The organism is Enterococcus raffinosus (assembly GCF_018917525.1).
Lineage (GTDB): Bacteria > Bacillota > Bacilli > Lactobacillales > Enterococcaceae > Enterococcus_A > Enterococcus_A raffinosus_A.
The window spans coordinates 1-57671 of the sequence record NZ_JAHLOS010000016.1 but is presented as its reverse complement, the minus strand read 5'-3'; the positions used below and the strand labels follow the sequence as shown (position 1 = coordinate 57671).

Annotated in this window: 52 protein-coding genes (1 of these 52 running past the window's edge); 41 read left to right on the top strand and 11 right to left on the bottom strand. The window is 39.6% G+C overall.

The genetic code is table 11. From position 1 onward, the window contains the following. The 14 genes from KQI58_RS11670 to KQI58_RS11605 form a co-directional block, all read left to right on the top strand. Nucleotides 1-930, top strand: the 3' portion of a protein-coding gene (locus KQI58_RS11670; RefSeq protein WP_216409255.1) for a glycoside hydrolase family 13 protein. 819 nt of this gene lie to the left of the window's left edge; only the last 930 of its 1749 coding nucleotides appear in the window; its start codon lies beyond the left edge, outside the window; it ends in the stop codon at nucleotides 928-930. A gap of 381 nt (nucleotides 931-1311) precedes the next feature. Next, nucleotides 1312-1683 carry a DUF1304 family protein gene (locus KQI58_RS11665; RefSeq protein ID WP_216409253.1) on the top strand — a complete coding sequence of 124 codons (372 nt, stop codon included), beginning with the start codon at nucleotides 1312-1314 and terminating at the stop codon, nucleotides 1681-1683. A gap of 113 nt (nucleotides 1684-1796) precedes the next feature. Then, complete coding sequence (locus KQI58_RS11660; protein WP_216409251.1) at nucleotides 1797-2309, top strand: DUF1456 family protein; 513 nt, start codon at nucleotides 1797-1799, stop codon at nucleotides 2307-2309. Between the two features lie 157 nt (nucleotides 2310-2466). After that, nucleotides 2467-5076, top strand: coding sequence for a pyruvate, phosphate dikinase (gene ppdK / locus KQI58_RS11655; protein ID WP_216409249.1), 2610 nt, complete (start codon nucleotides 2467-2469; stop codon nucleotides 5074-5076). Between the two features lie 633 nt (nucleotides 5077-5709). Beyond that, nucleotides 5710-7128 (top strand): dipeptidase PepV, encoded by a 1419-nt coding sequence (gene pepV / locus KQI58_RS11650; protein WP_216409248.1) that lies wholly within the window; start codon nucleotides 5710-5712, stop codon nucleotides 7126-7128. Nucleotides 7129-7213: 85 nt separating this feature from the next. Then, a complete protein-coding gene (locus KQI58_RS11645; RefSeq protein WP_216409246.1) occupies nucleotides 7214-9133 on the top strand; it encodes an OPT/YSL family transporter in 1920 nt (639 codons plus the stop codon). Next, entirely contained in the window at nucleotides 9126-9491 is a 366-nt protein-coding gene (locus KQI58_RS11640) for a PqqD family protein (protein WP_216409244.1), read from the top strand. The genes KQI58_RS11645 and KQI58_RS11640 overlap by 8 nt, the downstream gene beginning before the upstream one ends. Nucleotides 9492-9698: 207 nt before the next feature. Then, on the top strand, nucleotides 9699-10844 hold the full coding sequence (locus KQI58_RS11635) for an MFS transporter (protein ID WP_216409242.1): 1146 nt from the start codon (nucleotides 9699-9701) through the stop codon (nucleotides 10842-10844). Between the two features lie 281 nt (nucleotides 10845-11125). Then, on the top strand, nucleotides 11126-13015 hold the full coding sequence (locus KQI58_RS11630) for a BglG family transcription antiterminator (RefSeq protein WP_216409240.1): 1890 nt from the start codon (nucleotides 11126-11128) through the stop codon (nucleotides 13013-13015). Nucleotides 13016-13017: 2 nt separating this feature from the next. Next, nucleotides 13018-13464, top strand: a complete 447-nt coding sequence (locus KQI58_RS11625; protein ID WP_216409239.1) for a PTS sugar transporter subunit IIA — start codon at nucleotides 13018-13020, stop codon at nucleotides 13462-13464. Between the two features lie 15 nt (nucleotides 13465-13479). Beyond that, nucleotides 13480-13800 (top strand): PTS fructose transporter subunit IIB, encoded by a 321-nt coding sequence (locus KQI58_RS11620; RefSeq protein ID WP_216409300.1) that lies wholly within the window; start codon nucleotides 13480-13482, stop codon nucleotides 13798-13800. 16 nt (nucleotides 13801-13816) lie between these two features. Beyond that, a complete protein-coding gene (locus KQI58_RS11615; protein WP_216409299.1) occupies nucleotides 13817-14923 on the top strand; it encodes a PTS fructose transporter subunit IIC in 1107 nt (368 codons plus the stop codon). Further along, on the top strand, nucleotides 14923-17511 hold the full coding sequence (locus tag KQI58_RS11610; protein WP_216409237.1) for an alpha-mannosidase: 2589 nt from the start codon (nucleotides 14923-14925) through the stop codon (nucleotides 17509-17511). Before KQI58_RS11615 ends, KQI58_RS11610 begins: the two co-directional genes overlap by 1 nt. Before the next feature lie 53 nt (nucleotides 17512-17564). After that, a complete protein-coding gene (locus KQI58_RS11605) occupies nucleotides 17565-18800 on the top strand; it encodes an MFS transporter (RefSeq protein WP_216409235.1) in 1236 nt (411 codons plus the stop codon). 20 nt (nucleotides 18801-18820) lie between these two features. Here KQI58_RS11605 and KQI58_RS11600 read toward each other — a convergent pair whose 3' ends face one another. Then, nucleotides 18821-19099: a zinc ribbon domain-containing protein gene (locus KQI58_RS11600; RefSeq protein ID WP_216409233.1), complete on the bottom strand. Its 279-nt coding sequence runs from the start codon at nucleotides 19097-19099 to the stop codon at nucleotides 18821-18823. Between the two features lie 255 nt (nucleotides 19100-19354). Between KQI58_RS11600 and KQI58_RS11595 the strand changes: the two genes are divergently transcribed. The 3 genes from KQI58_RS11595 (at nucleotide 19355) to KQI58_RS11585 (ending at nucleotide 23486) form a co-directional block, all read left to right on the top strand. After that, entirely contained in the window at nucleotides 19355-21748 is a 2394-nt protein-coding gene (locus tag KQI58_RS11595; protein ID WP_216409232.1) for a Xaa-Pro dipeptidyl-peptidase, read from the top strand. A 145-nt stretch (nucleotides 21749-21893) separates the two neighbouring features. Next, nucleotides 21894-22838 (top strand): TMEM175 family protein, encoded by a 945-nt coding sequence (locus KQI58_RS11590; RefSeq protein WP_216409229.1) that lies wholly within the window; start codon nucleotides 21894-21896, stop codon nucleotides 22836-22838. A 99-nt stretch (nucleotides 22839-22937) separates the two neighbouring features. After that, the gene (locus KQI58_RS11585; RefSeq protein WP_216409298.1) at nucleotides 22938-23486 is read left to right on the top strand and encodes a hypothetical protein; all 549 of its coding nucleotides are present in this window, start codon (nucleotides 22938-22940) and stop codon (nucleotides 23484-23486) included. Between the two features lie 289 nt (nucleotides 23487-23775). Here the strand turns inward: KQI58_RS11585 and KQI58_RS11580 are convergent, their stop codons facing one another. After that, nucleotides 23776-24717, bottom strand: a complete 942-nt coding sequence (locus KQI58_RS11580) for a magnesium transporter CorA family protein (RefSeq protein WP_216409227.1) — start codon at nucleotides 24715-24717, stop codon at nucleotides 23776-23778. Nucleotides 24718-24954: 237 nt separating this feature from the next. On the opposite strand from KQI58_RS11580, the gene KQI58_RS11575 reads away from it, so the two are divergent. From KQI58_RS11575 to KQI58_RS11530, 11 genes are all read left to right on the top strand, one after another. Next, entirely contained in the window at nucleotides 24955-25845 is an 891-nt protein-coding gene (locus KQI58_RS11575; protein WP_253295910.1) for an SDR family oxidoreductase, read from the top strand. A 13-nt stretch (nucleotides 25846-25858) separates the two neighbouring features. Further along, nucleotides 25859-25990: a hypothetical protein gene (locus KQI58_RS23005; protein ID WP_301282199.1), complete on the top strand. Its 132-nt coding sequence runs from the start codon at nucleotides 25859-25861 to the stop codon at nucleotides 25988-25990. Nucleotides 25991-26032: 42 nt separating this feature from the next. Continuing rightward, the gene (gene amaP / locus KQI58_RS11570; protein ID WP_216409226.1) at nucleotides 26033-26605 is read left to right on the top strand and encodes an alkaline shock response membrane anchor protein AmaP; all 573 of its coding nucleotides are present in this window, start codon (nucleotides 26033-26035) and stop codon (nucleotides 26603-26605) included. Nucleotides 26606-26660: 55 nt separating this feature from the next. Next, nucleotides 26661-26861: a DUF2273 domain-containing protein gene (locus tag KQI58_RS11565; RefSeq protein ID WP_216409224.1), complete on the top strand. Its 201-nt coding sequence runs from the start codon at nucleotides 26661-26663 to the stop codon at nucleotides 26859-26861. A gap of 35 nt (nucleotides 26862-26896) precedes the next feature. Then, nucleotides 26897-27472 (top strand): Asp23/Gls24 family envelope stress response protein, encoded by a 576-nt coding sequence (locus KQI58_RS11560; RefSeq protein WP_216409222.1) that lies wholly within the window; start codon nucleotides 26897-26899, stop codon nucleotides 27470-27472. A gap of 18 nt (nucleotides 27473-27490) precedes the next feature. Beyond that, nucleotides 27491-27736, top strand: coding sequence for a GlsB/YeaQ/YmgE family stress response membrane protein (locus KQI58_RS11555; protein ID WP_016178779.1), 246 nt, complete (start codon nucleotides 27491-27493; stop codon nucleotides 27734-27736). A 409-nt stretch (nucleotides 27737-28145) separates the two neighbouring features. Next, on the top strand, nucleotides 28146-28406 hold the full coding sequence (locus KQI58_RS11550; RefSeq protein ID WP_216409221.1) for a hypothetical protein: 261 nt from the start codon (nucleotides 28146-28148) through the stop codon (nucleotides 28404-28406). Between the two features lie 652 nt (nucleotides 28407-29058). Continuing rightward, entirely contained in the window at nucleotides 29059-29832 is a 774-nt protein-coding gene (locus KQI58_RS11545) for a DeoR/GlpR family DNA-binding transcription regulator (RefSeq protein WP_216409219.1), read from the top strand. Next, entirely contained in the window at nucleotides 29829-30458 is a 630-nt protein-coding gene (locus tag KQI58_RS11540; RefSeq protein WP_216409217.1) for an HAD family hydrolase, read from the top strand. Before KQI58_RS11545 ends, KQI58_RS11540 begins: the two co-directional genes overlap by 4 nt. A 280-nt stretch (nucleotides 30459-30738) precedes the next feature. After that, nucleotides 30739-31071, top strand: a complete 333-nt coding sequence (locus KQI58_RS11535; RefSeq protein ID WP_216409215.1) for a hypothetical protein — start codon at nucleotides 30739-30741, stop codon at nucleotides 31069-31071. A gap of 307 nt (nucleotides 31072-31378) precedes the next feature. Next, nucleotides 31379-31552 (top strand): DUF3789 domain-containing protein, encoded by a 174-nt coding sequence (locus tag KQI58_RS11530; RefSeq protein ID WP_216409213.1) that lies wholly within the window; start codon nucleotides 31379-31381, stop codon nucleotides 31550-31552. 124 nt (nucleotides 31553-31676) lie between these two features. On the opposite strand, the gene KQI58_RS11525 is transcribed toward KQI58_RS11530, so the two are convergent. Next, nucleotides 31677-32006 carry a hypothetical protein gene (locus tag KQI58_RS11525; RefSeq protein ID WP_216409211.1) on the bottom strand — a complete coding sequence of 110 codons (330 nt, stop codon included), beginning with the start codon at nucleotides 32004-32006 and terminating at the stop codon, nucleotides 31677-31679. Nucleotides 32007-32241: 235 nt separating this feature from the next. On the opposite strand from KQI58_RS11525, the gene KQI58_RS11520 reads away from it, so the two are divergent. Together KQI58_RS11520 and KQI58_RS11515 are read left to right on the top strand one after the other, a co-directional pair. Further along, a complete protein-coding gene (locus tag KQI58_RS11520) occupies nucleotides 32242-32736 on the top strand; it encodes an Lrp/AsnC family transcriptional regulator (protein ID WP_216409209.1) in 495 nt (164 codons plus the stop codon). Beyond that, complete coding sequence (locus KQI58_RS11515; protein WP_216409207.1) at nucleotides 32733-33896, top strand: aminotransferase class I/II-fold pyridoxal phosphate-dependent enzyme; 1164 nt, start codon at nucleotides 32733-32735, stop codon at nucleotides 33894-33896. The genes KQI58_RS11520 and KQI58_RS11515 overlap by 4 nt, the downstream gene beginning before the upstream one ends. A 64-nt stretch (nucleotides 33897-33960) precedes the next feature. Here the strand turns inward: KQI58_RS11515 and KQI58_RS11510 are convergent, their stop codons facing one another. Then, nucleotides 33961-35151 (bottom strand): AI-2E family transporter, encoded by a 1191-nt coding sequence (locus tag KQI58_RS11510; RefSeq protein ID WP_216409205.1) that lies wholly within the window; start codon nucleotides 35149-35151, stop codon nucleotides 33961-33963. Between the two features lie 224 nt (nucleotides 35152-35375). Between KQI58_RS11510 and KQI58_RS11505 the strand changes: the two genes are divergently transcribed. After that, nucleotides 35376-36497: an AI-2E family transporter gene (locus KQI58_RS11505; protein ID WP_216409203.1), complete on the top strand. Its 1122-nt coding sequence runs from the start codon at nucleotides 35376-35378 to the stop codon at nucleotides 36495-36497. A 101-nt stretch (nucleotides 36498-36598) separates the two neighbouring features. Here KQI58_RS11505 and KQI58_RS11500 read toward each other — a convergent pair whose 3' ends face one another. Continuing rightward, nucleotides 36599-37993 (bottom strand): amino acid permease, encoded by a 1395-nt coding sequence (locus KQI58_RS11500; RefSeq protein WP_216409201.1) that lies wholly within the window; start codon nucleotides 37991-37993, stop codon nucleotides 36599-36601. 281 nt (nucleotides 37994-38274) lie between these two features. Between KQI58_RS11500 and KQI58_RS11495 the strand changes: the two genes are divergently transcribed. Next, nucleotides 38275-39249: a hypothetical protein gene (locus KQI58_RS11495; RefSeq protein WP_216409198.1), complete on the top strand. Its 975-nt coding sequence runs from the start codon at nucleotides 38275-38277 to the stop codon at nucleotides 39247-39249. Between the two features lie 19 nt (nucleotides 39250-39268). Here the strand turns inward: KQI58_RS11495 and KQI58_RS11490 are convergent, their stop codons facing one another. Continuing rightward, complete coding sequence (locus KQI58_RS11490) at nucleotides 39269-40234, bottom strand: response regulator transcription factor (RefSeq protein ID WP_216409197.1); 966 nt, start codon at nucleotides 40232-40234, stop codon at nucleotides 39269-39271. Nucleotides 40235-40506: 272 nt separating this feature from the next. On the opposite strand from KQI58_RS11490, the gene ptcA reads away from it, so the two are divergent. The 4 genes from ptcA to arcC all read left to right on the top strand — a co-directional run bounded on the left by ptcA (nucleotide 40507) and on the right by arcC (nucleotide 45060). Beyond that, nucleotides 40507-41526 (top strand): putrescine carbamoyltransferase, encoded by a 1020-nt coding sequence (gene ptcA, locus KQI58_RS11485; protein ID WP_216409195.1) that lies wholly within the window; start codon nucleotides 40507-40509, stop codon nucleotides 41524-41526. 122 nt (nucleotides 41527-41648) lie between these two features. After that, a complete protein-coding gene (locus tag KQI58_RS11480) occupies nucleotides 41649-43070 on the top strand; it encodes an APC family permease (RefSeq protein WP_216409193.1) in 1422 nt (473 codons plus the stop codon). After that, nucleotides 43024-44121: an agmatine deiminase gene (gene aguA, locus KQI58_RS11475; RefSeq protein WP_216409191.1), complete on the top strand. Its 1098-nt coding sequence runs from the start codon at nucleotides 43024-43026 to the stop codon at nucleotides 44119-44121. The genes KQI58_RS11480 and aguA overlap by 47 nt, the downstream gene beginning before the upstream one ends. A 9-nt stretch (nucleotides 44122-44130) precedes the next feature. Next, complete coding sequence (gene arcC, locus KQI58_RS11470) at nucleotides 44131-45060, top strand: carbamate kinase (RefSeq protein WP_216409189.1); 930 nt, start codon at nucleotides 44131-44133, stop codon at nucleotides 45058-45060. A gap of 140 nt (nucleotides 45061-45200) precedes the next feature. Here arcC and KQI58_RS11465 read toward each other — a convergent pair whose 3' ends face one another. Both KQI58_RS11465 and KQI58_RS11460 read right to left on the bottom strand, forming a co-directional pair. After that, nucleotides 45201-45635, bottom strand: a complete 435-nt coding sequence (locus tag KQI58_RS11465; protein WP_216409187.1) for a hypothetical protein — start codon at nucleotides 45633-45635, stop codon at nucleotides 45201-45203. Nucleotides 45636-45685: 50 nt separating this feature from the next. Continuing rightward, complete coding sequence (locus tag KQI58_RS11460) at nucleotides 45686-48262, bottom strand: transglycosylase domain-containing protein (protein WP_216409186.1); 2577 nt, start codon at nucleotides 48260-48262, stop codon at nucleotides 45686-45688. Between the two features lie 329 nt (nucleotides 48263-48591). Here KQI58_RS11460 and KQI58_RS11455 point away from each other — a divergent pair, with 329 nt between their 5' ends. Beyond that, nucleotides 48592-49545 (top strand): hypothetical protein, encoded by a 954-nt coding sequence (locus KQI58_RS11455; RefSeq protein ID WP_216409184.1) that lies wholly within the window; start codon nucleotides 48592-48594, stop codon nucleotides 49543-49545. 522 nt (nucleotides 49546-50067) lie between these two features. After that, entirely contained in the window at nucleotides 50068-51981 is a 1914-nt protein-coding gene (locus KQI58_RS11450; RefSeq protein ID WP_216409182.1) for a fibronectin type III domain-containing protein, read from the top strand. Nucleotides 51982-52129: 148 nt separating this feature from the next. Here the strand turns inward: KQI58_RS11450 and KQI58_RS11445 are convergent, their stop codons facing one another. Then, entirely contained in the window at nucleotides 52130-52666 is a 537-nt protein-coding gene (locus KQI58_RS11445) for a prolyl-tRNA synthetase associated domain-containing protein (protein ID WP_216409180.1), read from the bottom strand. 271 nt (nucleotides 52667-52937) lie between these two features. Continuing rightward, the gene (locus KQI58_RS11440; protein ID WP_216409178.1) at nucleotides 52938-54389 is read right to left on the bottom strand and encodes a helix-turn-helix domain-containing protein; all 1452 of its coding nucleotides are present in this window, start codon (nucleotides 54387-54389) and stop codon (nucleotides 52938-52940) included. A gap of 421 nt (nucleotides 54390-54810) precedes the next feature. On the opposite strand from KQI58_RS11440, the gene KQI58_RS11435 reads away from it, so the two are divergent. Then, the gene (locus KQI58_RS11435; protein ID WP_216409176.1) at nucleotides 54811-55065 is read left to right on the top strand and encodes a TfoX/Sxy family DNA transformation protein; all 255 of its coding nucleotides are present in this window, start codon (nucleotides 54811-54813) and stop codon (nucleotides 55063-55065) included. A gap of 300 nt (nucleotides 55066-55365) precedes the next feature. Here KQI58_RS11435 and KQI58_RS11430 read toward each other — a convergent pair whose 3' ends face one another. Then, nucleotides 55366-55734 carry a YccF domain-containing protein gene (locus KQI58_RS11430; protein WP_216409174.1) on the bottom strand — a complete coding sequence of 123 codons (369 nt, stop codon included), beginning with the start codon at nucleotides 55732-55734 and terminating at the stop codon, nucleotides 55366-55368. Between the two features lie 140 nt (nucleotides 55735-55874). Here KQI58_RS11430 and KQI58_RS11425 point away from each other — a divergent pair, with 140 nt between their 5' ends. Next, nucleotides 55875-56804 (top strand): alpha/beta fold hydrolase, encoded by a 930-nt coding sequence (locus KQI58_RS11425; protein ID WP_216409172.1) that lies wholly within the window; start codon nucleotides 55875-55877, stop codon nucleotides 56802-56804. Nucleotides 56805-56840: 36 nt separating this feature from the next. Then, the gene (locus KQI58_RS11420; protein WP_216409170.1) at nucleotides 56841-57485 is read left to right on the top strand and encodes a carbonic anhydrase family protein; all 645 of its coding nucleotides are present in this window, start codon (nucleotides 56841-56843) and stop codon (nucleotides 57483-57485) included. Nucleotides 57486-57671 lie beyond the last annotated feature (186 nt).

The window sequence follows — 57671 nt, the reverse complement described above, 5'->3', positions numbered from 1 at the left end:
TTTCACATTGCATCTTTTCCACCAAGCTATACCGCAATTCCTAATTCCGAAAACGCGAAAAATTTAAACTATGATACATTCAATTTTAATCCGCATATGCCGAAACTGAATACAGCGAACCCGGAAGTTCAGAAGTATTTGTTGGAAATTGCGACCTATTGGATTCGTGATTTTGATATCGATGGTTGGCGGCTGGACGTGGCAAATGAGGTGGATCATCATTTTTGGAAAGAGTTTCACCAAGCTGTTTTGAAGCAAAAGGAAGATTTATATATTTTAGGTGAAATTTGGCACTCTTCTCAACGCTGGTTACAGGGCGATGAATTTCATGCTGTGATGAATTATGCCTTTACGGATAATATCAAAGCTTTCTTTGTTGAGCAGTCGATCTCAATTTCGCAAATGATTTTTGGGATGAATCGCCAGCAACTGCTTTATCGTGATCAAACCAATGAAGTAGCTTTTAATTTACTAGACTCTCATGATACACCCCGTATTCTGACTTTGTGTCAGGGCAATAAGGAGTTGATGAAGGCTATCTTGACGTTCATGTTTATCCAAAAAGGGACGCCGTGTATTTATTATGGCACCGAGGTTGGTATGGAAGGCGAGATGGATCCGGATTGTCGCCGATGCATGATTTGGGATGATCAGGATGAAGAGCTTTTAACATTTGTGAAACAATTGATTGCTTTACGGAAGCAGTTTTCGGAAGTGTTCAGCTATGGAACTATGACTTGGCACTATGATGATGATAAGCAAGCTTTTTCGCTGACTCGACAGTATAAGGAAAAGACTTTAAGAGCTACCTTTAATGAAGGAGAACCCTTTGAGTTTGAAAAAGAAGGAACGCGATTGTTTGGGCAGAATTACCATGAAGATGATGCTTATCAGTTATCGCGTCATGGATTTGCGATTGAGAAGATGTAAGACGTTTTGATTGGAAAAAAGGGAAAAGATGAATATAGTAGATACATTCATAAAAATAAGGGTGCCAGTCCAACTTTATGCAGTATTAAGAAGCGAAATACTAGGGGAGAATGAAAAGGAAAAAAAAAGGTGATTGAACCTAGTTGGATCGCATACGGCACGAACATCAGGATTATTTTTCTGGAAGAAAAAATAATTACTTTAATAGGAGTAAGGATGCCAGTCCAACTTTATGCAGTATTAAGAAGAGAAATACTAAGGGAGAATGAAAAGGAAAAAACAAGTGATTGAACCTAGTTGGATGGTATACGGCACGAACATCAGATTTATTTTTTCTGGAAGAAAAAATAATTACTTTAATAGGAGTAAGGAGCAGTATCTATGGAATTCATTATTCTTTTATTATCCGGAATCATCGGTTTGCTGCATTTGGTGATTATGGGGCTGGAAATGTTTGCGCCAGCGGAAAAGCAGGCAAAAACATTTGCGATGCCAATGGAATTTGTCACTCAAAAAAATGCTCAAATTGCCTTGAAAAATATGGGTATCTATAATGGTAGCTTAGGGCTGGCCTTGTTGACGAGCTTATTGCTATTTCAGGGAGATATAAGATTGAAGGTTTTGCTATTACTCAATCTGTTTGTCGTGATTGTGGGACTCTATGGTGGTAAGACCGTGACAAAATCGATCTACCTGATCCAAGCGCTGCCTGCGACCATTACAGTTTTAATCATCCTGCTTCATTTGATGTAAACGTTCGGCTAAGAATCAAGTCTTAGCCGAACGTTTTTTGGCTGACTTCTGCTACTTTGCAGGAAGCATTGTGTTATAGTAGGAAGATCAGTCGAGAGCTACGGAGGAAGAACATGAATAATAATGATTTATTGTTGCGTTTAAGATATGCGTTGGATATAAAGGATGCGGATATCGTAAAAGCTTTTCAATTAGGCGGCTTGGATGTTTCCAGAGAAGAAGAAAGAGCCATGCTAACGAAAGTACATGATCATGAATTTGAAGAAAATGAAGGGTTTGAAAAGAACGTTTATGTGAAAATGATCAATAATAAAACCTTGGATACCTTTTTGAATGGTTTCATTACCTTAAAACGCGGCGAACCGAAAAATAAAAAGTCAGAGACACCACAGCCTAAAAGTACAGAAATTAGGTATATGAATAATGTTTTATTGAAGAAAGTGAAGATTGCGTTAGCATTGACCAGTGATGACATGCTTGATATTTTAGCGGAAGCGGGTGTGTATCCTTCTAAAGGAGAGCTTGGTGCTATTTTAAGAAAAGAAGGGCATCGCAATTTTAAGCCCTGTGGTGATAAGTACGCGCGGAATTTTCTAAAGGGATTAGCCTTATGCTATCGCGAGTAATTGAATAAAATGATGAGGACCAGTCTTTCATATCAGGACTGGTCTTTTTTGTGCATATATGTGCATGATTAAATTATATAAACATCTTATTGACTTTATATAATCCGCATATTAAACTGTTATTAGATTAAATAAAACTTTTTAAGAGGAGAATCGCATGAATCGTTGGGTTTATTTATTTTCAGAAGGATCTAAAGAACAGAAGGATTTATTAGGCGGGAAGGGAGCCAACCTCGCTGAGATGACAAAATTAGGGCTGCCTGTTCCAACAGGTTTTACAGTTACTACAGAAGCCTGCTTACATTATTTAAATCACGGCAACCAGCTGATCGACGAAATGAAGGATCAAGTGATGGAGGCTGTTGAAAAATTATCGGCTAAAACAGGAAAAAAATTTAGCGATTTGGAAAACCCGTTGTTGGTTTCCGTACGAAGTGGTTCAAAATTTTCGATGCCGGGAATGATGGACACGGTTCTAAATCTAGGTCTGAATGATAAAACAGTTGCAGCTTTAGCTGAGAACAGTCAAAATGAACGATTTGCCTATGATTGTTACCGTCGTCTGCTTCAGATGTTCGGAAATGTTGTGATGGGCTTGGATAATAATGATTTTGAACATCGCATCACAGCTTTAAAAAAAGTGAATGGTCTAACCTTTGATAATGAGTTGACTGCGGATCATTGGAAGCAAATTGTAAGCGAGTACAAAGAGATTTATCGGAAAAAGCTGCAGCGAGAATTTCCACAAGATCCGATTGAACAATTATATCTAGCGATCGAAGCGGTATTCGGCAGCTGGAACAATCAACGAGCCAAAACCTATCGTCGTCTTCATGACATCAGTGATGATCTCGGAACAGCCGTGAACATTCAAGAAATGGTCTTCGGAAACTTTGGTGATACTTCAGGGACTGGGGTCGTCTTCTCACGTAATCCATCGTTAGGAGATCCAGGCTTATTCGGTGAATATTTAATCAATGCGCAAGGCGAAGATGTGGTAGCCGGAGTTCGGACGCCAAAACCGATTCAAGTCTTAGCGGATGATATGCCTGAGCAATACCAACAGTTAAAAGGCATCTGTGAAGATTTAGAAAAACACTACCACGATATGCAGGACGTTGAGTTTACGATTGAACGGGAGAAATTATTTATCCTGCAAACCCGTAGCGGCAAACGAACATCGAAGGCAGCGTTGACAATCCTGCTAGATTTCTACAAAGAAGGAATTATCGATGAAAAAGAATTAGTCAGTCGGATCGAAGCGAAGGATTTGGAAGCAGCCTTGCATCCAAACTTCGATGAAAAAGAATTGAAGAGTCATGAATCCTTCTTATCTGGATTAGCAGCTAGCCCGGGCGCTGCAACAGGAGCGGCATACTTTACTGCCGAAGCGGCGACCGAGGCTAAAGCGCGAGGGGAAAGGGTTGTCTTAGTAAGAGAAGAAACATCACCAGAGGATATTGAAGGAATTGCTGTCAGTGAAGCGGTGATTACCAGCCGCGGTGGAATGACTTCTCATGCGGCAGTGGTTGCTCGAGGAATGGGCATCTGTTCCGTAGTTGGCTGTGAACGATTGACAGTTTTAGAGGAAAATAAAGCGACCGTTGGCGACAAGGTTATCGAAGAGGGCACGATCCTTTCTGTAGATGGAAGCAGCGGAAATATCTACTTTAGTGAGATTCCAATGGAAGAGGTGACCAATACCGTTGCTTTAGATGATCTTCATGAGATCTGGGAACGTCATGCAAAGATCAAGGTTCGCGCAAATGCCGAAACACCGAACGATATCGAAACCGGTATGGCTCTTGGAGCAGTCGGTATAGGCCTTGCTCGAACGGAGCATATGTTCTTTGAAAAGAGCCGATTGTTGCAGTTCCGACAATTGATTTTGGCTGATAGTCTAGAAGAACGTTTGGAAGTATTAAAGGATTTGAAAAAGGTCCAAAAACAAGATTTCAAATATATGTACGAAGCTGCTAAAGGCAAAGCAACAACGATCCGCTTACTTGATCCGCCATTACATGAATTCTTGCCAAAAGGAGCGGACGAGTGCCGGGAAGTGGCGAAGGAGCTTGGCAAGACCTATAATGAGGTGAAACGGAAAACCGATAATTTAGCTGAAGTTAATCCAATGCTGGGCTTCCGCGGTCTACGTTTAGGTGTAGCGTATCCAGAAATCTATCAGATGCAAGCCGAAGCGATCATTGAAGCTGCTTGCGAAGTGACAAAAGAAAATGATTTTGCCATCCAACCAGAGATCATGATTCCATTTACCATTGATGCGCAAGAGTTCGCTCGGGTGAGGGCATCGATTGAAGAGGCAATCCAAAAAGGTTTAGAAGAGCAAAAACTAGTTGTGGACTATCAAATTGGAACAATGATCGAAATTCCAAGAGCCTGTTTTGTGGCCGATGAAATTGCTAAGCATGCCGATTTCTTCAGTTTTGGGACGAATGACTTGACGCAGATGGCTTTGGGCTTGTCTCGAGATGATTCACCACGAATCATTAATCAATACATGGAGGCAGAAATTTTTGCGGACGATCCATTCCAAGTTCTGGATGAAGCTGGAGTTGGTGCCTTAATGAAATTAGCCATTGAGCGAGGAAGACAGGTTAATCCGAAGCTGAAGATTGGAATTTGCGGTGAAGCAGCGGCTCATCCAAAGTCAATTGCCTTCTTAAATAACTTGTCTATCGATTACATCTCTTGTTCGCCATTTAGAATTCCGCAGGCGAAAATGACATTGGCTCAGGCAGCCCTGTAAAAGTAGAGTAAAGCGCGAATAAAAAAACAGTTATATGAGTTTTAGATTAAAATATAATATGATTTCAAAAAGAGATAGTCTTTTAAAAGGCTATCTCTTTTTTGTTATTAACTAGATAATTCGAAAATTTAATATTAAGTAAAGATAACAAATAAATGAGAAACACGAAGGTTAAATGAATAAAATATAATTTGTAAACGGATACAACCTTCGTTATACTTCTTGTAGGGTTTAAATGTGTCATGTCATAAGAAAAGACCCTCTTTTTTTGATTTGCTTGGATAACATATTTTTTTTAGAAAAAACTTCATTTTTGATGAAAATTGTCTTATTTACATTAAATGATAGTTTTTTCACAATGACTTATGAATAAAAATACGGTATAATGCTGACTTGGGAGGTGAAACAAACTGCGGAATTAGGAATCATAGAATAACATTTTGACATTCATGAGCGATCTTTTCCGTTGATTGTTTTGACGTATTACATCCTCAAAAGGGACCGTTGATTCGTCTTTTTGAAAAAAAGTTATTCTAAGCTGTCAAAATTTGAGAACGATATTTAGACATGATCTTTCTAATGAATCTAACAGGTTTTAACTTGTTATAAAAAAAAGAAAGCAGGGATTAAACAATGACAATTGATTGGCAAAAAGAAGTAGAAGCACGCAAAGACGACTTACTGAAAGACTTAGGCGATCTTATCCGGATCAACAGTATTCGCGACGTGGAACATGGAACAAAAGAAGAACCTCTTGGACCTGGACCAGCAGCCGCTTTACGTAAAGTATTAGAATTTGGCGAACGCGATGGTTTCGTGACGAAAAATATCGAAAACGTAGCAGGTCATATCGAATACGGTGATGGAGAAGAAATGTTCGGACTATTAGGACACGTTGACGTAGTTCCTGTTGATGACAACTGGGATACAGACCCGTTTGAACCAGTGATCAAAGATGGAAAATTGTATGCGCGTGGTTCAGCTGATGATAAAGGACCTTCAATCGCTGCTTATTATGCAATGCGTATTATTAAAGACCTAGAATTACCAATCTCTAAAAAAATCCGCTTCATCTTCGGTACGGACGAAGAAAGCGAATGGGTAGGGATTCACCGTTATATGGAAGTGGAAGAAATGCCTAAAGTCGGTTTTTCTCCAGATGCACAATTCCCAATTATTAATGGTGAAAAAGGAATCTTGTCTTATGAAGTAACTTTCGCGCCTAAAACAGGTGCTGAAGCTGGCGACTTTGATCTAGTAAGCTTCAAATCAGGCTTGCGTACGAACATGGTACCAGGGGATGCAACAGCTGTTCTTAAAGTAAATGCTGAAGCAAAAGTTGCTGATATGAAGGCTGCATTTGACGCATTTATCGAAAAATCAGAAGTGAAGGGTGAATTTGCTGAAAACAACGGCGAAATCACGATTACTGTAATTGGTAAAGGTGCTCACGCACAGGAACCAAAATTCGGCGTCAACTCTGCAACATTCTTAGCAGCATTCTTAGCTGACTACAACTTAGACGGCAATGGCGCTAACTATATTCAAACAATCGCTGAATATATGCATTTAGATTACAACGGTAAGAAATTAAATGCTTACACAAAACACGATGTAATGGGTGAAACAACTTCATCAGCGAACTTGTTCGATTACAATGCTGACGGCGACAAAAAAGTTACCTTAAACATTCGTCATCCAGAAGGCATCGACAAAGATACAATCTTAGCCAACATGGAAGAAGTTCTTAAAGCTGCAGATGTTTCAATCGCGATCATTGGTGACGTGAAAACTCCTCATTATGTTCCAGCGACTGATCCATTAGTGAAGACATTATTGGACGTTTACGAAGAACATACTGGTCTTGAAGGCCACGAAGAATCAATCGGCGGGGGTACTTACGGTCGAATCCTAGAACGTGGTGTCGCATATGGCGCAATGTTCCCAGGTGAAGAAAACGTAATGCACCAACCAAATGAATTTATGCCTATTGATAGCTTGTTCAAAGCAACAGCTATTTATGCTGATGCTATTTATCGCTTAGTTAAATAGTCGGTATTGAGAGACAGGAATCCTGTCTTTACAGGATTCCTCATCTCGATGGGGAAATGATAGTAAGGAAGGAATTTCAAAGATAATGAAAAAACTCTCAAAAGACGCTTTTGGTGGAGTAGCGGGGAAAGATTATGTCCCGTATGTAGCGGATAAGCCTAAAAAAGCAGGTTCACCAATCATCATGATTTTAGGTATTTTGCTTGCTGCGTTGTTCGCTGCGTCAACTGCTTATTCAGGTATGAAGGCTGGTTTAACTGTAGCTGCAGGTATTCCAGGCGCAATTATTGGATCAGGGCTAGTCGCTCTATTTGTAAAACCTAAAACAATTTTAGGTAAGAATTTATTGCAATTGATGTCAAGTGGTGGGGAATCTGTAGCATCAGGGATGATTTTCGTATTGCCAGCCGTTATTTTAGTCGGTGGTAAAGTGAACTTCATCGAAGGTGTTGGCTTAGGAATCGGTGCTGTTTTACTAGGTGTCGGTGTATTCTCAATCGTTCAAGATTACATGCTAGTCAGCGAACACGGTAAACTAGTTTATCCTGAAGCAATGGCGATCTCTGAAACATTAGTCGCTTCAGATACTGGTGGCGATTCATTGAAATACATGGGAATCGGTTTTGGAATCGGCGGTATCTTAACTGCTTTAACTGGATCTGTATTTGGCATTATGAATAATGTTATCAGTTATGTAAATGAAAGCTTCTACAAATGGAAATTTGAAACAGAAGTAAATCCATTATTAGCAGGTATCGGATTTATCGTCGGAATGGACGTATCAGTCTTGATGTTTGCTGGTTCGATCTTAGCAAACTTCGCGATCGCACCATTATTGGGCTACTTCATGGAAATGGCTAACAGCAATGCCCATGTTTGGGATAATGCGTCTCAATTATTGAGTGCTTCAAACTTTGCAGTGATTTCCGGTTCTTATGTTAAATACATCGGTGCTGGTATGATGATCTCTGGTGGATTGATCGGTGCGATCAAATTGATCCCAACAATCATTTCATCAATTTCTGCTACTATGAAGGGTCGTAAAGACGGCGTTGAACAAGAAGGCGGCGGTATGTTGCCATTGATCGTTGGTGCTGTTGTAGGTATCGTAATGGGCTTCGTTATCACTGGAAGTGTTGCAATGGCACTTGTTGGTGGTTTGTTGTCAATTATCTTAAGCTTCCTATTCGTTATCGTTGCAGGTCGTTTGACTGGTACGATCGGTACCTCAAACTTACCAGTATCTGGTATGACGATTGCGTCAATGGTTATCTTGACATTAGTCTTTGTAATGATGGGCTGGACTTCAGCTGAAAATACACAACAATTATTGATGTTTGGTACATTTATCGTATTAGCGATCTCAGTAGCTGGTGGTTATTCTCAATCACAAAAAGTTACGTTTGTAATGGGCGGAAACTTCAATGAAGGTCGTCGTTACTTCTTGATTTCTAACATTGTCGGTGTAGTTATTGTTACAGGTATGATGGTAATCTTATCTCCACAATTAGCAATTACTGGTTCAAACCCTCCATTTGGTTTGCCACAAGCGAACTTGATGGCGACATTGACTTCAGGGATTACGTCAGGATCACTTCCATGGCATATGATCATCGCTGGTATCGCAATGGGTGTTGTATTACACTTCATGAAGGTTCCAATTATGACATTTGCGATTGGTTTCTACCTACCAATCTCAACAACATCAATCATCTTAGTTGGTGCATTGATCCGTCGTTTAATCGATGAATTAAACAAAAAAGAAACAGAAGAAGTCGCAGAAGAACGTATCACTTTAGGTGTCAGCTTGTCTTCAGGTTTAATCGCTGGTGGTTCAATCATCGGTTTGATCGGAATCATTTTACAAGTAACTGGTGTGGTAACTCCTGGAGCGCCAACTGGCTTCTTAGGTTCTAATGGGGCAGCATTCTTGTTACTTGCAGTCTTAGTTGTTGCGATCGTTGCACCATTGTTAAGTGTGAAGAAAGTGAAACACAATGACTAATGAACAGCCACAAGCTGTAAACCCTGAAACACAGGAGCTGCTAAAACGCGTTTATCGCATCAAAGAGGATTTGCATTACGAAGTTCGTGACGGAATCGTATTCGTCATCACGGAACAAAATGCTTGGATTCAACGAGTCTTACGTAAGATTCATTATAAAATTCCAGAAACCTCTGAGATGGAATTGGATAAATACGGCAGCTTTATTCTTCAACAAATTGATGGGAAACGGACGGTTAAGGAGATTGGCGAAAACCTTGGTTCGGCCATAGAAGAAGCCAATAATCAACTGTACGATCGTTTATTGATTTATTTGCATCATTTAGAGAAGAATGAAAAATATATTGAGTTAGTTTAAGGAATGAACGCACTAGGCAAAAAGCCTAGTGCGTTTTTTGCGGCTGATGCTTTTCGTAATAACGTAAAAGGTAGGTTTAAATATTCAGTAAAACGAACAAGTATAAAGGAAATCTTTAATTTTTTTGAGCATGATGGAAAAAATTCTTCACTCATATAGAATAGATATAGATTAATTCTTCTAGAGGAAAACTAGGGGAAAAGTGTCTTGTTTTTGAGTTTGATTTATCTGATATTTATTAGTTTAGGCTTGCCGGATTCGGTACTGGGCGTTGCTTGGCCCACGATAAATGGAGAGTTCAATGTCGCTGCAAGCGCTGCTGGGATCATCGCCATGATCGTCTCGATCGGCACGATTCTTTCAAGTTTTCAGACCAATCGGTTGATTCAAAAGATCGGTGTTGGTAATTTGATTGTTTGCAGCATATTTTTAACCGTTCTTGGATTATGCGGCTTTTCCGTGTCGCAAAACTTTGTCTTTCTAATCGTGAGTGCGATTCCTCTTGGATTGGGGGCAGGTGCGATTGATACGGCGGTAAATGATTATGTCGCGCTGAATTATAAAGCTCATCATATGAATTGGTTGCACGGTTTTTGGGGCATCGGTGCCACCACAGGTCCCATTATTATGGGCTTCTTTTTAAGAAATCAAAATTGGCGGGGCGGCTATCTTGTGTTGGCTAGCTTGCAATTTTTCCTCGTCGTGATTGTCTTTCTTACACGCAAACAATGGAAGCAACCGCCGCAGGTAGCTCAATCGGAAAAAGCGCAGGCTTCAATGCTTACGTTAATCAAGCAGCCTGGAGTAATATTTTCATTGATCTGTTTCATTTTTTATGTAGGAGTCGAGGCATGTATGGGACTCTGGGGTAGCAGCTTTTTAGTCCGGGTGAAGGGCATTCCTGTATCAACAGCGGCATTCATGACATCAACCTACTATGCTAGTTTGACGGTCGGACGACTAGCTGCGGGCTTCTTCACCTTCTTCTTATCCAGCCGAAAATTATTGTATTTAAGTGAGTTGCTACTATTGATCGGTGTGGTTTTTCTGGCTTTTGGTAGTGGGAACTTTTCGGCCATTGGCTTTATCTTTACCGGGCTAGGTTCAGCAGCGATTTTCCCAACGATGTTACATGAAACACCGGAACGCTTTGGGACGAAAAATTCCGCGCGGATTATGAGTTTACAGCTAGCGTTGGCATATACAGGGACAACCTGTTTGCCGCCGTTGTTAGGCTTTTTGGCAGATCAGTTTAGTTTGATAATTTTTCCATATCTTTTGTTTTTATTTGGTGGTATTGTTTTGTTGTCGACGGTGATGTTGGAAAAAATCATAAAGGAAACACGGGCTTAGTTTACTATTAGGAATGCTGATTCTTTCTTTGTTGGGTTAACCTAGCGAGAGGGATTAGCATTTTTTTATTCAAAAAAGAAGTTATTTTTAAAAAGACTAATCGTTCTCTTAATTTGTTTTAGAAGCAAGCAATGTTAAAGTAAAAAGTGCTTCTAAAAAACTGTCAAAGCTCATTACATAGCCAAACCAATGTTTTACCGGATTGATTAGGGAAAAAGACTCTGTTTTCTAAAAAGCGCTTACAATATAAGATTAACTCAAGAAAGGGAATTGGTGATTCAATGGATAAACGAGACTATGAAGTGTTCGATATTTTAATCAAAAGTAACCATCTAACGATCACTCAGATAGCGGAGCAAATGAAATTATCCAATAAAACCGTTTCAAAATCATTAGATAGAATAGAAGAATTTTTGAAGGGGAGTGAGCTATCTCTTAGTCGGAAACCCAAAATCGGGGTTGCGATTATCGGGGATAAAACAAAATCAAGCAGGTTTCTTACTCATGAGATGGAACAAACGGTTCCAAATACAAAGGAAGAACGAATACAGTATCTTTGCTTTACGATCTTAAATAATCAAGGCTACTTCACGTTAGCGCAATTATCTGATTCTTTGTTTGTGAGTAAAACGACGTTGGAAAAGGATATGAGTCAGGTGTACGAGATTTTCGATTACTTCCATGTAGCCATCGAAAAAATTCCGGGAAAGGGTTCCTTCTTAAACATTATGGAGTATGAACGCCGAAAATTAGCGTTGGACTTGATTCATTATTTTTGGGGACAAAATTGGCAGGTCATTAATCAAGATGGACAATTCTTACACCTGATCGAGGGGATTCCAAAGTTTGCACAAATTTTTATCAATCTGGACTATTTAAAACAGATCAACATGATTCTCCAACAATTTATTTCTCAGAACAGGATCAAGATGAGCGATTTGAATTATCAGTCTCTAATTTTACATTTACTGATCGCGATTGAACGAATCAAAGACAATCAGTTGATCGGTGAACAATCCGCAGAAGATCGACAGCGAGCTTCAGGAATAGAATCTTTGATCACTGAGTTGGAAAAAGCCTTTGATATCCAGATACCTGAAATTGAAATCGGCTACATTCAAGTGTATTTTGATCAAATGAATCCTCTTGCGACCAATGAGGCTGTTATTGAAGAAACAACAATCGGCAAAATGATCCTTAGGTACACACTGCTGGATGAACAAACGGCCGTGAATGCTTTAGCACGACATATCAAACTGGCTTTAGAACGAATCATCAATGAGTTGCCGGTCAATAATCCTTATACAAAGGATATTAAGAAAAATTTCCCGCTGTCATTTGATGAGGCTTTAACCTTAAAGAGTAAATTAGAAGAGCAGTATCAGGTATTTATTCCAGAGGACGAAGTTGCTTATATGGCGGTACATTTGCAGGCGTATCGAGAGCAGTTGCAGACAGAGGATACGAAAATCGACGTTTTGCTTGTTTGCAGTAGTGGAAAAGGCACTTCTCAATTATTAGCAGCACGAATCAAGCGGACTTTTCCTGAAATAATGATCAATCGAATCTTATCGGTTCAAGAGCTGGATCAGACAATCATCAGTGAGGACCTGGTTCTTTCAACGGTTAATATTTCTTTGCCAGATGAAAAATTATTGATCGTTTCACCTATTTTGAGTCAAGTTGATCGGCAGCAGATTCAATATTATCTGGAACACGATCAAAAGAAAAAATCGCGGAACTTTGAGTTCAGCCGCTTGATTAAAAAAGAACTGATTTTTTTAGATAAAAGCTTTCATACGATCGATGAAACCCTCTCTTTTCTTGGTGAACAACTGATCGAAAAGGGCTATGGGAAATCTGGCATTATTGAGAGTGCCAAAGAACGTGAGCAGTTTTCATATACTTCGTTTGAAAAGTTTTCGACACCTCATGCCAATCCTCAGTACGTGAAGGAGTCAGCTATCATTTTTCTGAGATTGACCAATGAGATTCCTTGGGGAGACACACGGGTCCGGTTTATTTTCTTCCTTTGTGTAAAAGATGAGGGGCCGCAGCAATTAGAAAAAATATTCGATTCACTCTTAACGATTATCGATGAAAACGAAAAAGGGTATTTAGTAAAAGGTGATGCGCAACAAATTCTAGATTATTTGAAAGAAGGATTATAGGAATGAAAGTTTTAGAGGTATTGCACACAGATCGAGTCGATCTAGCGCTAGAGGCGGAGACTAAAGAAGAAACGATTCAAAAAATGGCAGAATTATTCGTGCAGGGATCACTTTTAACCGATGAAGAAGCCTTTGTCTCGGCCGTTTTAGATAGAGAAATTCATTCCACCACAGGTGTCGGAAATGGAATCGCCATTCCTCATGGAAAGTCTCAGGCAGTCAAAGAACCAGCGATTGCTTTTGCCAGATTGACTAAGGAAATCGAATGGCAAGCTTTAGATGAAAAGCCTGTTTCCTTGATCGTGATGCTGGCGATTCCTGAAAGTGAACAAGGAGATACCCATTTATCGATTCTCTCGGAGATCGCGGTGAAATTGATGGATGAGGAAGTCATTACTAAATTGAATGAAGCAACAAATGCGAATGAGATCGTCGAAATTTTAGGCTAATAGGAGGAAGAAATGATGAAAAGAAAAATTATTGCAGTAACGGCGTGTGCAACAGGGATCGCTCATACCTTTATGGCAGCTCAAGCATTAAAAAAGGAAGCCAAAGCAAAGGGCTATTTATTAAAAGTTGAAACTCAAGGTGCAACAGGAATCGACGGCGCGTTAACAGAAAAGGATTGTCAGATCGGTGAGGTCGTGATCTTCGCAGTGGACACAAAAGTGCGTGATGAAGAACGTTTTGCTGGGAAGAAGATCTTGAAGGTTCCTGTGGCTGCACCAATCAAGGATGCAGAAAAGGTCATTAATGATGCGTTGGATCTAGTAGACAATAATTAATTGGGAGGAATAAATGATGAAAAGCGTGTTATCAGAGATCAAAAACCATGTATTGACAGGGATTAGCTACATGATTCCGTTGGTAATTGCTGGGGCAGTGATTATGGCAATTTCACGGGTAGGAGGTTCGTTGTATGGATTAACGGATATTTGGGATGCAAAATACGCAGATAGTGCAAATGGAATGATTCGTTTGCTTCATAGTATCGATGGCTTTGGCGGAACAGCTCTAGGTTTGATGTTCCCAGTAATTTCAGCATTTATCGCTTATTCTGTCGTAGATAAATTAGGGATCGTTCCCGGTTTAGTTGGCGGAATGCTGGTTAAGGATATCAATGCAGGCTTCTTAGGTGCAATAGCAGCTGGATTGATTGCTGGCTACATTTGCCTATGGATTCGTAATCATGTGAAATTACCGCAATCAATGGCCTCCATCGTTCCAGTCTTTTTGATTCCGGTTTTAGGAACATTATCAACCGTTCTTATTATTAATTACATTATCGGGGTTCCATTTGCGGCATTAAATGTCGGCTTGGAAAACTGGTTAAACAGTCTAAGCGGCGGAAATCAAATTATTATGGCGGCAGTCGTAGGCGCAATGGTCGGCTTTGACTTGGGAGGTCCAGTCAATAAGGCGGCTGTTACGACAGCGATGGCACTACTAACTAGTCAAGTGTATGCTCCGAATACAGCTGCGCAGGTTGCAATCATTATCCCTCCGATTGGCTTGGGTCTAGCGACTGTTTTTGCAAAGAAAAAATACAATACTGAATTACGTGAGGCTGGAAAATCAGCGATCATCATGGGCTTAGTCGGTGTCAGTGAAGGCGCGATCCCGTTTGCAGTTGAAAGTCCGTTAAAAGTAATCCCATCAACAGTGATCGGATCGGCGATTGGTTCTGCAATGGCAGTAGGTTTAGGTGCGGTCAATCAAGCTCCAATTAGTGGATTTTATGGCTGGTTTACAGTTGAAAAATGGCTGATCTACGTGTTGTCGATTGCTACTGGTTCATTGTTTGTGGCTGTTTCAAGTGTTTTATTACGTAAAAAGGATGCTGGTATCGAAGTTTCCTCAGTTGAAGAAGAGGATTATAGCTTTGATGAGGCAGAGTGGGAGAACTAATGACGAACGTTCATATCGTGAATCATACCCATTGGGATCGAGAATGGTATTTTACTTCAATGGATGCGTTAGTATTAAGTGATCAATTATTTTCCGATGCGATTGAAGAACTAAAGAAGCATCCTGAAGCCAGTTTTGTTTTAGATGGTCAATTGTCTATATTGGATGATTACTTAAAGCTATATCCAGAAAAATTAGAGGAAATCAAAAGCCTAGTAGCGGATAAGCAGTTGTTTATTGGTCCTTGGTATACTCAATCTGATGCATTCTTTACTTCTGGCGAATCAATTTTGAGAAATGCAATGATCGGCATTTTTGAAAGTAAAAAATATGGGAACTATCTACCGATTGGGTATTTACCAGATACTTTTGGTTTTAACGCACAGATTCCAGTAATTTTAAAAGAAGCAGGGCTGGACAGTGTCATTTTGTGGCGCGGTCTTCATCTAGGCAAGCATATTCAATCACCATATTTTAAATGGTTGGGTCTAAATGGTAAAGCTGAAGTAACAGCTTTAAATTTACCTCAAGGATATGGAACAGGTATGTTATTAGAACCTACAGCAGAATATGTTGATGGGCGTCTTGATCCGGCGGTAGAGTTTATCAAGCAATACACTGATGGAGAAGTTTTGATTCCTTCCGGCAATGACCAGCTAGCCATCATCCATGATTTTTCTAACAAGGTTGAACAAATCAATCAATTAGGGAAATATGATTACAAAGTCAGTACTTATCAAGATTTTTTAGCTTATGTGAATGAACAAACGCTTGAAACATATCGCGGTGAATTCCGTGAACCAGTACTTGCTCGTGTGCATAAAACGATCGGATCTGTTCGGATGGATTTGAAGCAGATGATTTTCCACTTAGAGGATCACCTAGTTCAGCGGATTGAACCTTTGACGGTCATAGCAGATCAGATTGGTATTAAGCTAAGTAATCGATTGCTGATGCAGGCGTGGAAAAAACTGTTAGAATCTCAAGCACATGATAGTTTAGCAGGATGTGTGTCAGACAGTGTTGCCGAAGATATTAAACACCGATTAAAAGAAGCACAGGAAATTTGTGATAGTATCGAAAATACAATTATGAAGCAATTGGCAGATGCTTTAGATTTGAAACCGAATGAACTATTAATTGTCAATCCATCTCCGAAAATTTTTAATGGAACAAAAACGGTTACGGTTTTATCTCGAACTGCTACTATTCGTTTTTCGGGAGCTGACTCAGTAGTGGTCAAAGAAGAATATGTGGATAGTCGTGAAAATATTCTTGAAGAAACACCTGCGGGTAATCGATTTATTACTGAACCAGGTTATTATATTCTAACAGTTGAATTAAATTGTGAGCTACCTGGCTTAGGGTATAAAGTCTTTTCTTTTGAGGAGCACACGGAGAAGATAGATAAAATCAAATATACTGACCAGAAAATTAGCGGAAATCAACTTTCATTAATTTTTTCTAACGGGAAAGTTGATTTGGATTATCAGGGGCAAGTTTTTTCTGATTTCATTTCACTAACTGATGAGGCCAATGCAGGAGATGCCTACGATTTTTCTCCACTTGAAGAACAGCAGGTCGAGTTATTATCTTTTGGTCATTGCGAATGTTGGAAAGAACCGCATCAAGAAAAAATGATTTTAAGTGGAAAGCTGAAGCTGCCAAAATCGTTAGCCGACCGCAAAGCTGGACGCTACAATCAAGAGTTCGCTTATCAAGTTACCTTGACGCTTAATAGGAAGGACGAGCTTCAAGGAGAGGTTACCTTCAATAATTCGTTACTGAACCATCGTGTCCGATTGCAAATTAAGAACAACCAACTATTTAATCAAGTGCTTGCAGGTGTTCCATTTGGTTTTATTACTCGCGAGAATGAGAATCTTGTTGGGTGGGAGAAGATTTATTCTGAGATGCCAGTCAATGTCAATCCTTTTGAAAAAATCATTTGCGGCGTTTCTCAGGATCATTGTTTGACGCTCTTTACGCAGGATAGCAAGGAGTATGAATATCAGAACGATAAATTGTGGATTACTTTACTAGCAACAACGGATAGTCTAGGTAAGCCAGACCTGCTTTATCGTCCGGGACGTGCTTCTGGCGATACGACAAAAAAAGGGCATATTATGATGGATACACCATTAGCACAACAACTTGGTCAGGATATCGCATTTAAATTTGTACTGCGTATCGATGAAGCAACAGTTGATGAAGTTATTTTGCACCATTGGAGAGAAGCACTGATGCAGCCATCAATCGCTTATCAAAAACAAACGTTGAATTATTTTGTGCATCGGATTGATAATAAGATTCAACCATTTGAACATCCCTTGTCAGTTGAGACAAAAGAACATAGTCTTCTTGATTTTGAACATAGCGATTTATTTATCAGCAGTATCCATCGCTCCTATTATACGGCAGAGGCATTTGTTGTTCGTTTTGAGAATCCAACACAGGAAGATATGGCACTACCGATTACTAAGCTTTTCAAAGGGAAGAATGTTGAACGAATCAATGCGATTGAAGAATCAGTGCAACAAAACGAAAGAATTGATCCGTATAGTATTGCAACATTTCTAATCAAATAAATGATGAACTGAGGTGATTTCGGTCATCTCAGTTTTTTATAAAGGAAGAGAAGATGAAAAATAGTATTTTAGCGAAAACTGGAATAAGTAAAGATCTGTTTTGGGGTTATATTGGCCTGATTTTTTTTATGTTGGGAGCAACTATCGAAACGAGTTGGTTCTCATCGTATTTAACAAACAAAGGTTTTCAAGTAAAAGACGTTTCTTTGCTTTTTAGTTTTTATGGTATTTTTGTAGCATTTTTTTCATGGATCACCAGTTTTTTAGTAAATCGTTACTCTGTAAAAAAAATGATAATTTGTAGTCTTATTGTAGCCTTTTTAAGTACAATAATTCTTTTACCCGGTTTGGTGAGCATGCGGACAGGTTTGATCTTCTTAGGCTATATGCTTCGAGGAACCGTTTATCCTTTGTTTGCCTATTCTTTATTAGTAGCAATTACGATTCAGACACCTACTGAAAAATTAGGACGTGGAACCTCATGGTTTTGGTTATGTTTCAACTTAGGAATGACAATTATTGGGCCAATCTTAGCGACAGGTTTGTTAAAGGGGATGGCTCCAACATTCATTTTTATTTTTGGGGGTGGATTGATTTTATTTGGTGGCTTGGTAACACTCACGCGTTGCGAATTTCAACAATCGAAGAATAATTCTGCGACTGTTCTGATTGAAATGAAACGGGGATTTTGGATTCTGTTTCAATTTCCTCGTTTAATAGTTGGTCTACTAGTGAAAGGAATTAATAATATTGGGCAATTTGGATTTGTAATTATGATGCCGATTTTTTTGCTGCAACATCAATTTTCATTAAGTCAATGGACAAGTGCATGGGCGATTTGCTATGTGATTAATTCTTTTGCAGGTCTCTTCTTTGGTGGTTTAGGGGATAAATATGGTTGGCGCAAGGTTGTTTCAATGTTTTCGGGAACGATCACAGGATTCTCGTGTTTACTATTGATAATAGTCACTAACTTTTTCCCTGGGAACTTCCTCTGGTTGTTATCAGCATTTAGTCTTTTTGCAATCGGTATCGCAGCATTTACACCTTTGTCAGCATTGATCCCTTCAATGGTTCCTGAACATAAGGTGACGGCAATTTCTGTGTTAAATCTTGGTTCTGGATTAAGCAATTTTATCGGGCCGGTGCTAGTAACTTTACTATTTCAACGTTATGGAGGAAATTTTACCTTATTAGTATTTGCGATTCTGTATTTTCTTGCGAGTCTGTTAAGCTTGTTGCTCAAAACACCCGATGAAAAGGGCTCTAAAGAATTAACCTCAATCTAAAAAAGTCGTCGTAATTTTTGTTACGACGACTTTTTCCAACGCTTCAATTTTGGAAAGAAACTGTTCATATGTTCTAGGGCTTCTTCTTCTGTTTTACCTTGTTTTTCTAGGATTCCGGCTTCTTTCATATGATGTAAACTGCCGGCGATCATATCCTCCATCGTACAGTCATCCACAAAAGCACCGTGTTTGTAGCAATATAAGCAGTACTCACTGCTTTCTGAGCCATCGTGTTCGGTTCCATGGACTCCTTTAGTCAATGGCATTCCGCAACTTTGGCAATAGGTCATCTCACTCATTAAAATCCTCCTCTTAATAAAATTCAGTAATCGTTTTCATTGAACTTTAACCGAACTTATCAGTAGTATTTGTTATAATTATTCTATCAGAAAAAAAGGATGCTCGTCCAACTTTTCTAAATTTATTGAGAATCGGTGATAGGTAGAATAACGAATTCTTGATTGTTAAAGGAAAGTTTGGTTCATCGAATAAAAAGTAGTCCTATTTTTCGAGTAGCAAACAAAAGATACTATGAACATTAAGGAGAGAAGTCAATGAAGATCAATCAATTTGGTTTAAAACGTGTCTCACTTGAAGAATCAAAGAAAGAACTGGAACAGGCCGGCTTTTTGACCATTCATTCTGCAAAGGATGCGACGAAATTATGGTTTGAATTTTTACGGAAAAGCTTCTTAACTGTCCGTGATGATAGCGGCTTTATCAATAAGCTTGGCAATTTTTTGGCGGATGAACAAACTGATCTTGGCACGTTTTATCAGGCAGATTCTTCGGTAACAAAGGAAGTTTTTTATACGATGGGACTGCAGCAGTTAGATTTTGAACCGACGATCGATTTTGAGCCAAAGAATGTTTTAGCGGAAGCCGAAAAGATTGGTGTTCCAACGATTGACGGTGATTTTTCTACCAGAGAAACACTCATCGAAGCTTGGTATTTATTATTAACCAGTCATACGAAGAATGGCTTGAATTACTTAGATAAATTAGCCTCAGAAGGCTACTTCGAGGACAAGGAAGTTAGTAAACCTTTCTTCTTCAATGGAAAAGCCCAAGCGGTATTCGACACGTCTCGTTTAATTCGTGAAGTCGTCTATGTGGAAGCCCCCTTGGATACTGACAAAGATGGCAAACGGGATTTGCTGAAGCTGGAGATTTTACGACCTGCTGAAACAGAAGAAGGACTGTTGGTTCCAACGTTATTTACTGCAAGCCCCTATAGCCAAGGCGTCAATGGACCAGCGGGAGAAGAGCTGACTTATGATGTGAATGTGCCGCTGGAACGGAAGGAACCAACGGAGACTACCTATGAAGATATTAGGTACAAACCGGAACAGATTGAGCTCCCAGCTGAGCGGGAAGTGAAGGGCAAAGCGACACATGCAACGGAAACCTTCACGCGTGAAAATAATCATAGCCTGAATGACTTTTTCTTAGCTCGCGGTTTCGCGGTGGTTTATGGCTCAGGAATTGGAACTCGTGATTCTGATGGCATTCAAACCTGCGGATCGGTAGAGCAGACAACTGCAATGGTGGCTTACATTGAATGGTTGGCTGGCAACCGTCGCGCCTTCACGAATCGAACAGACAATATTCGTATCAAGGCTTGGTGGAGCAATAAAAAAGTAGCCATGACTGGGAAATCCTATCTTGGAACGTTAGCGACAGCTTGTGCGACACGACAAGTAGAAGGATTAGAAACCATTATTTCAGAAGCTGCAATCTCTGATTGGTATCAGTATTATCGTGATAATGGCTTAGTTATCGCACCTGGCGGATTCCCAGGTGAAGATGCGGATGTACTAGCAATTGAAACCTTCAGTAAAATGCGTAATGCCGGTGATTACCTCCATAGCAAGAAATTCTTCTTAGACTATTTGAAGGGCATGGCAGAGTGGCAGGATCGCAGATTTGGTAACTACAATACCTTCTGGGATGAACGAAATTATCTGCCATTCATCAAGGATATCAAATGCGATGTGGTAATGGTTCATGGGTTAAACGACTGGAACGTAAAACCACGTCAGGTTGCAGATTTATGGGATGCGTTGAAAGATATTCCAGTTGCGAAGAAACTGATCCTGCATCAAGGGCAGCACATTTATATTAACAATATGCCGTCATTTGATTTCCAAGATATGATGAATCTGTGGTTGAGTTATAAGCTTTATGGTGTTGAAAACAATGCTAAAGATATTTTACCAGACATTGTTTATCAAAAAAATACGACTCCTGAAACTTGGAATACCTTGCAAGACTGGGCGCCTGCCAGCGAAAAGGCCTATCATTTAGGCGAAAAGAAACTGGCGGATAGTGCTGAAACGGGTCATTACACTTTCAGTGATCAATTACCAAAAGAACAATACGAGAGTTATACGAAAAATATTGAGCTTTGGGAAAAAGAGCTTAAAGAAGAAGGACCAATGGACGGGCACCGTTATTTAGCGAAAACGGAAGCCTTAGATGAAGCAGTTTTCTTAAATGGTCGTCCGAAGGTAAGAGTCAAAGTAGCTTCAAGTGTTGATCTAGGAATGCTGAGCTTTGAATTAATCGACTTTGGTACTGCAAAACGTTTGAAACCTACGCCAGATGTGGTCGCTTTGCATGGCTTACCATTAGGTAGAAATTGGCGTGAAGATAATCTAGTGGAGTTCAAACTAGGTGCGGAGGATGATTACAAGCTGATCGCCCGTGGACATATTAATCTGCAAAATCGTGAGAATCCTTGGAAAAACGACGATCTGAAAGCCAATGAATTTGTGGAGATCGAAGTAGTCTTGCACCCAACGATGTATCATCTACCAGCAGGTCGTCAAATTGGCCTAGCTGTTTATGGAACAGACTTTGGAATGACCGTTCGCGGCAATCAAGACATTGATTACACCATTGATTTAGCCGAATCACAATTGATCCTGCCTATGGGTGGTGAATAAATCCTTTAAACCAATCACAGCTTTTGTGATTGGTTTTTTCTTTTATCAAGTATCTCTAGAGCAGAATGATAAGCTCTCCTTATCATTATTCTTTTTAAGTAATTTGGTATATGATAGCCAGAGATATAAAAAAAGGGGTGGAATAATGAAGGAGCGTGTTGTCGTCTTTGGCGATGCGATTATCGCGATTATCCTGACGATTATCGTCTTAGAGCTACCAATTCAAACAGCGGCAAATGGAGCTGTGGATCTTTACTCATTATTTAGAGCAGTGGGCATCTATTTTATCAGCTTCTGCTTTGTGGCAAACCTGTGGTTTCAGACTGGTTATGCCTTTAATAAAATCGATCAGGTGAAAAATAAAGATTTGGTCGTCTATTTGCTATTACTATTTTTCTTATCATTGGTGCCTTCTGCAACTCGATTACTGATTGATGACACCATAAAGCAGACCCTTTTGATCTATGGAGTATTGACGCTGATCGTTACGTTTGTAATGCGGCGCTTGATCGTAGCATTAACAGCCCAATCATTAAAGGATGAGGAACAGCGGAAACGGCGAGTAAACGAGCTGAACAGGCAAGACCTATTAGCGATTGGTTTTCGAATCATCGTTCTAATCGTAGGGATGTTTTACGTTAGACCTGTATTAATTATTTATTTGATCTTGCCGATTCTGGCATTTTTGCAAAATATTATTGATCGAGAAGAGGATAATTTGATCGCGACAATGGATGAGGACCAGCAGCTCGATTATTTCCAAGATCGGAATCAGGTTTGGGGGAACTCGATGCGACGCTATTCAAGCTTACTGCGAGATTCAATGAAGGGCGATGACGCTCAAAATCCAGAGCGTTGGCGACAAGTCATGGCCGATTGGGACGAACATGTGACTAAAGAGATCAACCAACGCAAGCAAGATCTTCCAACATTGAACGAGCACGATAAACGCCGTGCTGAAGCAGAAATTACGCGTTTAGAACAGCAGAAAAAAAGACTGGAAATGCAAAAAGCCATGACTGAACGGCGTTTTAATCGGCAAAAGGACCCGAATGAGCCGCGTCTGAACCATCCCCAAAAACCAAAGTAAATTGCCAAGACGAGGAGTAAAAAGGCTTTTCGTCTTGGTCTTTTTTTATTCTAAAGCTATAATGAAGTAAAAATATCGCAGGAGAGCTAGGTGGAGAATATGGCAATAACGCTGATCGAACATCCAATCAAAATGTATATTCGTCGGGATCTTGGTATCACTGTTGAACAATTTGGCAAGCTCGCAGGTATTCCGCAATCGACTTTAGCAACATGGATCAAACGCGAACGGCGAGTCGAAAAATTACCCATCGACTTCTACAGCGCCTTAGCTACGGTTCGCAAACAAAAAATTGAAACTGTGTACGGCGAATTATTAGAATGGCAGCAGCGTTATGATCGTTACAAGCAGGAGAGCCTACAAGCAATCGCAGAGGAGCAGCCTCTATTTTCTTTAGCGGCAGAAGAGGGGCGGACGATTTATCGAATCTATCGTACCAAGCAAATCGAAAGCCAGTTGCTCGAACCAGCACGACGTTTAAGAAAAGCAATTGATCAGCTGAACGTTCAAGCGTTTATTCAAGTGATGATCGAAATTTACGGAACGGTAGAAGTTGCGATGCCGACTTGGATTGTGAAATCCTTCAACAAAAGTGAGCTGAAGGAAATCGGTCAGGCATTTTACAATGAATTATTGATGAAGGGTTAGACTTGGGCTTATTTCCGAAGCTGCTTCTTTTGTAATGACGAATATTTGAAAAGTGTGACAATTACTTTTGTCACACTCTTTTTATGGTTAAAACTTATATTGTTTTTTACTAAGCATTTCATTACAGTCATGCTGATTAATTTTTTTAGCTATTCGAACGATGCCACAAAGCAAGCACCACTCTTCAGTTTAAAAGGTAGATGTCTAAAAATATGGGATTTGAAAAGAAAAGCGAAACGCCCAATAACTGCTTTTCCTCCGAAATTGCTCTTTTTTGGTGAACTAAGTGTTATTTCGAGAAATCTTTTCTATTTAGATGGACTGCAACGATAATGGCCAAAAGAACCGCGACACCCAACACCAGAAAGAAACCAATGCTGGAGCCTTTTCCCGGCAACCCACCTGTGTTCATACCCCAAATCCCAGAAATAAGTGCAGGGATGGAGATAATCAAGGCTGCAGAGTCCAAATATTTCATTAAGTGATTCAGATTATTGTCCATCATATCGGTGAATAATCCACCGACTGTCTCTAGTAAATCACGATAAATGTGGATCAATTTTTCAGCATGTTTTTGATGAAGCTGAATATCGTAAACCAACTTTGAATCGTTCAAATCCTGAATAAAGGATTCCTTTTCCCACAGCCCATTTAATGTACCTTTTTGATCAGCAAGGGTGTGATCGAGGTAAACGATTTTTCGCTCGGTGTCTGCCAGTTTGAACAAAGCGTCATTTTCGGTCGTTTTTCTTGCCGCCGCATCCAGCTCGTCGATATCCTTCTTTATCTCCATCAATTCTTCAATGTAGTGGGTATAAAGCATGTAGATACCATACGAAATGAGCTCGGAAAATGTATGAATTTTCTCTTGATATTTTTCAAGTAGACGATCGATAAAGGTTGAATCTTTGCTCACATGGGTGATGAGCAGCGAATCGGAGAGGATAAAAATCAGCGGCTCAAGTCGTTCTTCTATCCGATCTTCTTTTTCAGCAGACAAATTAGTCAGTCCCAAAGCATAGCTATTATTCAGCGCGGTATTTTCCAAGGGCTCCAAGCGCGAAACTTCTTCGGCATGGTTTGCTCCAAGAAAAATATTTTGCGGCAATCGGTAATTTTTAATAATTTCTTCTTGTTCTTCCTTCGTTGCATCCTTTAAGACAAGCCAGTTGCCTTTACCTGAAGAAACCTCTTGAATGTGTTGATTATTGATCTCAAAATATTGAATCACATCATTCATCCTTTCGAAAATTCGATACAGAGTTATTTTTAGTTTTTTATAACAAATTATTGGAAATAAAGCTGAGGTTATTTCTAATAATTACTCCTGTTAATTTTCTATAACTTATCCCTAATATATTGTCAATTAATAAGCTTAAATAATGTGAATTTGAATATTTTGAGCTAAATATTTCAAAAATAGAATAAAACAGGTTACGATATTATTAGAAAGTGAGGAAGAAAAATTATGAAACCAATTTTGAAAGACCCTAGAGAGTTATTTTATGGGGGCTCGTTTGAGAAACAGGATCAGAATACTCCCGCACTGCAGACCAACATGAAGCCACAACCAGATTGCGGCGAAGAAAGCTACGTTGGGAATGGAAAATTAGAAAATCGTAGAGTATTGATTACCGGAGGCGACTCAGGTATTGGTCGGGCCGCAGCGATTGCTTATGCTCGAGAAGGTGCAGATGTCGCAATTCAATTTTTCCCTGGTGAAGAAGAGGATGCGAAAGAAGTCGCTAAGTACATCGAAGAGGCTGGAAGAAAAGCAGTCTTGCTTCCTTATGATTTACGAGATGACGAAGCACCAGGTGAAATGATCAGAAAAACAGTCGCTGAATTAGATGGATTAGACACACTCGTGCTAAATTCTGCTCAGCAAATTTCTCAAGAATCAATTGAAGAACTACCAATTAAACAAGTAGAAGACACGTTCAAGGTGAATATTATCTCGATGTTTGCTCTTGTTCAGGAGGCTTTGCCGCATTTACCTGCAGGCAGCAGTATTATTACAACAACTTCTGTCCAAGCCTTCAATCCGAGTGATCACTTGATGGATTACGCTGCAACGAAAGCGGCTATTGCGAACTTCACTGTTGGTCTAGCACAACAGCTAGCGAAAAAAGGTATCCGTGTGAATGGGGTTGCGCCAGGTCCAATCTGGACACCGCTTCAGTTAGATCAAGGTCAACCTAAAGAAAAGTTACCTGAATTTGGTCAGGATTCATTGCTAGGAAGAGCAGGGCAGCCAGCTGAATTGGCGCCGGTGTATGTTTTCTTAGCTTCTAATGATGCAAGCTACGTTACCGCTCAGATTTACGGTGTTACTGGAGGAGAAGCGATCAATCTGTAAGGAGGGATACGCGATGATACATTTAATCGAAGCGATCGGGATTTCGCTAATTCTAAATTTAATCTCTTTAATGTTTAAACGTAGACAACCGGCTGTTGCTTTGGCACGTGTGAAGAAACAGACAGGAACAAATCGTTACCGTTAAGCAACTTTTCAAGTCGTTAAACAGTTTTTAAGGAGGTGCACTATGAATCGAGGAATAAAAGCAATTGGGATCATTCTTTCATTGATTTTGATGTCCGTGATGCTAATGGTCATCGCCATCAGCTCACCCTATTTGAATCTTCCATTTGGCATTGGACGCGGAGAATTTTTAAGAAATACATTAACAAATTATTATTTCCGTCAATACCTGTTTTGGATTGCTTTAGTCGTTACAATTGTCCTAGTTATTGTCATTCTCGTTCTAATCTTTTATCCAAGGGTGAAACAAACTTTTGTATTGAAGGAAGACAAAGGACGCTTATCTCTGGACAAGAAGGCGATTGAGGGATTTGTTCGTTCGAAATTACGGGGTGTAGGCTTTGTTTCATCCCCTGATGTGAAGGTTCGGGCAACCAAGAACAAGATTAAGGTCAAAGTGAAGGGCCAGCTGACTCGAACATCATCGTTAATTGGGAAAACAAATGCGTTAATGACGGAAATTCAGAATGACCTACAAGAAATTCTTGGCAGTCAGGAAAAAATCAAAGTGAATGTTGCCTATAAGGCATTTGATGAAGAAGAAAAAAACGTCGCGAACCAGTCACGCGTACAATAACGAAGACCGATTCATTCAATTTTGGAATACAGGACAACAGTTAGGAGGGAGACAGATGGAAAAATTAATCACTCAATACAAGCTCCCGATGATCTTTGGCGGATTAGGCTTGGTTCTTGCCATATTATTTGTCACGTTGGGCTTTTTCAAGACACTCTTGATCGTTTTATTAACAGCTCTTGGCATTTGGCTGGGAAGCTATTTAGAGCAAACCGGCATAATGGACAACTTTTTCAGTCAACGAAAGAACAATTAATCATCATACAAACCACTATATAGGAGGAATTTATAATGGAAAATTACAACACAAACGGAATGGCCGCAGGCGTTCATACAGATTCAACAAAAACAAATAGCACCGCAAACGTTAAAGGTGAATTGACCTATGACGACAAAGTAATTCAAAAAATCGTCAGTACAGCCGTAGAGCAAATCGATGGATTATTAACAGTTGACGGTGGTTTTTTCTCTAATATTGCTGAGAAATTAGTCAATACAGACAATGTGACTGCCGGAATCGAAACAGAAGTTGGTAAAAAGCAAGTCGCTGTTGATATGGATGTCGTCATTGAATATGGTCGTGACATTCCTAAAATCGCAGATCGAATCAAGGAAGTTATCCATGATGAAGTAGAGAAAATGACGCATCTTGATGTGATCGAAGTAAATATTAACGTAGTCGATATCAAGTCAGAAGCTGAGTATCAAGAAGACAGCGAAACGGTGCAGGACAAAGTAACGAGTGCCGCAAAAACAACAGGACAATTTGCTTCAAAACAAACAGACAAAGCTAAAAGCGCAGTCAATCGCGGCACAAACAAAGCACAAGAAAAAATCGAAGAAAATCGTGAACCACGAGTAAAATAATCGAAGGAGGAAAATAACATGGGTTTATTATGGTCATTAATTATTGGAGCAGTAATCGGAGCAATCGCTGGAGCGATCACAGGTAGAGGAAATAGCATGGGCTGGATCGCCAACATCGTAGCCGGTTTAGTCGGATCAGCATTAGGTCAAGCGTTACTAGGATCATGGGGGCCTTCATTGGCTGGTATGGCACTTGTACCGTCAATTATTGGAGCGGTCATTTTGGTGTTAATCGTGTCATTTTTCTTAGGCAGATCAAAATAGATTAACAATGGTCCACAAACGTCTCAGAGAGCGTTAGGAACAAGTAACGAAGAAATAACATAGAAACGTGATAGAACAAAGAATTAAGGATGAGTACCTGTAACAAAGAGTGTTTCCCCCGAAGAAGTTTTCTTATAGCAGCACAGATTCACTTTCAGCAGCAAGCTAAGGAGTATGAGAGTTTAAATCAACAAAGAGTGCTGTTGAAAATGAATCGAATGTTTTGAATGATAAAAGGATTTCCTGTCGTTGACTTACGAACGATAGGGAATCTTTTTTTGGCGAAGCAGGAGTGATAGCACGATAACAAATGGACTTGGACAGTTGATACTTGTTTCAAATTATCCCGATTTTAAGTAATTTTCTTAGGTAGTTAAATCGTGTTATAATAGCGCAAGGAGGGGAGATCATGTTCAAGTTAAAAATAGCTTTTCGAAAATTACGATTGCAAAGAAAACAACTTAAAAATTTACGTGTAGATAAGAATCACGCAAGGTATTCTGAACAGCAAGAAGTTTTTTGTTTGTTACTGGGACACCCTTCTGTATTATTTAGCATGGAGCGAAAGGATACCTCTTCTAATCCACTATATAAATATGTTAATGGGCTTTTGGTGACAGCGAAAAATGATAAAATGTATCATTCTACTTTGAGGCTTTTAGAGAAATGAATGATAATTTAGAGTATTTAACCGAACGATTAGAACTGTTGAATGAATAAATGAAACAGCAGGACATTTACTCAGAAGTTTACCTGATTGGTGGATTTGCAGGGAGAGTTCTTTTATCAGATTTTAGATCAACTTTTGATATAGATTTTATTTTAGAAGAGATTAATGATAATCATAAGCTAGATATTTTTAATGATCTGATACATCAAAAAATAATAGAGTCATGTGATCCTAAGAAATTAAGTACACTGATAAAGTTGTATAAGGGTGATATCCTGAACCCTGATAATATGAATTATAATTTTCACACGATGAAGGATTTCTTGAAACGATACAATATTGATACATAAATCAACTACAACACCTGCGAGGTTTCCAAAATCGCAGGTGTTTTTAACATTCAGAAGAAAATTATCGTTTTTTGGAGAGTAGAAAGCGCACGCTAATTAACTTAAAAAGCAGCATTTCAACAACAAAAAAACTGGTCAAAAGTAGAAAAAGATATCTACTTTTGATCAGTTTTTTTAGTAGAGACTATGATGCATTGTTGAGTATTTTCTATTATTATGCAAACGTTGAAATTGACAATTAAGCATATTTAAGTTAAATTATAAATATACTTAAAATGACTTAATGCGATAGGAGGATGGCTATGATCCAAAAAGAACGTCTGGAACTGATATTAGATGAACTAAAAAAGCATGGTACTCTCAGCTTGAAGGAAATAGTGTCATTAACGGATTCTTCAAGAGATACGGCGCGAAGAGATATTGTAAAATTAGCTCAAAGTAACGCAATTGATCGGACATACGGAGGAATAAGTTTACCCAATACCTTTAGCCGTTTGGACGAATATCTGGAACGCACGGAGGATCTAAGCGTTGAAAAAAATATCTTGGCGAAAACAGCCAGTAGTCTAGTAAAAGAAAATTCGCATATTTATTTAGACATTTCGACAACCGTCAGCCATATTCCTAGACACATTGGGCATCTTGAACAGGTTATCGCTGTTACTAATTCACTAGATATTAGCGATCAGCTATTGAGAAATACGAAGTGTAAAACCAAGATTTTAGGCGGAACGATCGATCCTGTTAAACGAAGTACGGTTGGGACAAAACCAATGCTGGAATTAGATTCATTTACCTTCGATATTGCGTTTATCAGTGCGGCAGGAATCACAACTTCAGGTATTTTTTACGCCTACGACGAAGATATAGACTTTAAGAAAAAGATCAGAGAACAATCCAAAATTGTGGTGCTGCTGATTGATAATACAAAAATCGGATTAAGCCATAACTATAAAGGCCTGAATTTTGAAGAGATAGACTTTCTTGTTGTAGAAAGTCGACTGCCAGATGATTTAGAAAGAAAAATAACAGAGAGTAATGTCTCAATAATCAATTCAAGGTGGGTGAAAGCATGATTAAAACAGTAATATTCGATGTAGACGGGACAATAATCGATACCGAGTTTGTTATGATTAAATCCTTGCAAAAAACATTAAAAGATGAAAAAAATCTTGAAGTTCCAGAGGAGAATTTGGAGTATATTCTAGGTATTCCAGGAAAGAAAGCTATAAAGCGTTATTCATCCTCAGAAGCTGAAGTAGATATGCTGCATTCCAGCTGGGCAGAAAATGTAAAGCGATACATTCAGCATGCAACAGTATTCCCTCAAATAAAAGAATCATTGATTAAGCTAAAGGAAAAAGGAATCCAGCTAGGAGTCGTTACCTCTAAAACCAATGAAGAAATGGAAACGGAATTTACCCAATTCGGCTTAAATGAGTACTTTGATGTTTTAGTTACAGCTTCTGATACAAAGAAACATAAACCAAACCCTGAACCGATTCTTTATGCACTACAAGAATTGAAATGTTCACCAGAAGAAGCCATTTATATTGGTGATTCCATCTATGATATGCATAGCTCACAAAAGGCTGGGGCTCAATTCGCCTTAGCAAAGTGGGGAGCAAAGGAAAATCCATTATTCTCAAGTGCAGATATCTTTTTAGAATATCCACTGGAGATTCTTCATTATTTGAAATAGTTAAACCCATTTTTTTGCGAAGAGTTATTGTTCTTCTCGCTTGTCTTCTTTACTGTCCAAATAGGCTTCATTGACTTGCACTGTGTCGAAACGCGGTCTCGGTTCGTATGTTATGCTATTAGGTAAAGATAAGACGTGTAAAGGAAATGGGGGATTAAGAAGCGTGTATGAGCTGAAAATATCAGATAGGCAATGGTGGTGCTATGATATATTGGGTAACATTGGATGGCTTGTCTATTACGCAGGACTGATTCTTTGCATAGTTAGGAGACCAGCATTTATGCAGGATGCTGCCATTTCCGCATTAATCATAATAGGTGGTTTGTTGTGTGCTTTTGTCATAATGATTGGCCTGATAGAGCTTGTGAGTGAGAGAATTAAAGGGCTTTCTCGAAGGCTTTCTAAAATACGGTTGTTTAGAGGCTTTGGAGCCATAACCCTAGGCTCCTTGGCTGGTACAGTAATGTCGGGTGGTATTTTTGTTTTTATATTGTTGGCGGATTCTAGTGATCATTCGGGTATTCTATATCTTGGTATGATGTTTGGTGGAGCCCTGTTGTGCTTTGTTTTTGTGTCACTGATACTCAAAGGTTTTGAAAAGCAAAGAGAATAAAAGCATCATTAAAGATCCTGCTTTTAATTCCATTTTTTTCAACAGTTGCAAAAGGTGCTTTAGACACTGGAAATAATAAAATTGTTCCAGCTAACTCCTTTGTGGCGCAGGATTTTTTCCTTTTGAGTGTTTCAGATTTATCAGTAAATGCAGTCAAAACAGTATCACCATATTCGTGTGTTGACCATTTAGCCCTTTTCTTTACCAAATCTCAACGAACTTCACAAAACTATACAAAATTTTCAGATTTTTTTGAACGGACGTCTGTATAATTAAGGTAAGAGATTTGAGAAAAGGGGAATAGAAAATGACTATACTCATTGGTCTGGGATTATTTCTACTTGGAGGCTTTATCGGCGTAGCGGTAATGTGTCTTGTTCAGGTAGGGAGTTTGGCGGATAAAGAAATCATCTATCGGTATTCGGAGCAGGAACAGAAGGAAATGAACAACGAGTATTCAGATGGAGAGAACTTGGTTTAGGTAGTTTCTTTATGCTTGAGAAAAGTGTTCGAATTATAAACGTTATATCAGAACCATCAAGGCAGTTGAAGGATTCAACTTGAATCATAAGAAGAGCTAAAAAAAGAAGCGATGATTCGCTTCTTTATAGCTCTTCTTTGACTGTCTTGGTGATTTTTTGTAGTTCATCGGTCATTTGACCAGAATGTTTGATGATATCTGATACACGTAGGAAGCTGTTTTTGTACATCGCTACTTCCCGGAATTTTTTATATTTTTCTTCGATCTCATTAAAGGTTGCTGGTTTGCGGTCGTCTTGTTCGACGGTTTCCGAGCTATTTACATAATGCATCCCTAAAAATGAGAGGGCATCATTGATCCCATCTAAAAATGCCTCGTACTCCTCTTGGCGAATCTTGCCGTCAGCCAAACGCTGCCTCTGTTTTTCAATAAACATCTCAACTACTTGTTCCATTCCCAATCCTCCTGTCTTAACGCATTTTACTTGTTGCTCATCCAGTTTATTGTACTATGAAACGGATCACTTGTGTTATAAAAAATGGATTTTTTTCTCGCAAATTGAAAAGATAATAGAATTTAAATTATCATAGGAAATTTTCGAAATAGTTTGACAGTTTTTCTTTTTTTGGGAATAATAAACGAAAGATTAAAAAAAGCTAATAAATTGTTAAATTGAAGGAGACGTTCATATGGAACAAAGTAAACGCAAGCAACTATTGAAGCTAATCGAATCCGACTGTCGGTTAAGTATTGAAGAATATGCGGTGATGCTGGGCGAAGATGAAGTGATCGTTTCTGCTGAAATCAAACGAATGGAACAAGAAAAAATTATTTGCGGCTATCGGGCTCTGATTGACTGGGATAAGGTGGAGGATGATTGGATCGAAGCTTTAGTTGAGGTTCAAACGATTCCTAAAGGTGAAGAAGGCTATCGCGAGATCGCGGAGCGTGTCCGTAAGTTTCCTGAAGTCAAATCGTTCTTTTTTGTCAGCGGCGGCTTTGATTTTATCCTACTGCTGCAAGGGCGTAACATCAAAGAGATCTCAAAATTTATTTCGACCAACTTAGCGTCGATTCCTGACGTTTCAGGGACGCAGACGCATTTCTTGCTAGACAAATATAAGGAGTGGGGCATCGATATGTATCAGGATGACTCCGACCCTAGAATTCAGGTGAGCCCATGAGAAATTTTTTAACGAAAAAAATCACGGATATTCAACCCTCAGGCATTCGAAAATTCTTTGACATTGTTTCTGATCAGCCGGATGCGATTTCCCTTGGTGTCGGCGAGCCGGATTTTGATACGCCTTCTCATATGGCTCAAGAAGGGGTTCGTTCGATCCAGGAAGGGCGGACATTTTATACGGCCAATGCGGGTCTGATCGAATTGCGGAAAAAAATCAGCGAGTATTTGCTTTATCGCAACAAGGTTCAGTATGATCCGAAGACCGAGGTCGTGGTTACAGTCGGCGGTAGCGAGGCGATTGATATGGCACTGCGGATTTTTGTGGATCCAGGAGATGAGGTCATTATTCCTCAACCAAGCTTTGTGTGCTACGAACCGATTACTCAGATCGCTGGCGGGACACCAGTGACGATTGACTTACAGGCTAAGAATCAGTTTATGCTGACGCCAGAGGAATTAGAAGGAGCGATAACTGAAAAAAGTAAAATTTTGATTTTATCCTATCCCAATAATCCGACGGGCGGAACGATGGGTCGCGAAGCCTTGATCAAGGTGGCTGATGTTGTGAAGAAGCATGATCTATTAGTGATTACAGATGAGATTTATGCGGAGTTGGTTTACGATGAGCCGTTTACCAGTATTGCGGAGCTACCAGAAATGCGTGAACGGACGATCGTCATTAATGGATTTTCAAAAGGGTTTGCGATGACTGGTTGGCGTTTGGGCTTTATGGCTGGGCCAGAGGTGTTTATGGAGCAACTGCTGAAGCTGCATCAGTATACGATCATGGCAGCACCGACAGCGAGTCAATATGCGGCATTGGCAGGTCTGAAAAATAATTGGCAGGAAACCGTTGAGCCGATGCGCTTGTCCTATGAGGAACGTCGAAATTATCTGCATCATGCGTTAGAAAAGATGGGGCTGCCTTGTTATAAAGCCAAAGGCGCGTTTTATCTCTTCCCGCAGGTTAGTCAATTTGGCTTGAGCAGTGAAGAGTTCGCGTTGCGTCTATTAGATGAAGAGAAGCTTGCGGTCGTTCCTGGATCGGCTTTTGGAAAAAGCGGTGAAGGATTCCTGCGGTTATCGTATGCCTATTCGATTTACGAATTAAAAGAAGCGATTCAGCGTTTAGAGCGTTTTGTGATGCGCTTGAAATAAGAGGAAGGAGCGAAGAGATTCGCTCCTTTTTCGTGTGAAAAAATCTGCCCCAGGGGAGCAGATTTTAATTATTTGGGTATTCTTCTTGCGAGAACTCAGTATTTTCATATTCGCCATCATCTTTTCCATAGTAGCGGTTGTAGCGCTGCTTGAATTTACGGAAGAGGAAGACACCGAAGGCTTTAAAAATCGTGTAGGTGGGAATACCGAAAACCAATCCGAACAATCCGAAGAGATTTCCCATCACTAATAACACTAATACGATAGTAACAGGATGGACCTTCAATTGATCGCCAAGGACTTTTGGCTCGATTACATTACCATTTAAAATTTGCTCCACGATCCAAACAATAATCAGACCGATCAGCATTTGGAAAGAATGTAACACGGCGATCACTGCACAGGGAACAAAAGCGATAAAAGGACCGATATAAGGAATTACCGAAGTAACTGTGACTAAGATTGCCAGTGGTAGGCTATAGGGCATACCAATAATCGGAAAACCGATAAAAACGATCACTCCATTGGCTAGAGCAACGATAAATTGGCCTTTCAAATAATCGCCGACTTGGCTGTTTAAGATCGCCCCCAGCTCATTGGAATCGTCACGAAATTTCGGCGGTAACAGCTTTAAGAAATACCCATGAAAATGGTGGGCATCCTTTAATAGAAAGAAAGTGATAATCGGCGCCGTGAATAAAATCACGAAAAAGCCGCTGACGGTTGAAAAGAGATTGCCAATAAAGCTCTGGAAATCACCTAATGAATTCGATAAGGTATTGATGATCTGATAGACAACATCCTCCAGAGAGCCGAAAACATCTTCGATTGGGCTTTCCAAAGGGGTTCCTGAGGCGAGATTCTGCAATGTCTGATTAAAATTTTCGACATGCTGTGGAAAATCCGAGACTAAACTGGCTGTCTGACTGTAGATTCTCGGCACTGCCCAAATACTGAAGGTACCTAAAAGCAGCAGTAAAGCAAGCACAATGCCAATAATTGAGTATATCCGTTTTACACCCTTTTTTTCGAAATAATTAACGATCGGGTCTAACAGATAATATAAGATCAGTGACAGTAAAACCGGCGCAAAGATGGTTTTAAAGATAATTAGTAGCGGGTTGAAGATAAACCGTACGTGATAAAAAACAAAAATCAACGCGCCTAATAAAACACCAGCAATTAAGGTAAAGATGAGGTTCCGGCCGCCGATAAACTTGATCCAACGGGTCGCTTTTGTCGATGGTCGTTCCATTTTTATCAAATCCTTTTTTCTTTTTATTGTAGCGAAGAAAGAAACGCTAGACAAAAAATCGGCTTAAATGACTTCTTTTTTAGTTGGAATTAAGGATTATTGCGTGAATCTGTAAATTATCTAAAATTTCTATTTTATTTTCACTAAAACCTTTCTTGCGTTTCCTCATAAATGATAAGATGAAGCCATATCCTGGGGGATAAGAATGTTTTTAGGAGGTTTTTATGCTGTCACGTTTCAAACAATCAAAGCTGTTCTTTTGGACTGCCGAGATTGTCTTAACGATTATCGGGATTTATTTTTTATTACAAATGCCGAATATTTTTAAACCAGTCGTGGGAATGGCTTCTGCGATTTTGATGCCGCTGTTGATCGCGGGTTTTCTTTACTATATGTTTGATCCGATCGTGGTTTTTTTGGAGGAAAGAGGGGGGCTGCCGCGTGTGGTTGGTTTTCTTGTATCCTTTATTGTGATCGCGGTGATTATCGCCCTGATTATGATGAATGCTGTTCCAAAAATGATCGAACAAACCGTTCAGCTTACCCAAAATTTACCCGTTTATGCAGAGGAATCAGGTCGTTGGATAAACGATTTGGCTAGTCGAGATGAATTTAAAAATTTCAATTTGGAAGAACAATTGGCTTCAGCGAACCTGACGATTACTAAACTGATTAACCTTGCGATTGTCAGTGTGACCTCAAGTTTGTCACGAATTGTTGGCTTGGCGATGAAATTCTTTGTCCTCTTGTTCACCGTTCCATTTATTTTGATTTTCATGTTTAAAGACGGACATAAGTTTTTAGATGCTGTATCGCAATTTTTTCCTATCACTATTCGCAAGGAACTTCGACAAACGGTGCGCGAGCTCAATGAAACACTGTCTGCTTATATCAGCAGCACGGTTTTAGATGCCTTTATCATTGGGATCTTAAGCTTTATCGCAATGACTATTTTTAAACAGCCATATAGTTTGCTGTTGGCGCTTTTTTGTGGGATCACCAACATCATTCCTTATGTTGGTCCATTCATCGGGGCTGTTCCGGCAGTGATCGTTGGGCTGTTCATTTCGCCGCTTCAAGCGCTGTATATGGGCATATCCGTTCTGGTTATTCAGCAATTAGATGGAAATTTGATTAAACCGCTGCTATTCGGGAAGTCGTTGAATATCCACCCATTGACGATCATTTTAGTATTGATCGGAGCTGGCAGTGTTGCCGGAATCGTTGGCATGCTGATTTGTATTCCAGTGTATGCGGTGATCAAAACCTTAATCATTAATCTTCACAAAATTTATCAACTGCGCCGCGAAAGTAGTTTGTTTAAAGATGGTGGCGAGGAGCAATAGCACCAAAATTTAAGAGAACCGTCATCCAAAATGCTGAAACGCTGGATGACGGCTCTTTTTTTTGATTTTTATTGGATCAGCAATAGAAAAAATAACTATTTCTAATCCAGATCGTCAGAATGATGCAAAATTTTACCAAATATCGGTTTATTTCGTTCGAATTTGAAATGGTAAATCACTAGAAGACCGATAAACCAAAATGGTGAGAACAGCAACGCTTCCCGTGTATCCGAGGCAAGTGCTAGGACGAACAGGACAAAAGCTAGGAAAGCAAAGATCAAATAGCTTGAATAGGGAAACAGCGGTAATTTGAAGGTATTTTTGGCTGCCAATTCGGGCTTTGTTTTACGATAGCGCATGTGAGTAAAGACGATCATTCCCCAAATGAAGATAAAGCAAATTGTAGCAATCGAACTAATCATCGTGAAAATATGACTAGGTACGAAAAAGTTTAAGAGAACCGCGATAAAAATGACGAGCGTTGAGAATACTAATGCACTACCCGGAACACGATTACGTGTCAGCTTGGTAAAACGACTGGGTGCGCTACCTTCTTGAGCTAATGAACGGACCATTCGGCTGGTACTGTAAATGGCGCTATTACAAGCAGACATGGCGGAGCTTAATACAACTAAGTTAACAATAGAAGCTGCCGCAGCGATCCCGATTTCGGAAAAGACCTGAACGAAGGGACTTTGATCCGCAGATAAGCTTGACCAAGGGTAGATCGACATGATCATAAATAGTGAGCCTAGATAGAACAAAATGATTCGCAGCGGAATGGTATTAATCGCTTTTGGCAACACCGATTTTGGAGCAGCGGTTTCGCCACCGATCAAACCAACCAGCTCGACCCCGCAAAAGGCAAAGGTCGCCATTTGAAACGAGAGAACAAAGCCGCCAGCACCTTTCGGAAAGAAACCGCCATGCCGCCACAAATTACTAATATCAACAGAACCAGCACTGGTTTTAAAACCAGTAAAAATCATAAAAACACCAGTGATAATCAAGGCGATGATGGCGACGACTTTGATCAAAGCAAACCAAAATTCCAGTTCGCCAAAAAGGCCAACAGCAACTAAATTCAATCCTAATAGCAAGATTAAAGCAATGACCTCCGGCAGCCATTGAGGAATATGAGGCAACCAATAGCTGACGTATAGCCCCGTTGCTGTAAGATCAGCCATAGCAATCGCGATCCAGCAAAACCAGTAGGTCCATCCTGTGACAAAGGCAGCCTTTTTCCCTAAGTAGTCATCGATAAAATCTAAAAATGAATGATAATTTAAGTTTGATAGCATCAGTTCACCTAAAGCGCGCATGATTAAGAAAATAATGCAGCCGGTGATTGTGTAGGAAAGAAGAATCGAAGGACCAGTTAATTGAATGGTTTTTCCTGAGCCAAGAAAGAGCCCAGTACCGATCGCTCCTCCAATTGAAATCAATTGGACATGCCGATTTTTTAAGCCTCTATCCAATTCTTCATGTGTTTCCAATAAAATCAGTCCTTTTTTTAAGAATAGTCTGAGTTTATCAAAAATTGTGAAATAGGTTAAAGAATATCCTTTGAAGTAACAAAGTGGAGAGAAAACTCTAATAATTCAAAAATAACAAAAAAGAAAAAGACTTGTTAAAGATTTTGCGTTAAGCTGTGTTTGGAATAGCTAAAATGCTATAATATTAAGAAAATTGTGTATCAACACCTGCGTGCTAGCTCAACAGGCCAGCTGGGTAGGAAAGAGTGGACACATAGAAATGAATGAGGAGGAGAACCGGTTTGAACAAAAAGACAATCGGTTGGCTGATTTTAGGACTGGTTGTGTTAGGTGCTGTTGGGTTTGCCGGCTATCATATTTACCAAGAGAATGTTATCCAGTCAGAAAAAGAAAACAAAAAGGAACTAAATGCTCGTTTGACTGATCTTTATGAGGATCAAAAGTCCGGCTATTTTAAAGCGGATATCTCAGCTGAAGCTTTTGATGAGTTAGCAGATGAAGTGAAAAGTCAAAGCGGGGAAAGTCAAACCTTAGAAGATATTGACCAAGCGAAGAAAAATTTTAAACTCCAGGTTGAAATGAATAAGCTTTTCGAAAAGGATGTTTTAAATGGGTTAGATCTATCTGCCCATCCTGTTCTGAAGGCGCCTAGCGAAGAAGACATTAATACGCTAAAAGGTGAACTGGAGGAAAGTAGCGCGAAAGACAAGGACTGGGGTCAAGATATTAGTATGATCCTCGGCATAGCAGAAACACAATCAAAGGATTTCACCAATGCAGATGCGGATGTAACGAATCTAGTCAATAAAGGTACTAGTTTGACGCTGACTGATTATTTAGAGGGTGTAAAAACCTTGGCGATTCTGCCAGATGGGAAGTTCAAGGAAAAACTATTAGAGAAGCTGACACCAGTCAAGGATCAGCTTACTAATGAGAATGATGGCTTTGCGGCAAAAATTCAGCAAAGCGATGCCTCGATGGCAGCAGCAGAAAAAAGCTATCAAGAGCGGCAGGCGAAAGAGTTGGCTGCCCGTAACAAGGAACTGACAGAACTGAAAAAAGAGTTAGCAGAGAAGCAGGCGACTTATGATTCTTATAAAGACATCCTTGATTCCATTGATGACAGTAAGAACGATGAATCCTCTCGGAAAAAATCCGAAGAGGAATCGCGATCACGGGAATCAGATTCATCCCGTTCCTCTAGTTCATCCAGCTCAAGCTCTAGTTCATCATCAGAACAGCCAGATGAGGATTAAACAAAGAGCAACGATTTTTCTATGAAAAATCGTTGCTCTTTTTTAGAGTGATTTTTTCGTCAGAGGATGATTGATACTCTTCAAACAATGGAAAAATCTGCGTTCGTTTCTTAATATCCAGCTTAATGAAAATATTGTGGACGTGGGTTTTAACAGTGCCTAGTGACAGAAAGAGCTGATCCGCGATTTCTTGATTGGTGCGATGGAATAAAAGCAGCTCAAACACTTCGGTTTCTCTTTGCGTGAATTGGTGAGCATGACAGAATTTTTGAATTAAAACTGCTTCCTCTTGTTCTTCAGGGGTCACTTCCTCCTGTACTTGCCGGTCCTTCAAGAAGAAGTGGATCATCAAGAGACAGACGACAATAGAGAAAATATCCTCAGAGATGCTTCGATTGTATATTTTAGTCGTTAAGGAGCTATATTGATCGACGTTAAAAATCACGAAGCTATCTTCAATGACGATTAGAATGCTAAATAGAAAACTGATGATTGATAATTTTTTTAGGTAGCCTTTGTTTAGATCTGGCAGCTCTTTTTTCGTGCCTCGCCAGCAGTAAAAGCCTAAATAAAAGAGGAAAATTTGGTTTCCTAAATAGTAGAGCCAAACCTTAAAGGCAGAATTTGGCAGCAACGGGACTGAGATCATCCAAACAGCCAAAGCGATCAAGAGGGTATAATGCAGTCGATTGAGCTTTTCTTTCCGTAATTCGGCAATAATGGAAACGGAGAAGAAGGCATTGCCCATGAAAATAATGGTTTTGACGGCAGGTGCACTCATAAACGATTGGTCATAGCTTTGCGCAAAGGTATTGATAAACTCAGTCATATAAATAATAATATTGTCGAAAATAAAAAAGGCTAAATAGAGACTGATCAACAGGAACACTTTGTTTTTTTTCTTTAGATAGGAATTTATCGCAAAAGCCATGGTAATGGAATAAAGGATGATCAAAAGGATGTTGTAAACAAAGATAGCTATCATATTGAATCCCCTTTCATTTCAGGATCAAAAAAACTGTTTCTCAACCTAAGTATAACATTAATTATTCCCCCAACGCTCCAAAATACGCTAAACTTTTCCCTAAACTTTTCTAAACCCTTGAAAAATAAAAGGTTTACATCCAAAAATAAACCGCGGATTAAAGGTCATAACACCAAATGATAGCGTTTACATCCTTTAGCTTATCGTAAACTTGTGGTTTTTCACCTAAAGTAAAGATGCAAAAGCAAACAAATTACTTAGGAGGCGTCAACATGGCAAAAAGAGATTTCATTACAACAGAAAATTACACGAAGGAGGAGATTCAGTACATCGTTGATTTATCGTTGAAAATCAAAGCTTCTATTAAAAACGGTTTTTATCCGCCATTATTGAAAGATAAAGTGTTAGGCATGATCTTCCAGCAATCTTCTACTAGAACTCGCGTTTCATTTGAAACAGCGATGACGCAATTAGGTGGACACGCAGAATATTTGGCACCAGGCCAGATCCAATTAGGCGGACATGAAACAATTGAAGATACGAGCCGCGTGTTATCTCGTTTAGTTGATATTTTGATGGCACGAGTTGAACGTCATCACAGCGTATATGACTTAGCAAACAATGCGACGATTCCAGTTATTAATGGGATGTCTGATTTTAACCACCCAACACAAGAATTAGGCGATCTTTGTACGATGATCGAACATTTACCAGAAGGCAAGAAAATTGAAGACTGCAAAGTTTCCTTCATTGGTGATGCCACACAAGTATGTTTCTCATTAGGTTTAGTTGCAACAAAAATGGGGATGGAATTCGTCCAGTTTGGTCCAGAAGGTTTCCAATTGAATGACGATCATCGTGCTAGATTAGATAAGATTTGTAAAGAATCTGGCGGTTCATATACTGTTTCAGATCAAATTGAATCAATTGAAGGCTCTGATTTCGTCTACACAGATGTTTGGTACGGCTTATATGAAGCAGAATTATCTGAGGAAGAACGTATGAGCACTTTCTATCCTAAATACCAAGTTAATGATGAATTAATGAAACGTGCTGGTGAAAATGCGAAATTCATGCACTGCTTGCCTGCAACACGTGGGGAAGAAGTAACTGACGAAGTGATGGATGGACCAAACTCAATTTGTTTCGATGAAGCAGAAAACCGTTTAACGTCAATTCGTGGTTTGTTAGTTTACTTAATGCATGATTACGCAGATAAGAATCCAATTGATGAAAAGAAAAAAGCAGCAGCAAAAGCAGATTTGGAAGTCTTTTTAGGAAAAGCACTATAGACCCAAGAGGTGAGGACGGAAATGATCTGCAGCGTTAAGTAAACTTCATCAAGATTATTTCCATTCGGGGATTGAGGCAATCCTCAATCCCTGTTTCCCTTGTACCGGAAAGGAAGAAAACAATGGGAGAAAAGAAGAAAAAATTTAGTTTGATGAGTGCAATCTTATCCGTTATCTGTGTCGTGTTCGTGGCAGAGGCAGCGGCGCCGGTTGCGGCGATCGGAAATTCACAGTTCTTTTGGTGGATCTTCCTGCTAATCGCGTTCCTTTTGCCATATGGCTTAATGTCATCAGAATTAGGCACAACCTATATTGGCGACGGCGGGATCTATGACTGGGTGACACAAGCCTTTGGGCATCGCTGGGGTTCACGTGTCTCTTGGTACTACTGGATCAATTATCCGCTATGGTTGGCTTCACTGGCAGTTGTTTGTCCCGATCTGTTAACGACGATCACAGGAATTGAGTTCTCAACACTACCAGCAATTTTGATTGAACTAGTATTTATCTGGGTAATTGTTTGGATCAGTTTTTATCCAGTCAGTGACAGCGTATGGATTCTGAATGGTGCGGCTGTTATTAAAATGATCTTGGCTATTTTGATTGGTGGATTAGGTGTTTATACCGCTCTTACGAAAGGAGTAGCGAATGAGTTTACCTTATCATCGATGTTGCCAAGCTTAGATTTAAATAGTTTATCCTTTATTTCGGTTATCATTTTTAACTTATTAGGTTTCGAAGTTATTTGTACCTTTGCGGATGATATGGAAAATCCTAAGAAACAAATTCCGCAATCGATCATTGTCGGCGGTATCGTGATCGCGGCAATTTATATCTTCTCAGCATTTGGGATCGGTGTAGCGATTCCAACGGATCAAATCAGCACCGGCAGCGGACTGATGGACAGTTTCAAACTATTGACTGGTTCAACTGGCGGCTGGTTCATTATTCTGATGGCGTTCCTGTTCTTGCTGACCTTGTTCGGTAACATGATTTCATGGTCATTAGGTGTAAACAACACGGCCTGCTACGCAGCTGAGAATGGTGATATGCCGAAATTTTTCGCGAAACGCGGCGGGAAAGACGAAATGCCGATTGGTGCAGCTATCATGAATGGGATTGTTGCGACTGTTGTCGTAGTGATTGCACCGATTTTACCGAATCAAGATTTATTCTGGGCATTCTTCTCATTGAACCTAGTAATGTTCTTAATGTCTTATGTACCTGTATTCCCAGCTTTCTACAAACTAAGAAAAATCGATCCAGATACACCGCGACCATTCAAAGTTGGCGGAAGCGACGCATTCTTGAAAGTTTTGGTTGCGCTACCAATGATTATGATCGTCATTTCATTGATCTTTACAGCATTACCGTTGCAGTTTGACCCTGCGACATTAAGTGAACAACTACCGATCACGATCGGAGCTGTCGTCTTCACACTATTTGGTGAAGCGATTATATGGGTGAAAAAAATCAAGAAAGAAGGAGTAATTTATCATGGCGAAGAGACTCGAAAAGACAACACCGAAACAAGACGGGTTTAGAATGCCCGGTGAGTATGAACCACAGGAAAAGGTTTGGATGATTTGGCCTGAACGTCCAGATAATTGGCGTGACGGTGGGAAACCAGCGCAAGAAGCATTTACTGAAGTAGCCAAAGCCATCAGCAAATTTACGCCGATGAATGTGGTGGTTTCGCAGCAACAATTCCAAAACTGTCGTCGTCAATTACCAGAAAATATCACTGTTTACGAAATGTCTAATAATGATGCCTGGATTCGTGACTGCGGACCAAGCTTCGTAATCAATGATAAGGGCGAATTGCGTGGGAATGACTGGGGCTTCAATGCTTGGGGCGGACTTGTTGACGGATTGTATTTCCCATGGGATCAAGATGATTTAGTTGCACAAAAGATTTGTGAAATCGAGCATGTCGATTCTTATCGGACAGATGATTTTATTTTAGAAGGCGGTTCTTTCCACGTTGATGGTGAAGGCACAGTTCTAGTAACTGAAATGTGTCTATTGAGTGAAGGACGCAATCCACATATGAGCAAAGAAGAAATCGAACAAAAATTGTGCGATTACTTGAATTGTGAAAAAGTACTTTGGTTAGGGGATGGCATTGATCCAGAGGAAACGAATGGACACGTGGATGACGTAGCTTGCTTCGTTCGCCCTGGTGAAGTGGCATGTATTTATACAGAAGATGAAAATAGCCCATTCTATGAAGCTGCTCAAGATGCTTATAAACGTTTAAGTGAAATGACGGATGCGAAAGGCCGCAAATTGAAGGTTCATAAAATCTGCTGTCCAATCGAAAACGTGACGATCGACGGCAATTTCAAGATCGATTATGTGGAAGGAACCATGCCGCGTGAAGATGGCGACATCTGTATCGCTTCTTACATGAACTTCTTGATTACCAATAACGGTGTCATCGTACCACAATATGGCGATAAAAATGATGCATTAGCTTTAGAACAATTAGAAATGATTTTCCCAGATAAAGAAGTTGTGGGTGTGAATACAGTAGAAATCGTATACGGTGGCGGAAACATCCATTGTATCACGCAGCAACAACCACAAAGATAGGAGCCTGTCATGTCAAAAATCGTTATCGCATTAGGCGGAAACGCCCTAGGAAATTCCGCAAATGAGCAATTAACTAAAGCTGAATTAGCAGCGAAATCCATCGCGAATCTAATCACTGCCGGGCATCAAGTTGTGATCGCTCACGGCAATGGTCCGCAGGTTGGAAAAATCCGGTTAGCGTTTGAAGAAACAAGTCAAAAGCCAGAGGACACGATGCCGTTTCCAGAATGTACGGCCATGAGTCAAGGCTATATCGGCTATCATTTGCAACAAGCAATTGATGAAGAACTGGTTTCTCGCGGCTTAGGAGATATCCCCGTTGTATCTATGCTGACGCAAGTGGTGGTTGATCCGAAAGATCCGGCATTTTCGAATCCAACCAAACCAATCGGCGGCTATTACAGCGAAGAAGAAGCCAAAAAATTGATGGCTGAAACGGGCGATGTTTATGTTGAAGATGCGGGCCGCGGCTGGCGTCGGGTAGTACCATCACCAAAACCAGTAGATATCTACGAAAAAATCAGCCTACAAACCTTAGTCGACGCGGGGCAAGTCGTGATCGCTTGTGGTGGAGGAGGCATTCCAGTCATTTATGAAGGCACTCGCTATAAAGGTGTCGATGCCGTAATCGATAAGGATTTTGCTGCAGCGAAAATGGCTGCGTTGATCGATGCTGATGTCTTCATTATTTTGACAGCTGTTGATCATGTCTTTGTAAACTTCGGCAAACCGGATCAAAAAGCTTTGGAAACAACTTCCGTGGCTGATATGAAACAATATATTAGCGAAGATCAATTCGCGCCAGGAAGTATGCTGCCAAAAGTCGAAGCAGCCATCGACTTCGCCGAATCAAAAGCCGGCCGACGTGCGATCATCGCTTCACTGGAAAAAGCTTCAGAAACACTGGATGGAAACAGCGGAACAACTGTGCAAATGTAAAGTAAAAGCCCATATCCCTTTATGAAAAAGGGATATGGTTTTTTTGTATATAAAGTTTTACGATGTTTTGTATTAGGTTGTAGATAAAAGAGAAATTGATATGAGAGTTATAAGCATTAATAAAAGTATTAATGCTGTGGTTATTCTATAATCTTAGCTAATAAACTATCCACATCTCTTTTTATCAAACTTTGCATACTTTCTTTATACTGGCTTAAATCCAAAGATGTCAGCTTTTCCTGAATTATTGGGATCAATTCGGGTTTAGCTTGAGCTAAATGAATCAAATAGGGGATACATTGACGAACAATCGGTGCTTTTGGATCGTCTAGGACCGCTAGGATTTCTGCGAGATGTGTCTCAATGACTTTCTGCGAATCCCAACGAGTATTAATCATAAAAAACTTAAAGGTTCGTCCACGTCCACAAGCTCTTTCGCAAGTCAGGGCAGGAAGGAATACTTCTAATTGGTCAGCATAAAGCGCTTCTGTCAGACAGCGCTCTTCCAATTCTTTAAAAGCGTTCATGGCTTCTTTGGTATCTTTGGCAGTCAGAAGCTCTAGTGTTGTGTTCATAAAATACCCCCTTCTAGAGTAAAACAGCCGTCAATGCGACGACTGTTTTTTTAATCCTCATCTTCTTCTTTTTCCTGCAATTGTTTTTTCAGATCATTGATTCGCTTATCAAGGTCTTTGCTTTGATTTTTCGTATCATCGATTTGATCCTCCATCGAGTTCAATGCGGAATCCCGAGCATCTTTTTCCCGGGCATATTCGACTTCCTTATTACGATAAACATTCGTATATTGATCAGAAAGTGTTCCGCCAGAGGGTTCGACTTGTTGTACTAAAGCGTAGACCTGCTGCGCATATTGATCAAAAGTTTGCCAGTTGTCTTGGGTATCTGTCACGATAAGCTCGAACTGACTTAAGGTATTGATCCGTTCAGAGATTAATTGATTACTGAAGGTGGAAGCTTCTTCTACCATCGGTGTATTCAATTTCGCCGCGGTCAATTCATTTGCTTTTTGTTTTGCCAAGGTATCGATATTGGCTGTTGCTGTCTGCAAGGCATATTGGCGCGTTGCTAATACTTGTTTTGTTTGACTGGAGCGGGTTACTAATTGGTTGCCGACTTTTTGTACGGAAGAGGGCATCTGAAAATCAACGTCTTCTTTGCCGTTGTTTAAGAGATCCATCGTTTGCTTGAAGATTTCTTTGGTCGCCTGTCCGACACTGGCATTGTCTTGCGGTTGCGGTGTATCATCGCCAGCCCAGACTGCCACGGTATAGTGGGGAGTCGCTCCGACAGTCCATAAATCCTTCGCTTCATCAGTCGTACCGGTTTTGACTGCCCAAAATTGATTGTGGGCTAGGGTCAAGCCGGCTGCTGTTCCATCTGCATTCTCATGAACAGCTTTCATCGTATCAATCGTTAGATAAGCGGCATCATCACTGTAAATTTTTTGTTGTGCGATATCATTTTGTGAGAAGATATCTTGTCCGTTATCTTTACGCTTGATCGTTTGAATATTTAATGGGGCACGATAATTTCCTTGATTTACCAAAGTCGCGATCCCGCTAGCCATTTCTTGAGTAGTTGCTCCGTAGGTCATCCCGCCGACTGCAATAATCGGATTGTCATCTGCCACATCAAGGCCGGTAAATTGCATTTGTGCCAAGGGCTGATAGACAGCTTCCTTCAGCTCATTGCGATTTTCATCTGCTAATTTGTATGCGACAACGTTTGAGGAAATCGCTAAGGCATTTCTCAATGTAAGATTCCCTTTGGAACTATTATATACATTATTTGGATACGTATTATTTGGCCGATCATCGGAGACAACACTGGTTTCTAGCAAGCCGCGCTCATACGCAGGAGCATAAGAGACCAGTGGTTTGATCGCCGAGCCAGGTTGACGATAGGAAAGAAAGGCACGATTATAATGATTTCCTTCCTCACCGCGGCCACCGATACTAGCAACAACATCACCTGTTTGATTATCAATAACAGTCATCGCAGCCTGCTTGGTAAAGAAGTTATTATCACCGCTGCGATCTTGCCAGGCATTCATAACGTTGCTAACGATCCCTTGCAGTTGATCGTGTAAGCCGGTATCAATATTGGTACTGATTTGATAACCGCCGGAGAGAATTCGTTGATACACCTTATTATAGGCAGAGCTATATTCTTCGTTGTAACGATCTTCTTCCTCTTTAGAGTCAAACTGGTATTGGAAACGGAAATCCTGTTGCTCCATCAAAATTTTAGTTGAAGAATCAACTGCTAAGGCGACTTCGTTATTGTCTAGTTGATTGTTCAACGCATTGCTGTGAATTTTAGCCTCGAAATCATCCGCGACAGCTTTATCATATTGATCCTTTGTAATGTAGCCCTGTTGATTCATTTCCTTTAAGATCAATTTGGCCCGCTTCAAGGCGTTCTTTTTGTTAGACGTAGGATCAAAAATACCTGGATTATTCGTAATCCCCACTAATGTAGCTTTTTCCAGCAAACTGGTATCGTTAATGGATTTGCCAAAATAAACCTTTGCTGCGGCATTGATTCCATAAGCACCGTGTCCGAAATAAACATTATTTAGGTAGTATTCTAAAATTTGATGCTTGGTGAATTTCTTTTCTAACGATTGCGCCATCACCATCTCCTCGATTTTACGAGAGATCGAGACTTCAGGTGTCAGGTAGATATTTTTCACCAATTGCTGGGTAATGGTCGATGCTCCACGGATTCCGCGACCGGTCGCGGCGTTCAATGCAATAGTCAATAGTCCTTGTGTATCGACCCCATGGTGCTCATAAAAACGTTTGTCCTCAATTGCGATCAGCGCCTGCGAGACTAATGGGTCCATCTTGTCATAGGTCAGGTAATCCCGTTCTTGCGTTTTCAGCTCCTTGATAACTTGACCATTCTTATCTAAGACTGTTGTTGGATGGTATTGCTTGAAGTCGCTCTCTTGAATGGAAGCTGCGTGCTCTTCTCCTGCATCAATGGCGGCAGTTACTTCTTTGCCGTATTTTTGGAAGAAGAAAATAGTTCCTGCGATCACCATAAGCAGCATCACTGCTAGAATGCTAAGAGAAATCTTGGTTGATTTCGCCAATTTTCCCCGAGGTGTCTTTTTTCGCACACGTGGTTTTTTAGTTTCTTTTTTTTGTTGATGTCGTTCTTGTCTGTTTGCCATATTTGCCTATCCTTATTTCAGTTATTGTCTTTATTTTTCTTTCGAGAAAAAGTTTTATGTTCATGCTGCTTACTATTCTGGTAGTTAGACTCAGTAGTATTTTGCTAACTCACAATCAATGCATGCTGTTTTATGAATCTGTAAAAGCAGAGCTAGCATCTTGATAAAATCATTTCTTCTAGTGTAATAGAAAATGACGAGAATAACTATGATAATCATATTTTTCCAAGAAAAATTTAGATTATTTCATAAAAATAGGCTGATATTTACTTGAAATACTTGACGCTTGCTTAATTTGTCGCCACAATAAGGGGGAGAAGAGGTGACCTATGAACACATCAAAGAAATGGTTGATCTTTTGGGGTGTGCTGGCTGCGTTGTTTGTCGGTACCTTCGGCGTCATATTAAGCGGTAATTTTCCGCAGTTTACGATTCCTTTCAGTGTCTTTGCTAGTGACGATAAGGGCAAGAAGAAGGAAGAGTTGCCGAAGTTAAAGGTACTGGCATTAAGGGATGTCAATGATCAAACATTATTAGATGAACAAATTGAAAAAGTTGATGCTTTAAACAAAGCATTTACGGAGGATAATAACAGCTTTTCCAGCTCGCAGGCGATGGCCGATACGATTGAGAAAATCTATGGTTCTGCCAAGGATGGAAAGAGTATCTTTAATCTTTATCGAAAAATTTATCCAATGGTCAGTTCGCAAGAGAACGGCTTTGTTAGCATAAGTTTGATTGGGTTTGGGCAGCGTTTGATTGACGATGAACCGCTGTCGACGCAACGACAAGTCTGGAGTTTTACTGATACTAATGGAACGCGTCACGATTACACCGTAAGTCTGCGGTTCAATGGAAATGAGCTAACGGAACTATCAGCTGAAGATGGTAGTGAGGTGAAATCGGTCATTACTAGAGACGATACGTATCTCGATAAATCGGCGGATTTTGAGACGGCTTGGACGGAAGTTGTTCGTCGTGGAACGGATACACAATTGTATCGAGAAATGAAGAAAGCTGGAATGGACAGCAACCAAACAGAATTTAAAGCACTAGAAAAAAGTATCGAACTGACGGATTCAAGCGGATTTTTCGAACTATTCAAGGATACCAGAGGGGATATCGCTCATGCGTATCTATCTGGCTTCTATCATACGAATACCCCAACGGATGGGCAATCTGATTACTATTTCCGCGTACCGACATCTGAAAAAAAGGTCGCAGAATTTGTCGTCGTTTATGATCGTTTGCAGCAAAAGATTGTCTCGATTAACCGTCAGTAGGGAAGTTATCAAAAATTCACTTTTTATAGAATAATAATAACGAAAAAGATCATCGGATTTTCCGATGATCTTTTTTGTGTTTTATAATCATTAATAAAAAGCTTTTTAGATTTAAAGGGATATTGATCGTCATGTTCCAATTAATTTATTAAATATATTATAAAATATGTGGTATATAGCGAAAATTTTTCGTCATAATTCAAAGATTTTTTTTGAATTTTGACGGATTATAGAAATTTATCACAATTATTGTTATATTTTTATCAACAGAAATAACCCAAAGATTCACATTCTTAGAGGCGGGGAAAATTGAGAGAGCAATTCCTGTAATCGAGCATACCATTTTGGTATGAATACTTGATGGGGGGTGGTACATGGAACGCTACTTCTGTTTTTGGCCAAAAACAATCTCCGAAAAATAAATGGACTACTATCTTACAAGGTAGTAGTCTCTATCGTTAGGGTAAGGTTATTTGTTGTGCATTTTTTTGCGCTTGGGTAAGAGCAGAAAAGGAGAGCGAAATGAAAAGAAAAGGATTAATGAAAAAGTTAAACGGGATCATGTCGTTGGTAACGCTATTGATCATGACGGTATCTTCGTTAGGGATACCAGCACAAGTATTTGCAGCAGACAGTAATGTTCCTGCAAATTTGACAGTTAAACATAATGATACGCAAAAATGGACTGTGATTCAGTTTGATAAAGTCGAGGATGCTGACAGCTACAATGTTTACCGTTCAGAATCACAAGACGGAGAATTTAAGCGTATCCAAACATTTAAGAGTGACCAAACATATACAGTTGATGATTATATGGAATTAAAGACAAGCGGCACACTTAAGGCCGATTATCTTTACTACTATAAAGTTTCAGCTGTTGTCGATGGTAAGGAACAAGAAGCTGCTGGTCCGATCGCCAATCAAGATGTTGTAGCGAAGACAAATGAAGCTGAAATTGAAGAAGCGGCAGAGGCACCAACAGCGACGACTACTGAAGAAACAAAAGAAGAGGCAAAAGAAGAGGCAAAAGAAGAAGCTGCCGCAGAGGTTGGCGCACAAACGTATGGTTCAACCAAGCATTCTTCTGGCTGTGACACAAAACATAGTGGGAAAACCTGTAACAATAATGCAGGAAAGCATGATGAACATTGCGATAAAAAGCATAGTAAAAACCGCAAATGTAATTCAAACAACTGGAAGCATGACGATGATTGTGATAAGAAACACAGCGGTAAGAACTGCAATAAAAATAATTGCAAACATGACGAATACTGCGATAAGAATCACAACGGCGGAAGTTGTAACGACAACAAATGGTGTCATAAACCAAATTGTGATGAAAAGCACACGGGGCATAACTGTAACAACAATTGGAAACACCATGAAGACTGCGACAAAAAGCATAACGGCAAAGATTGTAACCAAAACAACTACAAAGAAAAATGGGATGCAGTTAAAAATGTTTGTGTGACTGAAACACAACATCACTGGTTGAAGCTTAGCTGGGAGTCAATGGGCAGCAATGCTGAATACAAAATCTTCCGTGCAACCAAGAAATGTAATGATTACAACTCTGGTGATTTCAAAGAAATTGCTACAGTAACAGGAAAAACAACGTATAACGATATCAAGTTGAATCATAACCAAACCTATTGCTACAAAGTAATGGTGAAACGTCCGAAAACTTGTCCATATACTATCGAAACTGTCAGCAGTTCAAACATTGGTAAATTTACTGTTTGCGCGACTACATTGAATCCAAACATTAAAGCAGCCGCTGTTTCTGACAAAGCAATCAAAGTAACGTGGACAAATACGAAGAGCGATAATGCGTCGACACGTTACGCAACGAGCTACACATTGTACCGTAGTACAACAAACAATATCAACAATGCGACTGCGATTACTGTTAATGGTAAACAAGATGGTTCTGAAATGTCATATACAGATGATTGCTTGAACCAATGCACGACTTACTACTACTGGGTGAAAGCAAACTATGGTCAATGGAGCAGCTGGGTTAGTCCACAATGGGGACCAAGTTGTGCGACAACACTTAAGAAAAAAGAAATTGGTACCGATTTGAAGGGCTGCGTCAAGAATCTTCTTGTATGTGGTTGTATTCCAACACGCTACTATGGCGCACAAATCTTCTTAGGTACTAAGAATCCAAGCTCGTTGGATTATACAAAAGTACGTGTTTACCGCCGCACAAGCAGTGGTCAATACGGAGCAGCGTACAAGACAATCGATGTTCGCTATGCGAAATATATGAACGGACCTTACGGAAAAGGATATTATCTTGACTACACGTTGAGTAAAGTTTGCCTATCTAAAGGAACATACTATTTTGCGATTCAAGCAGTAGGTTCTGATTGCGGAAAAGAAATCACTGGACCAATGAAGGAAATTGGCTGTGTTACTGTAAGATGTTAGGCTGACGAAACGTTTGTCAAATTAGGGTTGGGGGTTAAAAAGTGTTCTAAAACGAAAGAACCCCGTTTTTGATTGGCTTTCTAAATAGCAAAATCGTCCAAAAAAGTGTTAGGAGAGGGGTCTCCTAACACTTTTTTCATAGTTTAGATTAATCGATAAAGATCGCTTCATGTCCTGTATAGGGTAAGAATTTCTCAAATAAATCGGCTGTCTTTAGCTTCATATAATTTGTAATTGAGCCAGAGCTACAAGCATACCATTCACGTTCAGAGACAGACTTGTCAAAGACCAATTGGATTTCATAGTCGGGGTCCTTTAATAAGCCAAAAATCGTCGCAGCTCCGGGAATGACGCCTAAACGCTCTTTTAGCAAATCGGCTGAGGCAAAAGAAACTCGCGGAATCTCTAATTTCTTACCAAATTCTTTGGTGACAAATTTGAAATCAGCTGGCGTAATGTACAAATAAAACTTCGTCTTCTTTTGATTACATAAGAAAATTGTTTTGACTACTTCAACGCTCAGCCGTTTATCGATGTCGATACAATCCTCCATTGTAAGTGCTTCTCCAGTGGCTACCTGATAAAAAGGAATCTTCAACTTTGTCAGTATTTCGTATGTTTTTTCTTCCAATTCAGAACCAAATGCTGTCGGCGGGGTAGTGGACATGTCACTAACGTAAACCATAACGGCCTCCTTTTCGCTTGTCTATAAAGAAAGTAAAATATTTTCACATGAATAAATCGCTTAACAGCAGGTATGTCCATGTCCGGCTTCACGAATTGGTTTTTGAGCAATAAGCAAAAATATTTCGAAATTGTCAAGAAACACAGAGATCGAAGAGAACGGATGTTGATTGGTACCTAATCGGTGCTCAAAAGCTGAACAAGTTCGCGAAGTCTTTCTTGTGATAAATAGTACAATACCCGTTTACGAGCGAATACTCAAGCCGAAATGATTAATCTGATAAATTTTCTAGTTCTTTTTTTACAAGCACTTCCAAGACATTCTCGATAGCATTAAAGTCAGTCCCGCAAAGATTTGCTCGGATGATGACGTATTTCTTATCTTCCATTTGAAGCTCCTTACAGCCGGGGGATGTACCAATAATCAGCTGCGCATCGTTTGGATCTTCAACAAATCGCAAATGGTAGCGATTTTTGAAATGCAAATTGATTTTTTCTTGGATGAAAACACTGAATAGCTGATTGTGTTCCGAGAACGCATACACTGAAATTTCGGGTAAACAATTTTCCAATGAAAAGAACTCTACACAAGTCAAAAATGAAAATATTCGTAATTGACGCCGATCAAATCCTGGAACTGCTTGAGTGAAATCATCCCAGAAGGCATCAAATCGACGATAATAATAGGGACATTGTTCTTGCAAATTGTCTAGCGCAACACTATTTTTTAAGTGTTCAAGCATTTGATCGTTCAAATGGAAAAAAACCAAAGAAGCGTAATGCTGTTTTAGTTTACGGGCAATTACTTTTTGTTCGCGATTACTCAATGACCGAAAATGGTGCGAAAAACAGGTAGTCCAATGGGTAACCACTTGATTGAAGAATGGGTCATCAGAGGCATTTTTTTGCTGTAGCTCAAAATCATTCAATTGAGAGCTATAGATCGCATAAAGAAAGAATTTCCATTCATTCGTATTCCAGGTCCTTAAGAAAGATGGTCTTTTTGGATATTTGAATTGATTTATCCAGTCATCTTCAACTTCATTAAAAGCAAGTATTCCTTTTTTACTTAAGGATTGATTTGTGATTAATAACCAAAAACAGATCATTTCTGAATTGGTTGGATTAATTGTGAGTTTTAAGTATTCCTCAATTTTTCTTGCTAATTGAAGATAGCTGCTAGTATTGAGCCAGTCAATTTGAGAGAATTGATAATAAAGCCCTCTGACAAAAATATAATAGAAGCGACGAATATCAACCTCACGCCCTTTTAAACTAATTTTAGCCGAGCAGGAGATATAGAGATCATAGTCAGTAAGCTCTTGATTGATCTCCTTAATTTTTCGTCGCAATTTTGATTCGCTGATGTTTTTATCCATGCAAAACTGAATCGCCGAGATTTTCCGTTTTGCTAGGACTGCCCGGATAATTTCACAGGCCAGATCATGTTGATACAAATAACTTATCAATGATTGGAGGTTGGTGGAGGTACGATCTAGCTGGATACCGCGACCATTATCCATGCGAAGCTTTAATGAATAGTCTTTGTCCGTATAGAGATCTTCGATAATTGATTGCAACTCTTTACAATTCACTCGAATCGTGCCAAGACTAGCATAACCGATTTTTTCTTGCAATTCTTTCATAGAGATCGGTGTTTGCAAAGCATCTAATGTTTCGATGATCTGAATTTTTAACAATGTATTTCTATCCATCCCAAGCATGAATTACCCCTCCTATTCTTATTTGATAAAAATTAACCTCGTTGTTTTATATGATAAATTAAAATATCGTTTAATACAAATAATAAATTAATAAAAGGTGTAAAATAAACCATTTTTTTCTGAAAAATCAACTTTTTAAAATAACTATCATTATTTTTCTGGTAGCAGGATCGCTAATTGAAGATTCATAAGCTCAGTTTTAGAAAGAGTTATTAAAAAACTAGAATATTAACCTATAGAAGTGTTGTTAGAAATGAGAGATGTAGATAAAGATTTGATACGAAATTGTGAAGAAATTTACAATAAAGGTCGATGAGAAGCTCTTTTGATACATATAAAAGGGTTTTGTTGGTGATTTTTTTATGAAAGCTGTCGTTTCCGCTTTCATTCTAAGGTATAATAAATCTAAAAGGAGTCGGCAATGAGAATCTCAGAAATGAAAAATATTGGTGTGGTAAATGAAGAGAAGTTAGCTCAGGTAGGGATTGTGGAACCAGAGCAGCTGCGGGAATTGGGTACAGAGGCGGCTTTTTTGAAGATCCGACATTTAGTGGATGATGGTGCTTGTCTCCATCTCTTGTATGGATTGGAAGGGGCAATCCAAGATATTCCTAAGCGGGAGTTAAGCGAACGACGAAAAGCTGAATTACGTGATTTTTTCAAACAATTAAATTAGATTTGATTGAGCAGGCTTGCTGATTATTCTTTTTCACGTTACACTACAGAAAAAAAGGGAAGTGACCTTTTGTATCTGATGGCATTAGTTGTTTTCATCATTCTAGTTGGTGCATATAATGTTTTTCTAAGTCTTTCACGACGCAGGAAAAGGACTATAACTCCACTGATGGTGAATATCCAGGTAACGTTAAATATCGTATTAGTAGTAGCAGGCTTAATCTACTTGATTTTTGGATAAGAAAAAGAGGAAGACGGCTGTCATTCCTCTTTTTTATGGTATTTGTCATGTACATTTTAGTTAACGAGCAGAAACGATTTGTGCGCCAAATGGCATCAAAGCTAGTTGAGCAAGTTTCAATGATTGAGCGGCAAAAGGAATACCGACAATCGTAATACATAAAAATAAGGCGCTGGCTAAATGTCCCAAAGCCAAAGGAATGCCTGAAACGATCAACCAAATAATATTGACGATAAAATTTACTCCAGTCGTATGGTAAACGATGTCTTTACCAAACGGAGCAAAGCTTAGACTAGCAAATTTGAAGCATTGCAAACCAATTGGGATACCAATGATTGTGATACACCATAAGATGCCTGCGAGGCACCAAGTTAACCCGCCGATTAGTCCACCGAAGATGAACCAGATAATATTTCCTAAGCAAGACATATTTCTTCCCTCCATTTACCAATAGTGTATCATGATTTTAAAAATCTACCTCCAACTTAGGATGGAAATTCGATAGAAATGAAGATAAAGTCAAAGGACACTAGAAAAGGTACGGGTCACCTTTTAGAAAGGAAATGAACATGTTAGAAAAATTCGAAATACTTTCTGTTGATCAGAAAACATCAGTGCAAGGATATCATTGGACTTGTAATGAGCCATGGGCGGTACTCCAGCTGACACATGGGATGGCGGAGCATTTAATGCGTTATGAAGTCTTAGCAGATTATTTAAATGAGCGAAATATCGCGGTCATCGGACACGATCATCTTGGTCATGGAGCGTCTATTTCTAGTCAAAAAGGGCTTCAGGGCTATTTTCATGATGAAAAGACTAAACATGGATTGGTCCAGGATTTGTATCAGGTTACTGAGTGGGGGAAGAAGCTATATCCTGATGTCCCACTCTTTGTTCTAGGACATAGTATGGGTTCATTTGTATTACGGAATTATCTCTATGAGTACGGAGAGGCGATCAGCGGAGCAATCCTTGTAGGAACGGGTCAGCAGCCAGTTTGGCTGACTCGCTTTGGACAACATTCAGCAAAATTATTAAGTAAAATCCAAGGAGAAAAACACCCAAGTAAGCTGATTGATCAACTAGCTTTCGGCAATATGAATCGAAAGATTGCCAATAAGCGGACGAATAAGGATTGGTTGTCCAGTCTTTCAGAAGAAGTCGATGCCTATCTAGCTGATCCTAAATGCGGTTTTCTATTTACTTTAAGCGGCTACTACGAACTTTTTTCATTGATTATTCGTTCGCAGGAGCCGGAGTTGCTGCAACAGGTGCCGAAAAATCTTCCATTATTGTTCTTATCTGGAAAAGAAGATCCTGTCGGAGAATACGGCAAAGGTGTGATGAAAGCAGCAAAGACTTATCAAGCAGCTGGTGTGAAGCAGGTGACCGTTAAGCTTTATGAAAATGCACGTCACGAACTACTAAATGAAACCCAAAAACTTACAGTTTTTCATGATATTTGCAAATGGATGGAAAATATTTCTGGAAAATGATATCATTGTAAAAATTTTAGTTAATTGAGGGATCGTATGAAAGCAGAATTTTTGATTGATTATTGCCATCAAGACGACTGGCAGCCGCAAGTTGGTTTGCGGCAATCACCGATCGATATCCAAACATCTCTAATTGAAGACAATGTTGAAACACTTGAAGCGATACAAGTAAATTTTTCAGATAAAACTGCGACTTTTTTTAATAATGGTCAAAACTTACAACTATTGGGCGTGGGTGAAGCGATATTTAATAAGCGATTATTTCATTTTGTCCAAATGCACTTTCATTCTGATTCAGAGCACCGAATAGACGGGAAGGTCTTTCCGTTAGAAGGTCATTTTCTTTTCCAGTCTCCTAGTGGAGGTGTAGCAGTCATTGGGGTGTTTTATCAGCTTGGAAAATACAATTCCGATTTTGAAAACATCCTAAATCAGTATGACCAGCAAAAAGGTGAAGGCACTTTTTCTGTTGACGGATTGATTCCCGAAAACAAAAGCTACTATCATTACATCGGTTCTTTAACGACGCCACCATTGACTGAAGGCGTTGAGTGGTATGTCATGCAAAATAAACTAGAAGTATCAGCAGAACAGATTACACGCTTCATCGACATTCACGGGCGAAATAGTCGAGAATGCCAGCAAATCAATGAACGTAAAGTATTCAGCTATAACGAATAAAGAGGTTGTGTCAGAAGCTACTTCTGGAGCACCGTTTATTCGGAAAAAGGAGCTATGACAAGACTTTTGGTTCTTTCTCAAGTTTGGTTAAAGCCACAAAAAAGCAAGTACATTCGTACCTGCTTTTTTGTGGCTATTTGTACTGTTTAGATATTTCTCGTCTTATACTATAGTTAGAAAGAGGGT

Bases quoted from the DNA above. Each gene is read 5' to 3' on its own strand.
- KQI58_RS11480 (WP_216409193.1), top strand. From the start codon at position 41,649: ATGGGAGAAAAGAAGAAAAAATTTAGTTTGATGAGTGCAATCTTATCC.
- amaP (WP_216409226.1), top strand. From the start codon at position 26,033: ATGAATCGAGGAATAAAAGCAATTGGGATCATTCTTTCATTGATTTTG.
- KQI58_RS11615 (WP_216409299.1), top strand. From the start codon at position 13,817: ATGAAAAGCGTGTTATCAGAGATCAAAAACCATGTATTGACAGGGATT.
- KQI58_RS11440 (WP_216409178.1), bottom strand. From the start codon at position 54,389: ATGCTTGGGATGGATAGAAATACATTGTTAAAAATTCAGATCATCGAA.
- KQI58_RS11540 (WP_216409217.1), top strand. From the start codon at position 29,829: ATGATTAAAACAGTAATATTCGATGTAGACGGGACAATAATCGATACC.
- KQI58_RS11435 (WP_216409176.1), top strand. From the start codon at position 54,811: ATGAGAATCTCAGAAATGAAAAATATTGGTGTGGTAAATGAAGAGAAG.
- ptcA (WP_216409195.1), top strand. From the start codon at position 40,507: ATGGCAAAAAGAGATTTCATTACAACAGAAAATTACACGAAGGAGGAG.
- KQI58_RS11460 (WP_216409186.1), bottom strand. From the start codon at position 48,262: ATGGCAAACAGACAAGAACGACATCAACAAAAAAAAGAAACTAAAAAA.
- pepV (WP_216409248.1), top strand. From the start codon at position 5,710: ATGACAATTGATTGGCAAAAAGAAGTAGAAGCACGCAAAGACGACTTA.
- KQI58_RS11560 (WP_216409222.1), top strand. From the start codon at position 26,897: ATGGAAAATTACAACACAAACGGAATGGCCGCAGGCGTTCATACAGAT.
- KQI58_RS11505 (WP_216409203.1), top strand. From the start codon at position 35,376: ATGCTGTCACGTTTCAAACAATCAAAGCTGTTCTTTTGGACTGCCGAG.
- KQI58_RS11590 (WP_216409229.1), top strand. From the start codon at position 21,894: ATGAAGGAGCGTGTTGTCGTCTTTGGCGATGCGATTATCGCGATTATC.
- KQI58_RS11605 (WP_216409235.1), top strand. From the start codon at position 17,565: ATGAAAAATAGTATTTTAGCGAAAACTGGAATAAGTAAAGATCTGTTT.
- KQI58_RS11465 (WP_216409187.1), bottom strand. From the start codon at position 45,635: ATGAACACAACACTAGAGCTTCTGACTGCCAAAGATACCAAAGAAGCC.
- KQI58_RS11455 (WP_216409184.1), top strand. From the start codon at position 48,592: ATGAACACATCAAAGAAATGGTTGATCTTTTGGGGTGTGCTGGCTGCG.
- KQI58_RS11595 (WP_216409232.1), top strand. From the start codon at position 19,355: ATGAAGATCAATCAATTTGGTTTAAAACGTGTCTCACTTGAAGAATCA.
- KQI58_RS11665 (WP_216409253.1), top strand. From the start codon at position 1,312: ATGGAATTCATTATTCTTTTATTATCCGGAATCATCGGTTTGCTGCAT.
- KQI58_RS11630 (WP_216409240.1), top strand. From the start codon at position 11,126: ATGGATAAACGAGACTATGAAGTGTTCGATATTTTAATCAAAAGTAAC.
- KQI58_RS11525 (WP_216409211.1), bottom strand. From the start codon at position 32,006: ATGGAACAAGTAGTTGAGATGTTTATTGAAAAACAGAGGCAGCGTTTG.
- KQI58_RS11535 (WP_216409215.1), top strand. From the start codon at position 30,739: ATGCAGGATGCTGCCATTTCCGCATTAATCATAATAGGTGGTTTGTTG.
- arcC (WP_216409189.1), top strand. From the start codon at position 44,131: ATGTCAAAAATCGTTATCGCATTAGGCGGAAACGCCCTAGGAAATTCC.
- KQI58_RS11425 (WP_216409172.1), top strand. From the start codon at position 55,875: ATGTTAGAAAAATTCGAAATACTTTCTGTTGATCAGAAAACATCAGTG.
- KQI58_RS11660 (WP_216409251.1), top strand. From the start codon at position 1,797: ATGAATAATAATGATTTATTGTTGCGTTTAAGATATGCGTTGGATATA.
- KQI58_RS11430 (WP_216409174.1), bottom strand. From the start codon at position 55,734: ATGTCTTGCTTAGGAAATATTATCTGGTTCATCTTCGGTGGACTAATC.
- KQI58_RS11520 (WP_216409209.1), top strand. From the start codon at position 32,242: ATGGAACAAAGTAAACGCAAGCAACTATTGAAGCTAATCGAATCCGAC.
- KQI58_RS23005 (WP_301282199.1), top strand. From the start codon at position 25,859: ATGATACATTTAATCGAAGCGATCGGGATTTCGCTAATTCTAAATTTA.
- KQI58_RS11550 (WP_216409221.1), top strand. From the start codon at position 28,146: ATGTTCAAGTTAAAAATAGCTTTTCGAAAATTACGATTGCAAAGAAAA.
- KQI58_RS11645 (WP_216409246.1), top strand. From the start codon at position 7,214: ATGAAAAAACTCTCAAAAGACGCTTTTGGTGGAGTAGCGGGGAAAGAT.
- KQI58_RS11510 (WP_216409205.1), bottom strand. From the start codon at position 35,151: ATGGAACGACCATCGACAAAAGCGACCCGTTGGATCAAGTTTATCGGC.
- ppdK (WP_216409249.1), top strand. From the start codon at position 2,467: ATGAATCGTTGGGTTTATTTATTTTCAGAAGGATCTAAAGAACAGAAG.
- KQI58_RS11490 (WP_216409197.1), bottom strand. From the start codon at position 40,234: ATGATAGCTATCTTTGTTTACAACATCCTTTTGATCATCCTTTATTCC.
- KQI58_RS11515 (WP_216409207.1), top strand. From the start codon at position 32,733: ATGAGAAATTTTTTAACGAAAAAAATCACGGATATTCAACCCTCAGGC.
- KQI58_RS11545 (WP_216409219.1), top strand. From the start codon at position 29,059: ATGATCCAAAAAGAACGTCTGGAACTGATATTAGATGAACTAAAAAAG.
- KQI58_RS11420 (WP_216409170.1), top strand. From the start codon at position 56,841: ATGAAAGCAGAATTTTTGATTGATTATTGCCATCAAGACGACTGGCAG.
- KQI58_RS11610 (WP_216409237.1), top strand. From the start codon at position 14,923: ATGACGAACGTTCATATCGTGAATCATACCCATTGGGATCGAGAATGG.
- KQI58_RS11625 (WP_216409239.1), top strand. From the start codon at position 13,018: ATGAAAGTTTTAGAGGTATTGCACACAGATCGAGTCGATCTAGCGCTA.
- KQI58_RS11575 (WP_253295910.1), top strand. From the start codon at position 24,955: ATGAAACCAATTTTGAAAGACCCTAGAGAGTTATTTTATGGGGGCTCG.
- KQI58_RS11555 (WP_016178779.1), top strand. From the start codon at position 27,491: ATGGGTTTATTATGGTCATTAATTATTGGAGCAGTAATCGGAGCAATC.
- KQI58_RS11530 (WP_216409213.1), top strand. From the start codon at position 31,379: ATGACTATACTCATTGGTCTGGGATTATTTCTACTTGGAGGCTTTATC.
- KQI58_RS11620 (WP_216409300.1), top strand. From the start codon at position 13,480: ATGAAAAGAAAAATTATTGCAGTAACGGCGTGTGCAACAGGGATCGCT.
- KQI58_RS11445 (WP_216409180.1), bottom strand. From the start codon at position 52,666: ATGGTTTACGTTAGTGACATGTCCACTACCCCGCCGACAGCATTTGGT.
- KQI58_RS11585 (WP_216409298.1), top strand. From the start codon at position 22,938: ATGGCAATAACGCTGATCGAACATCCAATCAAAATGTATATTCGTCGG.
- KQI58_RS11600 (WP_216409233.1), bottom strand. From the start codon at position 19,099: ATGAGTGAGATGACCTATTGCCAAAGTTGCGGAATGCCATTGACTAAA.
- KQI58_RS11640 (WP_216409244.1), top strand. From the start codon at position 9,126: ATGACTAATGAACAGCCACAAGCTGTAAACCCTGAAACACAGGAGCTG.
- aguA (WP_216409191.1), top strand. From the start codon at position 43,024: ATGGCGAAGAGACTCGAAAAGACAACACCGAAACAAGACGGGTTTAGA.
- KQI58_RS11450 (WP_216409182.1), top strand. From the start codon at position 50,068: ATGAAAAGAAAAGGATTAATGAAAAAGTTAAACGGGATCATGTCGTTG.
- KQI58_RS11565 (WP_216409224.1), top strand. From the start codon at position 26,661: ATGGAAAAATTAATCACTCAATACAAGCTCCCGATGATCTTTGGCGGA.